Source organism: Desulfoprunum sp. (assembly GCF_053613775.1).
On record NZ_JBSHXH010000004.1, the window covers coordinates 1,745,657 to 1,802,959 of the forward strand.

The 57,303-nt window shown below is 53.1% G+C and carries 54 protein-coding genes and 10 pseudogenes (2 of these 64 only partly in view); 6 read left to right on the forward strand and 58 right to left on the reverse strand.

Annotated elements, in window-relative coordinates; all coding sequences use genetic code 11:
* Window positions 1-345 (reverse strand): annotated as a pseudogene (locus ACWGKN_RS11885) (DegT/DnrJ/EryC1/StrS family aminotransferase); its annotated part reaches 296 nt to the left of the window's first position; the annotation flags it as partial.
* Window positions 315-497 (reverse strand): sugar transferase, encoded by a 183-nt coding sequence (locus ACWGKN_RS11890; protein WP_452095270.1) that lies wholly within the window; start codon window positions 495-497, stop codon window positions 315-317. The pseudogene ACWGKN_RS11885 and the gene ACWGKN_RS11890, both read right to left, overlap by 31 nt.
* A gap of 451 nt (window positions 498-948) precedes the next feature.
* Here ACWGKN_RS11890 and ACWGKN_RS11895 point away from each other — a divergent pair, with 451 nt between their 5' ends.
* From ACWGKN_RS11895 to ACWGKN_RS11905, 3 genes are all read left to right on the forward strand, one after another.
* Window positions 949-1,581, forward strand: a complete 633-nt coding sequence (locus ACWGKN_RS11895; protein ID WP_452095271.1) for a hypothetical protein — start codon at window positions 949-951, stop codon at window positions 1,579-1,581.
* A 494-nt stretch (window positions 1,582-2,075) separates the two neighbouring features.
* Window positions 2,076-2,327 carry a type II toxin-antitoxin system RelE/ParE family toxin gene (locus ACWGKN_RS11900; RefSeq protein ID WP_452095328.1) on the forward strand — a complete coding sequence of 84 codons (252 nt, stop codon included), beginning with the start codon at window positions 2,076-2,078 and terminating at the stop codon, window positions 2,325-2,327.
* Between the two features lie 20 nt (window positions 2,328-2,347).
* On the forward strand, window positions 2,348-2,617 hold the full coding sequence (locus tag ACWGKN_RS11905; RefSeq protein WP_452095272.1) for a helix-turn-helix domain-containing protein: 270 nt from the start codon (window positions 2,348-2,350) through the stop codon (window positions 2,615-2,617).
* Window positions 2,618-2,707: 90 nt separating this feature from the next.
* Here ACWGKN_RS11905 and ACWGKN_RS11910 read toward each other — a convergent pair.
* Window positions 2,708-3,073 (reverse strand): annotated as a pseudogene (locus tag ACWGKN_RS11910) (sugar transferase); the annotation flags it as partial.
* A 776-nt stretch (window positions 3,074-3,849) separates the two neighbouring features.
* Window positions 3,850-5,013, reverse strand: coding sequence for a Fic family protein (locus ACWGKN_RS11915; RefSeq protein ID WP_424254031.1), 1,164 nt, complete (start codon window positions 5,011-5,013; stop codon window positions 3,850-3,852).
* 703 nt (window positions 5,014-5,716) lie between these two features.
* Here ACWGKN_RS11915 and ACWGKN_RS11920 point away from each other — a divergent pair.
* Window positions 5,717-6,852, forward strand: a pseudogene (locus ACWGKN_RS11920) (IS1634 family transposase); the annotation flags it as partial.
* 359 nt (window positions 6,853-7,211) lie between these two features.
* Here ACWGKN_RS11920 and ACWGKN_RS11925 read toward each other — a convergent pair.
* From ACWGKN_RS11925 to ACWGKN_RS11950, 6 genes and pseudogenes are all read right to left on the reverse strand, one after another.
* Window positions 7,212-7,610, reverse strand: a complete 399-nt coding sequence (locus tag ACWGKN_RS11925) for a HepT-like ribonuclease domain-containing protein (RefSeq protein WP_452095273.1) — start codon at window positions 7,608-7,610, stop codon at window positions 7,212-7,214.
* Window positions 7,603-7,893 (reverse strand): nucleotidyltransferase family protein, encoded by a 291-nt coding sequence (locus ACWGKN_RS11930; protein WP_035234846.1) that lies wholly within the window; start codon window positions 7,891-7,893, stop codon window positions 7,603-7,605. The genes ACWGKN_RS11925 and ACWGKN_RS11930 overlap by 8 nt, the downstream gene beginning before the upstream one ends.
* On the reverse strand, window positions 7,890-8,060 hold the full coding sequence (locus ACWGKN_RS11935; RefSeq protein WP_452095274.1) for a hypothetical protein: 171 nt from the start codon (window positions 8,058-8,060) through the stop codon (window positions 7,890-7,892). Before ACWGKN_RS11935 ends, ACWGKN_RS11930 begins: the two co-directional genes overlap by 4 nt.
* A 1,280-nt stretch (window positions 8,061-9,340) precedes the next feature.
* Window positions 9,341-10,162 carry a nucleotidyl transferase AbiEii/AbiGii toxin family protein gene (locus ACWGKN_RS11940; RefSeq protein ID WP_452095275.1) on the reverse strand — a complete coding sequence of 274 codons (822 nt, stop codon included), beginning with the start codon at window positions 10,160-10,162 and terminating at the stop codon, window positions 9,341-9,343.
* A complete protein-coding gene (locus ACWGKN_RS11945; protein ID WP_452095276.1) occupies window positions 10,159-10,821 on the reverse strand; it encodes a type IV toxin-antitoxin system AbiEi family antitoxin domain-containing protein in 663 nt (220 codons plus the stop codon). The genes ACWGKN_RS11940 and ACWGKN_RS11945 overlap by 4 nt, the downstream gene beginning before the upstream one ends.
* A 79-nt stretch (window positions 10,822-10,900) precedes the next feature.
* Window positions 10,901-11,253, reverse strand: a pseudogene (locus ACWGKN_RS11950) (sugar transferase); the annotation flags it as partial.
* 1,029 nt (window positions 11,254-12,282) lie between these two features.
* On the opposite strand from ACWGKN_RS11950, the gene ACWGKN_RS11955 reads away from it, so the two are divergent.
* Window positions 12,283-13,404 (forward strand): Fic family protein, encoded by a 1,122-nt coding sequence (locus tag ACWGKN_RS11955; RefSeq protein WP_452095277.1) that lies wholly within the window; start codon window positions 12,283-12,285, stop codon window positions 13,402-13,404.
* Between the two features lie 59 nt (window positions 13,405-13,463).
* On the opposite strand, the gene ACWGKN_RS11960 is transcribed toward ACWGKN_RS11955, so the two are convergent.
* The 3 genes from ACWGKN_RS11960 to ACWGKN_RS11970 are packed head-to-tail and all read right to left on the reverse strand — an operon-like array spanning window position 13,464 to window position 14,868.
* On the reverse strand, window positions 13,464-13,766 hold the full coding sequence (locus tag ACWGKN_RS11960; protein ID WP_424253829.1) for a hypothetical protein: 303 nt from the start codon (window positions 13,764-13,766) through the stop codon (window positions 13,464-13,466).
* Window positions 13,709-14,344 carry a phenylacetate--CoA ligase family protein gene (locus ACWGKN_RS11965; RefSeq protein ID WP_452095278.1) on the reverse strand — a complete coding sequence of 212 codons (636 nt, stop codon included), beginning with the start codon at window positions 14,342-14,344 and terminating at the stop codon, window positions 13,709-13,711. Before ACWGKN_RS11965 ends, ACWGKN_RS11960 begins: the two co-directional genes overlap by 58 nt.
* On the reverse strand, window positions 14,260-14,868 hold the full coding sequence (locus tag ACWGKN_RS11970) for a hypothetical protein (RefSeq protein WP_452095279.1): 609 nt from the start codon (window positions 14,866-14,868) through the stop codon (window positions 14,260-14,262). The genes ACWGKN_RS11965 and ACWGKN_RS11970 overlap by 85 nt, the downstream gene beginning before the upstream one ends.
* A 99-nt stretch (window positions 14,869-14,967) precedes the next feature.
* Here ACWGKN_RS11970 and ACWGKN_RS11975 point away from each other — a divergent pair, with 99 nt between their 5' ends.
* A complete protein-coding gene (locus ACWGKN_RS11975; RefSeq protein ID WP_452095280.1) occupies window positions 14,968-16,113 on the forward strand; it encodes a Fic family protein in 1,146 nt (381 codons plus the stop codon).
* Window positions 16,114-16,170: 57 nt separating this feature from the next.
* Here the strand turns inward: ACWGKN_RS11975 and ACWGKN_RS11980 are convergent, their stop codons facing one another.
* The 45 genes and pseudogenes from ACWGKN_RS11980 to ACWGKN_RS12200 all read right to left on the reverse strand — a co-directional run.
* Window positions 16,171-16,665 carry a hypothetical protein gene (locus tag ACWGKN_RS11980; RefSeq protein ID WP_452095281.1) on the reverse strand — a complete coding sequence of 165 codons (495 nt, stop codon included), beginning with the start codon at window positions 16,663-16,665 and terminating at the stop codon, window positions 16,171-16,173.
* A 1,122-nt stretch (window positions 16,666-17,787) separates the two neighbouring features.
* Window positions 17,788-18,081, reverse strand: a pseudogene (locus ACWGKN_RS11985) (aminotransferase); the annotation flags it as partial.
* A gap of 105 nt (window positions 18,082-18,186) precedes the next feature.
* A pseudogene (locus tag ACWGKN_RS11990) lies at window positions 18,187-18,720 on the reverse strand (DegT/DnrJ/EryC1/StrS family aminotransferase); the annotation flags it as partial.
* A gap of 122 nt (window positions 18,721-18,842) precedes the next feature.
* Window positions 18,843-19,973, reverse strand: coding sequence for an AAA family ATPase (locus ACWGKN_RS11995; RefSeq protein ID WP_452095282.1), 1,131 nt, complete (start codon window positions 19,971-19,973; stop codon window positions 18,843-18,845).
* Complete coding sequence (locus ACWGKN_RS12000; RefSeq protein WP_424255490.1) at window positions 19,966-21,093, reverse strand: DUF262 domain-containing protein; 1,128 nt, start codon at window positions 21,091-21,093, stop codon at window positions 19,966-19,968. The genes ACWGKN_RS11995 and ACWGKN_RS12000 overlap by 8 nt, the downstream gene beginning before the upstream one ends.
* 184 nt (window positions 21,094-21,277) lie before the next feature.
* Window positions 21,278-22,594, reverse strand: coding sequence for an ImmA/IrrE family metallo-endopeptidase (locus tag ACWGKN_RS12005; RefSeq protein ID WP_452095283.1), 1,317 nt, complete (start codon window positions 22,592-22,594; stop codon window positions 21,278-21,280).
* Entirely contained in the window at window positions 22,594-22,917 is a 324-nt protein-coding gene (locus ACWGKN_RS12010) for a hypothetical protein (protein ID WP_452095284.1), read from the reverse strand. The genes ACWGKN_RS12005 and ACWGKN_RS12010 overlap by 1 nt, the downstream gene beginning before the upstream one ends.
* Before the next feature lie 101 nt (window positions 22,918-23,018).
* Window positions 23,019-23,390: a hypothetical protein gene (locus tag ACWGKN_RS12015; RefSeq protein ID WP_452095285.1), complete on the reverse strand. Its 372-nt coding sequence runs from the start codon at window positions 23,388-23,390 to the stop codon at window positions 23,019-23,021.
* A gap of 420 nt (window positions 23,391-23,810) precedes the next feature.
* Window positions 23,811-23,956 (reverse strand): annotated as a pseudogene (locus ACWGKN_RS12020) (aminotransferase); the annotation flags it as partial.
* Window positions 23,950-24,617 (reverse strand): annotated as a pseudogene (locus ACWGKN_RS12025) (NeuD/PglB/VioB family sugar acetyltransferase). The pseudogenes ACWGKN_RS12025 and ACWGKN_RS12020, both read right to left, overlap by 7 nt.
* On the reverse strand, window positions 24,614-24,919 hold the full coding sequence (locus ACWGKN_RS12030) for a sugar transferase (RefSeq protein ID WP_424255498.1): 306 nt from the start codon (window positions 24,917-24,919) through the stop codon (window positions 24,614-24,616). The pseudogene ACWGKN_RS12025 and the gene ACWGKN_RS12030 overlap by 4 nt, the downstream one beginning before the upstream one ends.
* Window positions 24,825-26,141: a hypothetical protein gene (locus tag ACWGKN_RS12035; protein WP_452095286.1), complete on the reverse strand. Its 1,317-nt coding sequence runs from the start codon at window positions 26,139-26,141 to the stop codon at window positions 24,825-24,827. Before ACWGKN_RS12035 ends, ACWGKN_RS12030 begins: the two co-directional genes overlap by 95 nt.
* Window positions 26,142-26,143: 2 nt before the next feature.
* On the reverse strand, window positions 26,144-26,581 hold the full coding sequence (locus ACWGKN_RS12040; protein ID WP_035228132.1) for a hypothetical protein: 438 nt from the start codon (window positions 26,579-26,581) through the stop codon (window positions 26,144-26,146).
* 115 nt (window positions 26,582-26,696) lie between these two features.
* Window positions 26,697-27,326 (reverse strand): sugar transferase, encoded by a 630-nt coding sequence (locus ACWGKN_RS12045; RefSeq protein WP_452095329.1) that lies wholly within the window; start codon window positions 27,324-27,326, stop codon window positions 26,697-26,699.
* Between the two features lie 137 nt (window positions 27,327-27,463).
* Window positions 27,464-27,751, reverse strand: coding sequence for a hypothetical protein (locus ACWGKN_RS12050; protein ID WP_424255693.1), 288 nt, complete (start codon window positions 27,749-27,751; stop codon window positions 27,464-27,466).
* Window positions 27,752-27,930: 179 nt separating this feature from the next.
* Window positions 27,931-29,151: an AAA family ATPase gene (locus ACWGKN_RS12055; RefSeq protein WP_452095287.1), complete on the reverse strand. Its 1,221-nt coding sequence runs from the start codon at window positions 29,149-29,151 to the stop codon at window positions 27,931-27,933.
* A gap of 1,203 nt (window positions 29,152-30,354) precedes the next feature.
* Window positions 30,355-30,702 (reverse strand): helix-turn-helix domain-containing protein, encoded by a 348-nt coding sequence (locus ACWGKN_RS12060; RefSeq protein WP_452095288.1) that lies wholly within the window; start codon window positions 30,700-30,702, stop codon window positions 30,355-30,357.
* The gene (locus ACWGKN_RS12065; RefSeq protein WP_452095289.1) at window positions 30,686-30,940 is read right to left on the reverse strand and encodes a type II toxin-antitoxin system RelE family toxin; all 255 of its coding nucleotides are present in this window, start codon (window positions 30,938-30,940) and stop codon (window positions 30,686-30,688) included. Before ACWGKN_RS12065 ends, ACWGKN_RS12060 begins: the two co-directional genes overlap by 17 nt.
* A gap of 815 nt (window positions 30,941-31,755) precedes the next feature.
* Entirely contained in the window at window positions 31,756-31,986 is a 231-nt protein-coding gene (locus ACWGKN_RS12070) for a hypothetical protein (protein WP_452095290.1), read from the reverse strand.
* Window positions 31,987-32,366: 380 nt separating this feature from the next.
* Window positions 32,367-32,696, reverse strand: a complete 330-nt coding sequence (locus ACWGKN_RS12075; RefSeq protein WP_452095291.1) for a helix-turn-helix domain-containing protein — start codon at window positions 32,694-32,696, stop codon at window positions 32,367-32,369.
* Window positions 32,680-32,802 (reverse strand): annotated as a pseudogene (locus ACWGKN_RS12080) (type II toxin-antitoxin system RelE family toxin); the annotation flags it as partial. The pseudogene ACWGKN_RS12080 and the gene ACWGKN_RS12075, both read right to left, overlap by 17 nt.
* A gap of 5 nt (window positions 32,803-32,807) precedes the next feature.
* Window positions 32,808-33,113: a HigA family addiction module antitoxin gene (locus ACWGKN_RS12085; protein WP_183350418.1), complete on the reverse strand. Its 306-nt coding sequence runs from the start codon at window positions 33,111-33,113 to the stop codon at window positions 32,808-32,810.
* Between the two features lie 13 nt (window positions 33,114-33,126).
* Window positions 33,127-33,423: a type II toxin-antitoxin system RelE/ParE family toxin gene (locus ACWGKN_RS12090; RefSeq protein ID WP_452095330.1), complete on the reverse strand. Its 297-nt coding sequence runs from the start codon at window positions 33,421-33,423 to the stop codon at window positions 33,127-33,129.
* Between the two features lie 435 nt (window positions 33,424-33,858).
* A complete protein-coding gene (locus tag ACWGKN_RS12095) occupies window positions 33,859-34,176 on the reverse strand; it encodes an XRE family transcriptional regulator (RefSeq protein WP_452095292.1) in 318 nt (105 codons plus the stop codon).
* 3 nt (window positions 34,177-34,179) lie between these two features.
* Window positions 34,180-34,497, reverse strand: coding sequence for a type II toxin-antitoxin system RelE/ParE family toxin (locus ACWGKN_RS12100; protein ID WP_452095331.1), 318 nt, complete (start codon window positions 34,495-34,497; stop codon window positions 34,180-34,182).
* Window positions 34,498-35,582: 1,085 nt separating this feature from the next.
* Entirely contained in the window at window positions 35,583-36,758 is a 1,176-nt protein-coding gene (locus ACWGKN_RS12105; RefSeq protein WP_452095293.1) for a DegT/DnrJ/EryC1/StrS family aminotransferase, read from the reverse strand.
* A 343-nt stretch (window positions 36,759-37,101) separates the two neighbouring features.
* Complete coding sequence (locus tag ACWGKN_RS12110) at window positions 37,102-38,127, reverse strand: 3-oxoacyl-ACP synthase III family protein (protein ID WP_452095294.1); 1,026 nt, start codon at window positions 38,125-38,127, stop codon at window positions 37,102-37,104.
* Between the two features lie 28 nt (window positions 38,128-38,155).
* Window positions 38,156-38,794 (reverse strand): acetyltransferase, encoded by a 639-nt coding sequence (locus tag ACWGKN_RS12115; protein WP_452095295.1) that lies wholly within the window; start codon window positions 38,792-38,794, stop codon window positions 38,156-38,158.
* 7 nt (window positions 38,795-38,801) lie between these two features.
* Window positions 38,802-39,560: an SDR family NAD(P)-dependent oxidoreductase gene (locus tag ACWGKN_RS12120; protein ID WP_452095296.1), complete on the reverse strand. Its 759-nt coding sequence runs from the start codon at window positions 39,558-39,560 to the stop codon at window positions 38,802-38,804.
* On the reverse strand, window positions 39,561-40,634 hold the full coding sequence (locus tag ACWGKN_RS12125) for a 3-oxoacyl-ACP synthase III family protein (RefSeq protein ID WP_452095332.1): 1,074 nt from the start codon (window positions 40,632-40,634) through the stop codon (window positions 39,561-39,563).
* Window positions 40,635-40,671: 37 nt separating this feature from the next.
* Window positions 40,672-40,905 carry an acyl carrier protein gene (locus tag ACWGKN_RS12130; protein ID WP_452095297.1) on the reverse strand — a complete coding sequence of 78 codons (234 nt, stop codon included), beginning with the start codon at window positions 40,903-40,905 and terminating at the stop codon, window positions 40,672-40,674.
* Window positions 40,906-41,284: 379 nt separating this feature from the next.
* Window positions 41,285-42,640 carry an ISNCY family transposase gene (locus tag ACWGKN_RS12135; RefSeq protein WP_452095298.1) on the reverse strand — a complete coding sequence of 452 codons (1,356 nt, stop codon included), beginning with the start codon at window positions 42,638-42,640 and terminating at the stop codon, window positions 41,285-41,287.
* 221 nt (window positions 42,641-42,861) lie between these two features.
* Window positions 42,862-44,709 (reverse strand): sugar transferase, encoded by a 1,848-nt coding sequence (locus tag ACWGKN_RS12140; RefSeq protein WP_452095333.1) that lies wholly within the window; start codon window positions 44,707-44,709, stop codon window positions 42,862-42,864.
* A gap of 15 nt (window positions 44,710-44,724) precedes the next feature.
* A pseudogene (gene wecB / locus ACWGKN_RS12145) lies at window positions 44,725-45,849 on the reverse strand (non-hydrolyzing UDP-N-acetylglucosamine 2-epimerase); the annotation flags it as partial.
* 226 nt (window positions 45,850-46,075) lie between these two features.
* On the reverse strand, window positions 46,076-46,879 hold the full coding sequence (locus ACWGKN_RS12150) for an NAD-dependent epimerase/dehydratase family protein (RefSeq protein ID WP_452095299.1): 804 nt from the start codon (window positions 46,877-46,879) through the stop codon (window positions 46,076-46,078).
* Window positions 46,880-47,498: 619 nt separating this feature from the next.
* A complete protein-coding gene (locus tag ACWGKN_RS12155; protein WP_452095300.1) occupies window positions 47,499-48,128 on the reverse strand; it encodes a DUF4276 family protein in 630 nt (209 codons plus the stop codon).
* Window positions 48,125-49,288 (reverse strand): AAA family ATPase, encoded by a 1,164-nt coding sequence (locus tag ACWGKN_RS12160; RefSeq protein WP_452095301.1) that lies wholly within the window; start codon window positions 49,286-49,288, stop codon window positions 48,125-48,127. Before ACWGKN_RS12160 ends, ACWGKN_RS12155 begins: the two co-directional genes overlap by 4 nt.
* A 79-nt stretch (window positions 49,289-49,367) precedes the next feature.
* Window positions 49,368-49,889: a hypothetical protein gene (locus ACWGKN_RS12165; protein WP_452095302.1), complete on the reverse strand. Its 522-nt coding sequence runs from the start codon at window positions 49,887-49,889 to the stop codon at window positions 49,368-49,370.
* Window positions 49,886-50,938, reverse strand: a complete 1,053-nt coding sequence (locus tag ACWGKN_RS12170) for an AAA family ATPase (RefSeq protein WP_452095303.1) — start codon at window positions 50,936-50,938, stop codon at window positions 49,886-49,888. The genes ACWGKN_RS12165 and ACWGKN_RS12170 overlap by 4 nt, the downstream gene beginning before the upstream one ends.
* A 271-nt stretch (window positions 50,939-51,209) precedes the next feature.
* A protein-coding gene (locus tag ACWGKN_RS12175) for an IS630 family transposase (protein ID WP_424254284.1) occupies window positions 51,210-52,342 on the reverse strand; the annotation gives its coding sequence in 2 pieces (ribosomal slippage) (window positions 51,210-51,913 and window positions 51,913-52,342; 1,134 coding nt in all).
* Window positions 52,343-52,454: 112 nt separating this feature from the next.
* Entirely contained in the window at window positions 52,455-53,486 is a 1,032-nt protein-coding gene (locus ACWGKN_RS12180; RefSeq protein WP_452095304.1) for a polysaccharide biosynthesis protein, read from the reverse strand.
* Between the two features lie 41 nt (window positions 53,487-53,527).
* Window positions 53,528-54,754: a glycosyltransferase gene (locus tag ACWGKN_RS12185; protein ID WP_452095305.1), complete on the reverse strand. Its 1,227-nt coding sequence runs from the start codon at window positions 54,752-54,754 to the stop codon at window positions 53,528-53,530.
* Between the two features lie 148 nt (window positions 54,755-54,902).
* Window positions 54,903-55,991, reverse strand: a complete 1,089-nt coding sequence (locus tag ACWGKN_RS12190) for a CgeB family protein (protein WP_452095306.1) — start codon at window positions 55,989-55,991, stop codon at window positions 54,903-54,905.
* Window positions 55,988-57,067 carry a glycosyltransferase family 2 protein gene (locus ACWGKN_RS12195; protein WP_452095307.1) on the reverse strand — a complete coding sequence of 360 codons (1,080 nt, stop codon included), beginning with the start codon at window positions 57,065-57,067 and terminating at the stop codon, window positions 55,988-55,990. The genes ACWGKN_RS12190 and ACWGKN_RS12195 overlap by 4 nt, the downstream gene beginning before the upstream one ends.
* Window positions 57,051-57,303, reverse strand: the 3' portion of a protein-coding gene (locus ACWGKN_RS12200; RefSeq protein ID WP_452095308.1) for a glycosyltransferase family 2 protein. 50 nt of this gene lie beyond the right edge of the window; 253 of the gene's 303 nt are visible here — the last part of the coding sequence; its start codon lies beyond the right edge, outside the window; it ends in the stop codon at window positions 57,051-57,053. Before ACWGKN_RS12200 ends, ACWGKN_RS12195 begins: the two co-directional genes overlap by 17 nt.

Sequence of the window (57,303 nt, forward strand, 5' to 3'; positions counted from 1 at the left end):
GCGCTCGACCTCCGGCGGGATCACCGGCACCCGCAGGCCCGGCAGTTCCCGGCAGGCATTCCAAATCGCCTCGGCATCCCCGACCCGCTGCGCATGCCACTCCGCCATCCGCCGCAGTTGGATGCGGCCGATGGCCGACTGCATCCCGGTCAGCCGCCAGTTGGTACCGAAGCCCTCATGCAGCCAGCGGAAACCCGGCGGGTGCGGCCGCTCATACACCGCCTCCCAGCTCTTGCCGTGATCCTTGAGCGACCACATCCGCGCCCACAGGTCCCGGTCATCGGTGGTGACCATCCCGCCCTCGCCGCCGGTGGTCATGATCTTGTCCTGGCAGAACGACCAGGCCCGGAACGGCTCATTTTCCTGCCGATCCGCATCTGGGAATAAAACACCGGTCCCGGCGAATCAATCTTGATCTGCAGCGCCAGTACGGGAAACAGCGGCAAGGGCACAGGCAGAAAGACACAGGCGACCACGATATCGGCCAGCCGTTTCATGAACCAGAAGCAGCGTTTATTGAACGGCGACAATTCTGATTTGTGGATAAGAAACTAGAAGAAAAATGATGAGATATGGGATATATCAGAAAAAAAGAAAGAGCCGAGAGGTAATCTTGGGCATTTCTACCACTTACAGATCACGTCGGGCTCTTATTTTCGATTTGAAGTGTACTTCTAAAAAAGATTTTACAGCATTTTACCTGAAAGTAAATGATTAATTCTTAAGAAGGTCAACAAAGCCATGAAACGCCCTACCAAGGATTTTTTCATTGATGCTGGCATAACTGATCCCGCCCCACCAGTTCTTTGTTTTACGTTGGTATGAAATATTCGATGAATTCACCTTTGATTCTTGGCAAGTGCGTTCTTCTAACATCAAGACTATTTTAGGCGAAATTTTAGTTTCCAAATACTTCAGCACATCCGGTTACACCATCCAAATATTACATTGTTGATTGCAGATGCTTCAAAAGCAGTTCAAAATGATCTTATCATTCAGCGATATTATCCATTTATTATTGCATATATAGAAGAACTTTCAAAAAAATTTGGCGAAAGGGTAAAAGAGAATAATGATATAATAGAATGTTTATTTCATATATCTCTACCAAAAGACTTCGACAAATTCACCAATTTACCTGGATACGAAATTGCTTTGATGAAAAACAGATCAAGCATTTCCTACAGTTCTCACGAGGAAGCAGAATTCTATTCGAAAGTAAAAACGTCCTTGATTCAAAGAGTACGCACTTATATCCCTCCAACCAATGCGCTTGATTATGTCTCACAAATTATTAAGTTTTTTGCAGTTTCCTTAAAAGACCTATGGAGAAGAAATGACACCGATAATATTCGCTCTTTTTTCCAAAGATCTACTCGACACATGATAGATCCTAAAGATATTTTGACACTTTTTTTATCTAACAAGGACAGCCCGATGGTCAAAGATTTTTGTGACTTAATCTCAGAAGATCCGCTACATCTTTTTAGGGGCCGTTACGAAATAACCGTTACATTTTTCACCATTTCGTTACGGCCCCTTATGCCGGAAAGGTATTTCTGTGTAACGGTTATTGTTTGACGACGGCTTACCCCAATTTCCCCTGCTGTCATCTCGACCTCCCCGCTGTCATTTCCTTTTCCCCCCCTGTCATTTCCTTTTTCCCCCTGTCATTTCCTTTTTCCCCCTGTCATTTCCTTTTTCCCCCTGTCATTTCGAAGCGCAGCGAGAAATGTCGTGTTGCCGAGGACGCCTTTCCTGGGGCGGATGATGACTGCATAAGATCTCTCCCGCTGGTCGAGATGACAGCGGGGGCTGGTCGAGATGACAGCGGGGGCTGGTCGAGATGACAGCGGGGGCTGGTCGAGATGACAAACCAGGGGCGGCGCTATCCTGAATGTTGATTCACAATTGCCAACTATAGCACCAGGTGTTATATTGGAAGAATGAAGAGATTGATGACAAAGAAATTCTCTCAATGGGCTGCCCATCAGGGCGTATCCATTGGCGATTTAGCCAACGCCCTTGAAGAAGTTGAACAGGGCGCTTTTGAAGCCAGTCTTGGAGGCTAGATAATCAAGAAACGAATCCGGTTTGCGGGGCAAGGTAAAAGCAAAAGCGGCAGAACTATCATTTGTTTTCAGAAAGACAAAATGGCCGTTTTTATCCATGGTTTCGCAAAAAACGAAAAATCAAACCTCTCATCCAAAGAACTCGATGCTCTCAAGGCGTTCGCCAGAATACTGTTTGCCTATTCTGCGGCCGACATTCAAAAATGTATAGAAACAGGAATATTGATTGAGGTTAAGTTATGCGGGAATCAATAAAAAATTCGATTATGGATACCATGGCCGATCTTCACAAGATAGGCCTTGTCGATGAAATCACAATGAGGAACATTGCGGCTCTATGTCTGCCAGATGTGAAGGAGTATTCTCCCGCCCAAATAGTTGGGTTGAGAAAAAAAAATAAACTAAGTCAATCTGCCCTTGCGGTTGCGATGAATGTCAGCACCTCCACGGTGCAGCAATGGGAACGAGGCGCCAAGAAACCTGCCGGTGCCTCGAAAAGGTTGCTTGATCTAATAGAAAGGAAAGGAATCCAGGTAATTATCTGATTATCCGGATAGAGAAAAGGAAAGAGACATCCTCGACAGTAAATATCATGAATGTCCCCTTTTTTCTGGCGGCGTTTTTTCTCTCCAACCTTAATGGGTGACGCTTTCTTTTTTCACAACCTTAAGCGCCGTCTGGGCGATGATTTTCAGATCAAGAACAAAGGAACTGTGCTTGAGGTAGTATTCATCAAACTCCACCTTAACCGGGATAGGCAGTTCATCCCGGCCATTGATCTGCGCCCACCCCGTCAGGCCCGGCGTCAGGCCCGGCGTCAGCCGATGGATTCCCTTGTCGGTCCGCAGCTCGATCAGATCGTCCTGATTGAACAGCGCGGGCCGGGGGCCGACAAAGCTCAGATCCCCCTTGACGATGCTTATCAACTGCGGCAATTCATCCAGACTGGTCTTGCGCAGCATCCCCCCGATACTCGTCACGTATCGGTCGGGATCACCCAGCTTTTCGAGCGGTAGCTAAAGACAACGGCGGGGGGAAAGCCTCGCGACCTTCCCCCGCTGTCATCTCGACCTACTCCCGCTGTCATCTCGACCTACTCCCGCTGTCATCTCGACCTACCCCCTCTGTCATCTCGACCTTCCCCCGCTGTCATCTCGACCGCAGGGAGAGATCTCAAACAGGGCTTGGAATGGACTCCGGCAATGGAATGGAACAACGAGATTTCTCGCTTCGCTTCGAAATGACAGCGGGTGCGGCATCACGGCCTTCTGCCCTATCGGGAACAACGAGCACTGTCATCGCGACCTCTGCACTGGCTAATGCCCTTTCCGGCACTGCCATTACGACCAACCTTTTGAATGACGCCCCCTCCATATTCTGTCATCTCGACTTTGTCCCTCTGTCATCTCGACTTTGTCCCTCTGTCTCATCGACTTTGTCCCTCTGTCTCATCGACCTTGTCCCTCTGTCTCATCGACCTTGTCCCTCTGTCTCATCGACCTGCCCCCGCTGTCATCTCGAACCGCAGGGAGAGATCTCACGCAGCCATTATCCGCCTTAAGAAAGGCATCCTCGGCATCATGAGATTTCTCGCTCCGCTTCGAAATGACAAAGGGGAAAAACGAAATGACAAAGGGGAAAAACGAAATGACAAAGGGGAAAAACGAAACGACAAAGGGGAAAAACGAAACGACAGAGGGGAAAAACGAAACGACAGGTTAAAAAAATCGCAATGACAAGAGTGGACTATAGAGCAAAGCATCGAGTTACAATTCAATCAGGTGCCATGATAAGCAACATCGAAAATTTCCTTTGCGTAGAAAATCTTCGGCCTTTGCTCCGACCTGGCAAGTGGTTTAAGGATTTGAAGAGAAATCAATCGTTCAATGTCGTTCTTCGCTGTTGGATAGGTGGTGTTCAATAACTCACGCACATCCGGAATCGTGATAAAAGGGACATTAAAGAGTGATTCGACAATCGTGCTGAGTCGTGCGCTTCCACCGCTTGAGGCTATTATCTTCTGATATTTCCGTTGAATATCGACTAAAGAATCAAACCGGACAATAGCTTCTCTTGCCTGCTGAACGGTCGCTCTCAGGCAAAACTCCAGATAACTTTTCCAATCTGCGTTAACGCTGACATTGAACAAATTGTTCACATATTCATCTTTGTACCGGTCGAAATACTCACTCAGGTACAACCAGGGCAAGACAAGGTTACAGCGCTTAAAAATCATCAGCGAGAGAAGCAACCTGCCAACCCTGCCATTGCCATCCGAAAAAGGATGGATTGTTTCAAATTGGTAATGCACCATGAACGAATATAACAGGGGATCTATGGTGACGTCGGAATTCATTTGTATTTCCAGCTGCTGCAAGCACTCAACCGCGATACCGGCAGGGGGAGGAACAAATCTTCGATCAGAGCCGATATGAACCTGGTTTATCCTGAAATTTCCCGGGTTCCTGTTCGCCCCTCGAACACCAGTCAACAACTCCTTGTGCATCTCCCGAATCAGACGAATGGACAGCGGCAGCCGTAGCAGCAGATCCTGGCCAACTTGCAAAGCTCTGCTGTAATTTCGAACCTCCATCCAGGAATTGACCTTGTCATGCTCAGAAGTCGGCTCCCTTGGTGATTTCTCAAAAAGTAACAACTCTTCAGCTGTCGCATACGCCCCCTCGAGACTGGATGACTTCAGGGCCTCACGTTTCTGGAGAGGCGTGAGCAAAAGGTTGCTGGAATCACCGGGCATATGCCTGCCAACTCCATCCAGTCGGGCCAATTCTTCTTTGGCCAGGGAGAGCAACGGCCATAATTGGATAGGCATATCCCACTTGTCCGGCAAAGGGTCCGGAATAAATGCCCAGTCGTGCCCATCATCGATCCTTATCCTTTGCAGGGTACCTAAGGATTTGGAAGAAAAGAGAGATTTGTCCATAAAGCCTCGTCTGAAGAATTAAAGCCTGCTTTAATCCACAGGATGCCAATTAAAATATATGCCATATAATTTTAATTGGCCATCATCGAGTTAAAATTTTGCACTATCGGTTTGCCCACCCATTTAGCAGCTTCACAGTCACTGGCACCATGACTCGCCCCCCCTGCCATCGCGACTCGCCCCCGCTGTCATCGCGACCGCAGGGAGAGATCTCTCCAGGATTAGATCTCATCGGAAAGACAAGATTTCTCGCTTCGCTTCGAAATGACAGCGGGGGTATCATCCAGTCCTTCGCCTTATCGGGAACAACGAGATTTCTCGCTCCGCTTCGAAATGACAGCGGGGGTATCATCCAGTCCTTCACCCTGGCGGGGACAATGAGATTTCTCGCTTCGCTTCGAAATGACAGCGGGGGTATCATCCAGTCCTTCACCCTATCGGGGACAACGAGATTTCTCGCTGGAGTGCGCTTCTCTCACTACAAGAAGGCATCCATTCTCCTGGAAAAATCGATAACGATAGAGATCCCTCTGGATCGAAGTTCTGAAAAATCGCAACCTCGCAGTTCACACCTATGACTTGGGTTTGCGGCCAGTAGGCAGAAAGCCGGCCGGTTTTACTCCTGGGATAAACCGTGGATCATGTAAAATCAGCTGCTTGAATTTTTTTGTTGTTAGGGTCCGGTTGTTTTATGTAGGCACACGAATTGATAATCAGGCAGACCCTCGCTCTTGGACGCCCAATGGTCATTGAGGCACTTTGGGAGAGACTGGGATTGAAAAAGGCCCTGCAGGCCATTGAGAAAACCGCCGGGTCCAAGTCCCGTACGAGCGCGCCCTGCTGGCCATGGTCGCCAACCGGCTGTGCGATCCGGAATCGAAACTCGGCGTCTGGGACCACTGGCTGTCCACCGTCCACCTGCCTTCCTGCCAGAACCTGAAACTCAGGCATATGTATGAGGCGATGGACCTGCTCCATGCCAACATCGATGAAGTTGAGAAGACGGTGTTTTTCAATACCGCCAATCTGTTCAACCTGGAAGTCGATCTGATCTTCTATGACACGACGACCGCTTCCTTCCATGTCGACGCCGAAGATGATTCGGATGCCGACGCCAATGCCACCCTGCGCAAATTCGGGCATGGCAAGGAAGGGGGCTGGGCGCCCCAGGTCGTGGTGGCTCTGGCCGTTACCCGCGAAGGCGTGCCGGTGCGCAGCTGGGTGTTGCCCGGCAATACCGCCGATGTCGGCACCGTCGCGCGGGTCCGTGCCGATCTGCGAGGCTGGGACCTCGGCCGGGCGATGTTCGTTGCCGACTCGGGCATGAACTCCGAGGACAATCGAGCCGAGTTGGCCAAAGCCTGCGGCAAGTATCTCCTCGCCTGCCGCATGGCAAGCGTCTCCGAGGTCAAGCGGCAGATAGTTGCGGCAGCCAAATACGACGGCAAATGGGTGATCGAGACCAATGACGACACCATCGGCCTGGAAGATGCCGCCTGCGGCTATAAAGGCTTGATGGTCATCGAACGGTGCTTCCGATCGCTCAAGCGCACCCAGATCAAGCTGACACCGATGTACCACTGGGCATCCCGGCGGATTGAGAGCCATGTGAAGATCTGTGTGCTGGCATTGCTCATCGAGAGGATCGCCGAGCCGGCATGTGGCCGGTCCTGGCATCATATTCAAAGGGCTCCGGACATGCTCCGGATCACAGAATTTTTTGATTTAAAATACCGTGTGCTCATGCGCAACGAGTTGACCCAAGATGCGATAAAAATCTTGAAATCACTAAAGATTAAAGTGCCACCGCAGGTCATTCAGCTGACAGAGACAGCCTGATCTTGTAGACACACGCCGAATTTGCATGTTCCGCCAAAGGCCCCACCACGCCTTGGTTTCAGCAGATGTGTCAACTTACCGGGCGCAAACCCAAGTATGAGGAAAAATCGCGCAGGCGATGGAACAGAGAATCAGGGAAGGTTACTTCTCCAGCCCTTTCAAGCTTGTTTCAAGCATTGCAAAAGAAAATCGACCGATGGATTTGGATTAAGCCGTCGTCAAACAATAACCGTTACACAGAAATACCTTTCCGGCATAACGGGCCGTAACGAAATGGTGAAAAATGTAACGGTTATTTCGTAACGGCCCCTAATCTTCCGGATCGCCACCGGGTAGTCGAATTGTCAACTTATCTACTTCTAAGCCTGCCCCCGTTGTGACTCTACAGATCTAACATCATTAATGATTTTTGCAACGGTCGCGGCAAGTGGTTTCATCTTTTTCTCACATACCCAAAATATCTCTTCCGCATCAATATCAAAATAATGGTGCGAAATAATATCCCGCATCCCTTTTGCACCTTTCCAGTCAATTTCAGGATAGTGGGATAAAAGTTTTTTATTGGTAATCTTGTCAATATTTTTCAGGCTTTCACCTATGGCGATGATGACCATACAAATGGCATCAAGTTTTTCCTTGCCTTCCGGCGACCCAGTAAAAAACTCCACTGAATCTACTGATTCAAATCTTTTGTTAACCCGCTCTATAGCGTCAAGCGTCTGCTGCAATACCTCCAGAAGCATATCCTTATCATACATAGACTGCCTCTTTTTCAATTCTCCTCTTTAAAAACGGATTCATTGTCTCACGGAACCGCACGATATCGACAGGAATTCTCAGTTGTTCCTCCAGGCTCTCTTTTATATGGACCATGGTGAAAGGGTCTGGTGTCTTTGTTTTTACGACAATATCGGCATCACTCAATCTTGAAGCCTGATTCCTCGCAAAGGAACCAAAAATGCCGATTGCCAGAATGCCATACTTTTCGCCATTGTTTTTTTTAAACTCCGACAGTTTGTTCAATAGCTCTGCTCTGTTCATCTTCTGATTCTCTGCTCTTGAGAGTTCCATTCACTGCCGATTTTCGCGGCGCTGAGAGCAATGTCTGCAAGCAAAGGCACGACCTGCCCCTGGTGAATGTCCATGGCCTCCCTCAGGCTACGCGGGATCACAATCTGGAACTCGGGTGAAACTGTTACCTCGCTCATGGCAGCCTCCATCGATAGGGGTTCTTTTTTACTATAGCGCACCCGATCCGACCGGACAAGGGAAGCGGCCAGACGACGCATGCCTCCCGCCCCCGCCCCCGCCTCCTGGTGGATACCTGCAACCTTGTGCCGGGTTGAATGCCCCTGGCCTCCCTCAGCTCAACCCCTGGCGGATCCAGGCCCAACCGAATATGGGTGAATTCCATCATTTTTCACCCATATTCCGTTGACAAGTCCACTTGCCGCCCATATCAGGCAGACAGGATCCTGAGCCGGGCGGTGTTCAGGCGATACATTTCCCGCCCCCCTTGATTGGCACCATCATGCCGATCCGGGCCAGTTCCGGCAGGTCGATCCTGCCCCGCTCGACCTTCCCCCGCTGTCATCTCGACCGAAGGGAGAGATCTCAAGCAGGGCTTGGAATGGGCTCCGGCAAAGCAAAGACAAGATTTCTCGCTTCGCTTCGAAATGACAGCGGGGGTATCATCCAGTCCTTCGCCCTATCGGGAACATCAAGATTTCTCGCTTCGCTTCGAAATGACAGCGGGGGTATCATCCAGTCCTTCGCCCTATCGGGAACATCAAGATTTCTCGCTGGCGTTCGAAATGACAGGGGAAAAAGCGAAATGACAAGGGTGAGTGTCGCCTCGACCGCCCCCTGCCATCGCGACGCCCTCACCCCTTCACCCTTCCTTGCTCTGTCATCGCGACCTGCCCCGCTGTCATCGCGTCCTACCCCTGCTGTCATCGCGTCCTGCCCCCGCTGTCATCGCGACCTGCCCCCGCTGTCATCTCGACCTGCCCCCGCCGTCATCGCGACCTGCCCCCGCCGTCATCTCGACCTGCCCCCGCCGTCATCGCGTCCCACCCCCGCCGTCATCGCGTCCTGCCCCCGCCGTCATCGCGACCTACCCCCGCCGTCATCTCGACCTACCCCCGCCGTCATCGCGACCTGCCCCCGCTGACATCGCGACCTGCCCCCGCTGTCATCGCGACCTGCCCCCGCCGTCATCGCGACCTGCCCCCGCCGTCATCTCGACCGAAGGGAGAGATCTAGGCAGCACATTCTCTCCAGCCTTAATGGGTGACACCTTCTTTTTTCACAACCTTAAGCGCCGTCTGGACAATGATTTTCAGATCAAGAACAAAGGAACTGTGCTTGAGGTAGTATTCATCAATCAGATCAAGAACCACCCCCCGATTATTGATAGAGTAGAAATCGTACATCAGCTTCTGTCGCGTATCTTCGATCGAGTTGTTTCTTTATCTGCAAGACTTGGTCAGACAAAAACCACCTTGCCTGCCAAATCCTGAAAATATGACAACGACCAGATATCCAAAGCCTCGGGCGACCGGACAAATGGCTGCACATCTCTTTTGGCCACGCTCACATCCAGCGATTGAATGCGCTCTCCCAGCAGCTGGAAAAAATCATCCCGCGTCAACTCACCGGCCTGCCAGTCACCACTTTGCCGGGCTCGCTCCTCGAGATGCCTGAGATTCAGCGGCGTAGAGTTTTGCACATACCATTCAAAATCGAACCAGTCGCGTCCCTTCACCCGGTTTTTCCAGCGACGAAAGAGCAGTGCGTGCATTTTGCCCCCATACAAGTCCGGCAGTGCATAGCACTTGACATAAAATGAATAGGGCTGAACCAGCAGCTTTTCTTCCGTCGCAAACTTGCCGGGAGGGTCAGTATCCACCTCAAACTTGATTTTCAGCGTGCGTTGCCCGGTCACTTTGACGTCGTATATGCTGGTGCCTTTTTTGAGAAAAGCAGACACCACTGCCGATTTTACCGACTTGAGTCGCTGAGAAATCTCGACCTCGATGCCAAAGGCGGAAAACTCCTCTTCCAGCGCTTTGAAGTAAGGCTCCAGAGAGAAATCGACATCCGTGGTCAACAGCGAAAAATCCAGATCCTCGGAAAAGCGGGGCAATCCGTAGAAAATTCGCAAACAGGTGCCGCCATACAACGCGGCCTTGTCAAAAAATCCCGCCCGTTGCAAGCCGGCCAGAGCAATCTCCTGCATCACTTCCCGCAGGGCATGGTGGCCCTCCTCCCTGGCATAACGCGACAGCATCTGTTCAATCACCTTCATCGGGCTTCCTCCAGCACCTGCATCAGGGCCTGCAACTGGCGCGCCTTGTGACCGGATTCGGCATATTGCGCCACCACCGACAAATCCAGTCCGGCCAACGCCTGTTCATCCACGCGCAGGTCTTCAAACAAAAATGCCTGCATGGCGTCACGGCTTCGGGCTCGCAGGTTTCGGGTAAGCAAGACCTTGTCGCACAGGGCCTTTTCAGGGCCGGCAATCAGAAAAGCCACACGTTCCGACGCCTGTTCCTGTCGCATACCCACGGGAAACAGGCTTTGCGGCACCGTCACATAGGAAAACCGACCCAATGCGTTGTCAAATACCCGGCTGCGACGCATGCACACCGATGTCACCTCGTACACCCGCTCGGGGATCAGGCCATGCCAGAACAGAGCGTAATCCAGCGACACGCAGGACGGACCGTACAGCCGGTTGGCCACCAGCGACAAGACCAACTCGCCCTTGCGCCAGGTCGGCCCGGACACATAAAGCCCTCGCTTGAGCGGTACCAGGTCGCCGCGCCTCATCCATTCGGCAATCTTGTCATTTGGACGCTGGTAACCCTTCAGCAGAAGCATCAAAGTCCCATGACTGAACGGTACGGCACCAAACTGTTCCAGCTTATACTCCCGCATCATGTCATTTGTCTTTTTTTGCATAGATAATCGAAAAATATCCGATTATCTATGCAAAATCCACAAAAAACAGCTGCAGCAATGACAGTTTCTCCCAACCCCTTCAGTGCGAAACCCCATCCCGCAATATCACCTTCAAAACAGTGCGCCCGATGATTTTCAAATCCAGCAACAACGACCGGTTCAGCAGATAATACTGGTCAAACTCCACCTTCACCGGGATAGGCAGCTCATCCCGGCCGTTGATCTACGCCCACCCCGTCAGGCCCGGCGTCAGCCGATGGATTCCCTTGTCGGCCCGCAGCTCGATCAGATCATCCTGATTGAACAGCGTGGCCGGTGGCCGACAAAGCTCATATCCCCCTTGACGATGCTGATCAGCCGCGGCAGTTCATCCAGGCTGGTGTTGCGCAACACCCTGCCAATCCTCGTCACATATCTGTCAGGATCGTCGAGCTTTTCGAGCGGTAGCGAAAGACAACGGCGGGGGAAGCGTCGTGACCTTCCCCCGCTGTCATTTCGAAGCGCAGCGAGAAATCTTGTCTTTCCGCTGAAATCCGGCCCTGCAAAGATCTCTCCCTACGGTCGAGATGACAGCGGGGGCAGGTTGCGATGACAGCGGGGGTAGGTCGAGATGACACAGCATGAAAGGGCGACAAGCCAGAGGGCAGGTCGAGATGACAGCGGGGGCAGGTTGCGATGACAGCGGGGGCAGGTTGCGATGACAGCGGGGGCAGGTTGCGATGACAGCGGGGGCAGGTTGCGATGACAGCGGGGGCAGGTTGCGATGACAGCGGGGGCAGGTTGCGATGACAGCGGGGGCAGGTTGCGATGACAGCGGGGGTAGGTCGAGGCGACAGAGGTTGTTAGGGCGCAAAGTGTTCCCGATAGGGAGAAGGACTTGATGATACCCCGCTGTCATTTTGAACGCCAGCGAGAAATATTGAAGTTCCCGATAGGGCGAAGGGCGGGATGCTTCCCCCGCTGTCATTTCGAAGCGCAGCGAGAAATCTTGTCTTTCCGCTGAAATCCGGCCCTGCAAAGATCTCTCCCTACGGTCGAGATGACAGCGGGGGCAGGTCGCGATGACAGCGGGGGTAGGTCGAGATGACAGCGGGGGCAGGTCGCGATGACAGCGGGGGCAGGTCGAGATGACAGCGGGGGTAGGTCGAGATGACAGCGGGGGCAAGTCGAGATGACAGCGGGGGCAATTCGCGATGACACGGCATGAAAGGGCGACAAGCCAGAGGGCAAGTCGAGATGACAGCGGGGGCAGGCCGAGATGACAGCGGGGGCAGGCCAAGGCAGGAACGACCGCCATCTTCCGCAGGTCTGGTCGAGCGGCTTGTCGGCAGCTTCCCCCTTTTTTCTTTCGTCGGCATAGTGTATCTTTACATGTGACACAAATTGCTCATCAATGACTACAACAAACCGATTTAATACATTTTCAATGTTACATTTCATGCTTCACAAAAGGTGTCGACCATGAGAGAGTTCTTAACTTTTAAATCCGGGAAATTTTATTTTAGCGAACAATATGATTCCACCCAAATTGACAACCTGCTGACGAAAGCCACCGTGCTGAGCGAAACAATAGTGGATTTGCCTATTCTTCCCGAGATAGCATCACAGATTCAGCCGGACATCATGTACAGCTCTATCGCCGGGACCGCCGCAATCGAGGGGAACCCAATACCAAGTGAAGATGTAAAAAAAATCGCGCACGGAGAAGAAGTTAGCGGTTACACCAGGAAGGCTCAGCAGGAAATCAAAAATCTGATCAACGCCTACAATCTTCTTTCCGGCATCGAGCCAAGCGATGCACCATTTGTTGTCACCGAATCGTTATTATGTGAAATTCATAAAATTATCACCTCTGACATCCAAGATGAAAACAATATCCCGGGGAAATATCGAAATGGAATCGTTCATGTCGGCGACACGGCCCACGGCGGCGTCTACATACCACCAAAAATTATTGATGACATAAAAAATTTGATGAAAGAATTTGTGGAGTGGATAAACAGCGAGGAAGTTACACACCTCAATCCATTTATTCGGGCCGCACTTGCACATTACTATTTTTGCGTTATCCATCCGTTCTGGGATGGAAACGGTAGAACTTCCAGGTTACTGGAAGCAATTATTCTTCAGTCGTCAAATATAAAATATGTTCCAAGGGAACTGTCAAACTATTATTATAGAAATGTAGACGATTACTACAATTCATTTTCAAAGAGTATAAAGTTAAAAAAAGACGTTACTCCATTTCTAAAATTCTGCATCAATGGGTCTGTTGAAAGTTTATATAAGATAAAAGAGATCATTATATATTTTATTAGAAAGTTTTCATTAAGGGATTTTTACAGATTTGAACATATAAATAAAAGAATAACCAGAAGACAGCTGGAATTACTTTATCTCTTATTAGACAAACCATCCCGGTTTACCCTGAAAGATTTGTTAGAGAACAGGCCGTTTTCAATCCTATACAATAACGTAACGACGCAAACAGCAAGACGTGATTTAAAAAAATTGGTTTCTAATAAATTTCTCATCGTTGATGAAAAAAACAAGTACTCCCTTAACCTCAGAGTGCTTGGATAATTTTGCCAAGCATGGCCTCGAGGCCTCGTTGCGCGGCGGCCGCCTCCAGCAATAAACGATCACCCAGGCGACACCCGCGAATCAAGCATCTTCAGTTTACCCCGCGCGGTCAGGGGAATGTCGTCGACCAACTGCACGACGAACCGCACCTCCTCGCCGACCTTGACCCGGTATGCGGCCTCGATCGCCTGCCGGTCGCCCTCGGTAAACCCCGGGGCAGCCATCACCCTGAGGATGCAGGTGCCGGGAGTTTCCTGGTAATACTGGAATCGGCGCACCTTCTCGAACAGCGGGCCGTGCATGTTCAAGGCGGCGAGCGAAATTCGCGCCCCTTTCTGCCGAACACCATATCCTGCTTCCATCGCCCCTCCACCTCCGTGAAACGGTCCCAAGCCCGGCCGCATGGGCAGCGCGGCGCCAAGCGGGTGGCGTAATCGCCCGTCCGGTAGCGGATCAGCGGCATGCATCGGTTGTACAGCCCGGTGCCGACGATCTCGCCCCGCTCGCCCTCCCGGTTGCATGGGTTGCCCTGGTCATCGACAATCTCCAGGATGCCGTAATCGGGAAAATGGTGATAGGCCCCGGTCTGCTCACATTCGCCGGCCAGCACCACCCGTTCGCTGTGGCCGTACCAGGAGTAGGCCCGGGTCTGGAACGCCCGTTCGATGCGCTGCCGCTGCCCTTGCGTTACCCCCTCGGACCCCAGCAGGGCGGCCCGCAGTCGCGGCAGCCGGGCGGTCAGGCCATGGCGCAGCACGTACTCGGCCAGCACGTCGAGCGCCGAGGGGTAACCGTGCAGGTACGAAGGCCGGAAACGGATCAGCTGCTCGACATAGGCCCCGAGGTTGGCCTCGGTCATGTGGAACGGCGAAAACTGCAGTTCGTTGTAGATCGGGTTGTGCTGCCAGAACACCCCCGGCCGGAGATCGGGAAACGCCACGCCGCGGAAGGTCGCCTTGCGATGACGCGGCGTATAGCCGACCCGCGCCCACTGGCGATGCAGACCCGCGCCCACTGGCGATGCATGAAGGCGGTTTCCACCGCCTGGAAACAGTCATCGACGTATATCTTGAGCTGGTTGCCGCTGGTGCCGCCGGTGGTCGTCTCGTAATGGGGAATGCGTTGGAAATCGCGCGGCAGGTAACGGGACTGGTCCGCCTGCACGGTGTCCTTGTCGAGCAGGGGAAAAAATTGGAGCGCCTCGAAGGGCGGCTGCTGTTCCACCCTGGCGCGCAGGTGCTGGTAGGCCGGCACTTGGTCCACGGCAAAGCGCAGCACCTGGCCCAGTTCCCGTTCCTGCCAGGCCCGCAGTTCGGCATGGTCGGCGCGGTCGAACCAGAGGCGGCGCTGATACACCGTGCGATAGGCCCTGCCGGCCAGCCAGGGAAAGGGCACCAGACAGACGCTGCGCTTGACCGCGACCGGCAGAGATTCGTAGAGGCGACGTTTGAGATTGAAGGCCATGAGTCAGGCGGCCACGCTTTGGCTTGTTGTTTTCATTGACACCAAAACTACAAATGATATAGTAATTTTGTCAACCTGAAAATACATTGGAGGCGACAAATGGACACGCACAAACACATTTCTTTCAAAAAAGAGTGGGAGTTAGACAATGAATGCTCATACATGATGGGTGAGTGCAATGCATATATAAAAGCGTTAACCGATATCCCGCTAAAACCCGAGTCACGAGACAAATTACTCCGCGTTTCCTTGATTAAAGGCGCACAGGCAACCACGGCCATAGAAGGGAACACCCTGAGCCAGGAAGAGATCGAAAAATTGGACGAGGGGTGGAAGCTCCCACCAAGCAAAGAGTACCTGGAGATCGAGGTTAAAAATATTCTCGCGGCATTCAACAAGCTGCTGCGAGAAGTCGTTGTCGACGACACGGCCAGGATGATTACCCCGGAACTGATAAAAGATTTTCATCGTATGATAGGGCAGAATCTTGGTGATCACTTTGATGCTATTCCTGGAAGATTCAGAGACGACAACCGTGTGGTCGGCAGGTATTTGGCTCCGGATTACAGATTTGTCCCCGAGTTGATTGATACATTATGCGATTGGTTGCAGAGAGAGTTCCATTATCGGGATGGTCAGAGTTTTTCCACTTTGGTCGTTCAAGCGATCATCACGCATGTGTACATTGAATGGATACATCCTTTTGGAGACGGCAACGGAAGAACGGGAAGGCTGCTTGAATTTTACATTCTGTTGAGAACAGGTCTTCCAAGTATAGTTTCCCATATTTTATCCAATTTTTACAACGAGACCAGGCCTGAATATTATCGGCAACTCGATATGGCCAGAAAAAACAGAAATCTTTCCGCTTTTATAAAATATGCTGTTCAAGGTTTCAGGGACGGTTTGAATGAAAATCTGAACCTTATACAGCAAAGCCAATTCGTCATATTTTGGCATAATTACATCTATGAAGCTTTTTCAGATCTCAAATATACGAAAAGAGATGCTTTTAAGCGAAAAAGGGAACTAGCCCTCAGCATTCCCATCGACAAGGAGCTTGATGTTGACCAATTGATAGAACTTAATCCAAGCATTGCCAAAAGATACGCTACCGTGAACAGAGCCACGGTTCTCAGAGATATCAAAGAATTGCAAGATCTCCATCTGGTGGTGAAGACAGGCAGAAAATACACGGCAAACACTCAAATACTCAAGGCCATGATGCCTGGCAAAAAGGCCTGATGTTGAAGTTGAGCAGCCGCAGAACGTCCGTTCGGCTGCCAAGTTGAGCGGCGGACTCTAGTGCCCAAGCAAGGTCTGAATTCTTGACTGCAATGCTTGCGTAAGCGAGGCGCGCCCCTCAGCATTATTGAGATATTTCACATAACGAAGATGCCGAAGGTCAAATGGAATGTCATGCTCGCTTTGTGTAATCAGGATTGCATCACGCCCGAGAGTGTGCGCAATGCCAGCTTCATAAAACACGTTCGGATTTCTCCCGGTGCAATCGCAAATAACAATGCGCGAGCGGTCGATAAGAGAAGGTGAAACCACGTCCTGGATGATCTCATTATTCTCCCAAATATCGTCGGCTCGCAGGCACCGAAGTCCCACGTTGTCGGCAGCCTCACGAACACTGGCATAGACCACGTTAAAGGCAGCATCGAAAGGCATCATTGCCGAGGCAAGTGTCGTTTCAATGCTCTCGTGTTCGGTGATCTCAAACACAGACGGACGTTGGCGACGAGGACGAACATTTCGGAGCAGGAAGCGGTAGAGATCCACGTCTTCCACGGCCCAATGATTTCTCGAGAACTCGAAATCATGTGGCATGCCCAATTCAGCTCGGTTCGTATAGAGTATCCTATCAATGTCATTAACTTAACGCCCTAAATATTCGATTAAACATTGTCAAAACAACATGTTAATGCTATATTTCGGTAGTTTCTTCCATCTTAATCACTTCATTTGCAGCAGGAGGTCGGTATGTCCGATTTTTTTAAAAATTTTGAGCAAACTGGCACGGAGGATGCTTTCCAAGACTTGTGCAAATCTGATTGAATTCGTACAGAAAATCATCTTCTCTCAAGAGATCTCAAACAGGGCTTGGAATGGGCTCCGGCAAAGCAAAGACAAGATTTCTCGCTTCGCTTCGAAATGACAGCGGGGGAGGCATCGCAACCTTCGCCCTATCGGGAACAATGAGATTTCTCGCTTCGCTTCGAAATGACAGCGGGGGAAGCATCGCAACCTTCGCCCTATCGGGAACAACGAGATTTCTCGCTCCGCTTCGAAATGACAGCGGGGGAGGCATCGCGACCTTCGCCCTGGCGGGAACAACGAGATTTCTCGCTTCGCTTCGAAATGACAGCGGGGTATCATCAAGTCCTTCTCCCTATCGGGAACACTTTGCGCCCTAACAACCTCTGTCGCCTCGACCTGCCCCCGCTGTCATCGAGACCTGCCCCCGCTGTCCTCTCGACCTACCCCCGCTGTCATCTCGACCTGCCCCCGCTGTCGCCTCGACCTGCCCCCGCTGTCATCTCGACCGCAGGGAGAGATCTCAAACAGGGCTTGGAATGGGCTCCGGCAAAGCAAAGACAAGATTTCTCGCTTCGCTTCGAAATGACAGCGGGGGAAGCATCGCAACCTTCGCCCTATCGGGAACAACGAGATTTCTCGCTGGCGCTCAAAATGACAGAGGGGAAGGCATCTCAACCTTCCCCCCACCTTTTCGCCTTTTCTTCCGCTGTCATCGCGACCTACCCCCGCTGTCACCTCGACCTGCCCCCGCTGTCATCTCGACCGCAGGGAGAGATCTCTGCAGGATCAGATCTCAGCGGAAAAACAAGATTTCTCGCTTCGCTTCGAAATGACTGCGGGGGAGGCAACTCGGCCTTCAGCTTGCTCGGCCGCTTACCCGGCAGCCAGCCCCATAACCTCGCCAACCACCTCAACCGTCCGCCCAACCTCCCCCTCGCCAATCCCCGGATGCACCAGAAACATCAAACTCGTCTCTCCCAATTCCCGGGCCACCGGCAGCCGTTCTTCCGGCCGCCAGCCGGTGCCGTCGAAGGCCTTTTCGAGATACACCTCGGAGCACGAGCCGGAATAGCAAGGCACACCCCGACCAACGATCTCACCCATAACCCGGTCCCGGTCCCAGCCGGGCTTCAGTGCCGCCGGTTCGACAAAGACATAGCACTTGTAACCCTACAACGCAACATGTCAATATAGACACAATATGCAGTATTCGTACTCCGAAGCGACCTACAGCATGTGGCACACATGTTCATAAGTGCCGTTGTAGGGGTAAGCGGCATGCCCCACCTCCGGCGGGATCACCGGCACCCGCAGGCCCGGCACCCCCCGGCAGGCCCGCCAGATCGCCTCGGCATTGCCGAGCCGCCGCGCGTGCCACTCGTCCATCCGCCGCAGCTGGATGCGGCCGATGGCCGCCTGCATCCCGGTCAGCCGCCAGTTGGTGCCGAAGCCCTCGTGCAGCCAGCGGAAACCCGACGGGTGCTGCCGCTCATACACCGCCTCCCAGCTCTTGCCGTGATCCTTGAGCGACCACATCCGCGCCCACAGCTCCCGGTCATCGGTGGTGACCATTCCGCCCTCGCCGCCGGTGGTCATGATCTTGTCCTGGCAGAACGACCAGGCCCCGACATGGCCGATCGCGCCGACCGGCCGCCCCCGCCAGCGCGCGCCGTGCGCCTGGGCGCAATCCTCGATCACCAGCAGGCCGCGTTCCGCCGCCAGGGCCATGATCGCGTCCATGTCGCAGGGCCAGCCGGCCAGATGGACGCAGATCACCGCCCGGGTGCGCGGGATGAGCACCCCCCGAAACCCTTTCCTCTGGGATTCCCGGCACAACAGCAAAAATTCTCGCATCCTCTCCCGGGCGGCATAGCGATCGGAAGCCTGGCGGCACAACGATATTTCGTTAAAATAGAGCTCGATGGCGGTCAGATGAGCTTTCCGAGCAGATTGCTCCATTCGTCCAGCAATCCGTCCGGGTAATTGCTCAATTCCCCATGCCGGTCAATGAAAATTTCGGTAACCCGGGTCATCTGTTCCGTGGTACGCAAATCCCTGGTGAAATAGTACACGCCAACCCCCTCGGGAGAGATCCCCCCCTCTTTGACCGCCACCCGGACACCGTTGATGATATGATCGCTGTGGGATTCGCAGAAAATCTGGACACCGTTTGCCGCGGATGCGGCCAGCAATCTGCCGATGGCCGATTGCCCCTGCGGGTGCAGATGCGATTCCGGGTTTTCGAGAAGGACGAGGTCGCCCGGTCGCGCCCGCAGCAGGTTCACGATTACCGGCAGCACATACAGAATGCCGAACCCGACATTCAACGGGGAAAATTCATTGGTGAAGCCGTCCGGAGTTTCAAACTGAACCCCCAGTTTCAGGAGATCTGCGCTCTTGATGTCCTCGATCACCAGGCGGACGCCGGGCGAGATATCGTTGAGCCAGCCGATGGTCTGGTGGAGCAGACTGTCGCTCTTGGCCTTGGGATGTTTCAGATTATCACGGGTCAGTTTCTCGCTCATGCCGAAGCGGGACAGGTAGTGCACGGCAAATTCGCCACGGATGCCGATACTCCGGTTCCGGCTGATCTCAAAATCAGACTTGGGGTAGACCTTCGCAGGACCGAGGCGATCGGCGCTCAGGTAGGAAAACCCTGCGCCAAAAAGTCCACATCGCTCCACCCCTTCAGCATGGCCAGGGTTTTCCCGAGTCGAGGAGTCGATGGGCAGGATATCCGACTCGGGGTCAAGCGAGAACGTCCAACCGCAGGCGCCACCGCCGCTGGTCCGCAGGTTGCACACCACCCGTTCATCCTTGCCGGCGAACTGGTAAAAAACATCCCTGCCGGTTCCGAGGGCGATCATATCCCCACCCTGCAGCAGCAGTCCCTTGCTCTCCAGTACCCCCCGCTCATGGGACTGACGCAACAACAACATGATCTGCAGCAGTGTCGACTTTCCCACGCCATTCATGCCGAAGCACAGATTGAGCGAAGCCGGCTTGAACTGCAGCCGCTTGAGGGACTTGAAGTTCTCGACCAAGAGATAATCAATCATTGAGCGTTGCCTCGATAAGCTTCCTGATTTCCTCGAAACGAAGGGTCACCTTGCTCTTTTCACCAGTCCCGGTACTGATGGATTTTTCAAAATCATTTTTGCTGCTCAGTAGGGCCATGGCCGCATCGTTCAGGAATTGTTTTCGATTGATCAACAGCTTGCGCTGCGCATCGGTCAGTTTCGCCAAAGAGACGGACCACGATTCGAACAGGGCCTTGTTGACAGGCTTGCGGCGATTCTGACCTCCATAGCGCTTGCGAAACGCATGGACACCGAACACCTGCCGGGCGGTTTTCATGGCGGCCAGAAAGTCACTCTTGATTTCTGCCAGCTTCTCCGGCTGCAGATTTCGCAACGCGGCCATGGTCGTGTTCAGGAATTCCTCGAGATTGCCTTTGTATGTAGCCGGATCGTGCAGATAAAAGGCGAGGAATCGGGTAACGAAATCCCTGTCCTGCATCCGCTCCACGGGGATGGAATGGTCCGTGGCCCGCTTGAATTCCGCCGAGTTTGCCAGATCCGCCACAAAATCCGCCGGCACTCCCTGGTTCAGAGCGTGACGGATTTCCGCCGGTTCGAGCACAATGCCGCCGGTATTGATCCGTCGAAAGATGTTGTATTTCACTTCCGGAGGGGTGCCGGGGTTGATGATGTAGACCGTTATCTCATGCTCTTCAATCCGCCGCTGCAGGTCCCTGGGCAGGGTATCGAACGTTCTGCCGTTGAACTGTGTCAAATATTCCAGCCCCTGAAGCAGCATGGACCTTTTAATGACAAAATTTTTGAAGGTGCTCAGGCGCTGCAGCCCATCCACCACCAGCCATTTATCGTCATCGGAGCCGTCGAAATAAAAGGCTGGTAAAGGAAAGCGGATGAGAATCGATTCGATCAGGCGGCTCTGTTTGGTTGGATCCCAGAGGTCCGAGCGCCGCTGGAAGCCGGTTTGCATGTCGATCTCGCCGTTTTTCAACCGCCTGAAAATCGCCTCCAGGATCATCTGCTTGGTCTGAATATCGATTTTCTTCGGATCAAACGGCTCGGTGATGACCGCCCCGGCTTCAGCGTATACAACCTCATCCTCAACGGACCGATTGCCGCTCGTTTTGTTCACTCTATCCATTGCACTCACGTCAAAAGTGGCCCATCAGTTTGGGCAAGAACACGGCGTAAACCGCCTCCGCCTCTTCGGCGCTGAAGTTCGGACATTGGGAAATGGTGTGTTCAGCACTGCCTTTTCCTCATCATCGGGGGACCGCTTTCAGGTATCTGTACCTTGCCCATCGGCTTCACAATGAAACCAGCCCTCACTCCACCACCTCCGCCAACCGGTGGTTCACGATCTGATGCTCCACAACAAAGGGTGAAACCCCCATATCGCCGGCAAGGTCATCGATGTCTTCCTGGGAGACTTCCCCTGCGGTCAGTCTTTTTCTGATAGCATCGGCCGGGGCTAAAAATTCTGCGGCAAAGGCCCGGTTGCGTTTCTGGCGTTCCGTATTCACACCGGTGACCAGACGTGGCGCACCGGGTGAGAGCAGATACTCACAAAGCCCCCGGCAAAACGTAAACATCCTGTTTTGCGGTCTATTCTTTCGTTTGAGAACAAAAGCCGGACTGCCGGTTTCGTTCTCAGCCACCAGGGCTTCCATCCCGGGAGCCTGATATGTTCCTTCATGGACGGAATTTTCGAATTCCTCCACTGAAAGATCCAGCCAGCCAGCAAGGTTTTCGTCCGTGAACGGTGAACTCTCCTCGCGGACACCAAGCGCCTGTCGCACCTGGGCGGCAAGGGCATACCCCTGTTGCCAGGGCAAGGCCTGAGGAAGAACGGGCGCCGACGAGGCCCTGACCCGCTTCAGTCGCCCCCAGTCCACCTGCCCGTGCCGCGCCCAATCGAGATCCTGACGAAGCAGGTCGGCCTGATCCGAAATGCCTTGCCAGTCGCTTACCAGCAGAAAATCATCCTGAATCGATGGGGGCAGCATTTCGGAAAGACGGATAATCACTTCCGCATCATCAGGCACGAGCGCATACGGATCTTTGCCGAGCAAGGCAGCGGCTTTGCAAAAGGCCTCCTCTTCGGGATCATCGAGACTTTTGCGGACCATTTCCCACCCCTGCTGCAGCCAGGTTTCGGTCACATTCTCCCGTTCAAGGCGAAGACACACGCTTTGCACGAAATCAAAGAACGTCTGTGCCAGTTCACTCCTGAACAGCAGACGTGTCCCATGCCCCAGGAATTCAATGTGCTGATAAGGATGCCCCCAGGAAGACCATGTCACTTCGACATGCTCTCCAAGCGGAAGTAAAGCCATATCCGGCATGCCGACACCGTCCCCGGCAAACCTGAGATTGTGTCGCGACGAAAACGATTGCCGATCGCCCCTGTGACGAACTTCCGTTTCATACAGCAGAGCCCACCAGTTCCAGACGATCCATTCCGCCAGAGGGTACAGGGGGACATAAATTTCGTCGCGGACCGATTTGGAGCGGCGATCAAAAACCCGACTGACACACTCGTCGCCTACCCTGATCCGGAGTGAGGCCCACGTAGCGGCAAGCTCCAGGCCTCGGACTCCATCGGGCCGCTGCCAGTCAAAATGCAAGTTGAGCGTCTCCATCAGCAGACCAACCCTTGAGGCCATTCATCATTGTTGAGGGGATACCCCTTGTACTCGCCACGTTGCTGATTCACCAAGCGGCCCTCGTACACGACATCACCGTCACGATACCACACATACCGCGGGAAGCGGCCGTCGCGCAACTCGCCGACCCAGCCGTTCACCACGGCGGTCTCCAACCACTGCTGGACCATATCTCTGTTTTCTCCCAAGGCACGATCACATATGGAGGCATCGGCTCTCGGCTTGGGCATGCCGACGAAGGACGGAGCATCCTTGTGCTCGGGACTGCCGACATACTTGACGACCTCGGACAATGCCACCAATTCCAGAGGCGAAAGTTTCGTCCCAACGGCTCGTCGGCGTGGGTGCGTTCCTCTTGGTGCTCGCATATATGAATTTTCTCCGCTTAAACGTTACCGGTTTATGAAAGCAACGCCGACATGCGCTTCCATCCATCAGGTAACGGCTTGCCATTATGGAATTTATCAATAAAAAATCCATGCTCCCAGGCAACAACCCTTCTCGCACCAAGATTGCGGAAATAATCTTTCGTGTGGAAGTAGATCAGCTTATCGACATCATGGTTGCTGTTTTTGTACTCATATGTCGCCAGGATAATTTCACCACTGATTTTCTTGCGTTTCGTGTGGCCGTGATAGGTCAGGTGCGCCCTATTTGAAGTAATACTCGAAGTAACCGCTCCATTCTTAAAGTGAATACATTCATAGCCATCAGGAATGGTGATAAAAATTTCGATGCCAGCCGCTAACTCCTTTAAGCAGAATGCCAACACCGGCTTTGCACCATGTAGAGCTTTGATCCGATTGATAGTCCCGTCGCAGCTAAGCCGTCGTCAAACAATAACCGTTACACAGAAATACCTTTCCGGCATAAGGGGCCGTAACGAAATGGTGAAAAATGTAACGGTTATTTCGTAACGGCCCCTAAAATAATACGTACAGCAACTGAATTGCGTCAAATATGGTTGGCCTATAATGTTATGTGGGGTGCCGTTGTTCATTGATGACTATGTGACGATTGGAAACTTGCCGCAGCTTTTACTACTCTGCGGACACGAAAATGTCCTTGAGTACCTGCTATCTCCCATTTCCCCCCCTGTGCCTTCCCGTCTTTCACGAATCGTTTCGGAGAACCGCTTTCTGAAATGACTACCGCGGATGGACCAAGAACATCGGACTTGTTTCCTCCAGTAACCGGCCCAGGCGGCGAACTCCTTCTCGAACTCCCGGCCTTCCTTCCCGGTCCAGTAATTGACCCGGTTCGACAGCAGCACCGAGGCGACGGCCTCCGCCTCCGCGGCGGTGAAGTTCGGCCACGGGGAAAAGGCGTGTTCAGCATCGCTTGCCCCTCCCCAGCGGCCGGGCCGGATTGCCGACCACCACCATCCCCGGCGGCACGTCCTTCGTCACCACCGCCCCCATGCCGATCACCGCCCCACGGCCGATCACCAGCGGCTGCCCTGGTCTCCCCTGTTTGATCACCGCCCCCGTCCCGATATAGACATGATCTTCCACCACGATTTTGCCGTTGCACTTCACCCCCGGGCGAAGGTGACATAGTCGCCGATAAGGCAATCGTGCTCGACATAACTGTACAGATTCGCATGAAAACTGCAGCCGAGGCGGATATTCGAGGTCAGGGTGACGAAGGGGCAGAGAATCCCGCCCTCCCCCATGTCGACATCGTCCAGCACCACCACGTTGGCCGCCCGCACCGTCCATGGCCGGACCCCGTCGAGGGCACACCGCGCCGCGAGCCGTGCGCGTACTCCGCCGTCGGCGATCGCCAGCACCGCATACCGCTCACCGGCGGCGGCCGCCAGGAACTCACCGTAGCGCAGGACCTTCCGGCCGTTGACCACCGGCGCCACGGGATTGTCATCGATGAAGACGAGACGGTCGGCCGGAATGCCGGCCCCGGCCAGTTGTTCGCGCGCCAGCGGCATCACTTCCCGTCCGCAGCCGCTTGCGCCATAGACCGCATACAGCGGCTGCATCATCGCCCCTCCACCGAAGAGCCGGTGAAGCGCGGCATGGTCGCCTCGCCCTCGGCGCTGATGCCATCGCGCCGGAACACCTTCCAGACCGTCAGAAAAATGATCTTCATATCAAGCCACAACGACTGATTGTCGACATACCACACATCGAGTTTGAATGTCTCCTCCCAGCTCAGGGCGTTGCGGCCGGTAATCCGCGGCTTCCCTCTCCTACCCCACGGGCAATACTTCCCGAGGCAAAACATGATGATTGACAAGGGTGGTAAAGACAAGTCGTGGGGACACGGTAAAATGAGCCGCGGCATCTTCTATATCGTCGTCACTGGGGACAGCCTTGCCGATAAATTCCATCAACGCCTCGAAGGGGCACAGGAGCCCCTGCGCAAAAGCACGCTGAAACTTCTGCCGGCTCGTGCCCGCATCCGTGGCAGCAGACAGATGGCCGTCATGCGAGCCAAAAATTCCGTCGCCAAGCAGACGGCACATCGCAAAACGACGGCTGGTAACCGGTTTACGGTTCAGTATGAGCCGCCTGTCGACATTCCCCCTGTGCCAACCGCTCGCACTGTAAGGTGCATTCAGCACACTGCCCGCCCCCTGATCGTCCTCCAGAACATTTCGTTGCACACCAAACAACTCGGCCAATCGGCTGTTGGAGATCGGTTTTTCGTCCAGATTCCAAATCTGGCGGACCTTTTGGGCCGCGGCATAGGCTCGTTGCCATGGCTGGCTGGTAGGATTTCCAAGCTGCACTTCGGAAATCAGCCGCTCGAAATCGGCAATCCGGAACGTAACCCCCTGGCTCCGCAAAGACTCTTGCAGCATTCGCAGATCCTTCAAGGCACGGCTTTGCGATGCCGCCGCCAACTCCTGAATTGCAGGCAAGCCCACTTCCGCTTCCGTATCGAGGAGATCCCGAACAAAGGCCTCAGGGGCCTCATCCGGGTCATACCCCGCCAAAGCCTCGATACGACGCAGACAGGCAGCGGCGGGGTCATCATTTTCCGCCCGGACCTCGGCCCATACCCCCGCAAGCTCGGAATTGGTGATGCCGAACGCCTCCAACCGCGCCAACACACCCTCGATGCACCGGCCTACAACCCCTTCAAACGATGCTGCCGGCACCCACCCGGTAAAATCGGCAATATAGCGAACCGGGGATGTCCTGGATTTTTCGGTGCTGCGGACCGCAACGAGCATCATCTCGCCATCACTGGCAAACGTAAGGTCCGGCCAGACATACCCTTCACCGATTGCCGGCAGACAATGGCGCATCCTCCACGCCGGGTCTTCCTGCACTGGCTTCGGCTCCCAGCGCAAACGCCACCAATTGGTCGCGAGAAACAATGCCAGGGGATAGGCGGAAACGTACATCCCCCGGCGCAACGTCCGGGACCTGTCGTCCTCCAATTCAGTAACCGCTTTTTCTCCGAGACATATTCGCATATCGGCGAAAGTAATCGCTTCAAGCGACTCCGGCTCGAAAGGAGGAAGCCATTCCCATTTGAATTCGAGATGTTCACTCATGATTATCGCTCCCGCCACTGCTTGATGATCATATCGGTCATGGGATCGTTTCGCTCCAGGGGGTAGCCGTGATAGGTGCCGTTGTTCGGATCGTCGCATCGGGCTTCGAGAACTTCCAGGTCGTTGATGACCATCCAGATGTACCGCGGAAACCCCTGATCGGCATCGTTGCTCACCAAACCGCCCTCGACACCCTGACGCAGAAGCCGGGTGGCTTCTTTGATGGCAAAGATACCGACACCGTCACAGAGGGTTTTACCCGGCCTGGGTGAAGCTGGAGGCGTCAGGCCAAAATCTCCCGGCGATCTTTTATGCAGAGGACTGCCTTTGTATCTGACGGAACGTGCAAGGGACTCAGCCCTGTCCCCGGCCAATCCTTTGTGCAATTTTCTTTTCGGATTATACCTTCCCCGCCCGCTGCCCGCCGTCGAAATATCCATGAGCCACTCCGCCATTAAATTTGTGCGGATCTTCCCCGCAACCACTCTCTCCTCATTCGCCGGCTGCCGATGCGGCCGAATCCGCCGGCCCCATACCCGGCAAACAACGGCGGCTTCATGACTCGTGCCTCGCTGAGCCGGTGAAGCGCGGCATGGTCGCCTCGCCCTCGGCGCTGATGCCATCGCGCCGGAACACCTTCCAGACCGTCAGAAAAATGATCTTCATATCAAGCCACAACGACTGATTGTCGACATACCACACATCGAGTTTGAATTTCTCCTCCCAGCTCAGGGCGTTGCGGCCATTGATCTGGGCCCAGCCGGTAATCCCCGGCCGCACCTCGTGGCGGCGGGCCTGGTCGGGACTGTAGAGCGGCAGATATTCCATCAGCAGGGGTCGCGGCCCGACCAGGCTCATCTCGCCCCTGAGAACGTTGATCAACTCCGGCAGTTCGTCCAGGCTGGTGCTGCGCAGGAAACGCCCGAAGCCGGTCAGCCGCCGGGCATCCGGCAGCAGATTGCCCGCTGCATTCCGTGCATCGGTCATCGTGCGGAACTTGTACAGGGTGAACGGCCGGCCGTGCCGACCGGGGCGGATTTGGCGGAAAAGAACCGGTGCCCCCAGTTTCACCCGCACGAGCACGGTCAGACAGAGCAAGACCGGCCACAACAGGACCAGGGCCGTGAGAGCTACCCCCAGATCAGTCAACCGTTGGCCGAAACGAACATACCAGGAAAATTTCATCGCGATCGATACCGTTTCTTGGCGCCGTTGGGCCGAACGAATATGGGTACATTTCATCATTTTTTACCCACGTTCAACTGATGTGTCCACGCGTCGCCCACATGTAGGCAGATAAACTGAGGATGCAACCGGCAAGCTCAAAACCACTCTCGCAAATCCGGCATTTTTTTACTCGGTTCCGAGTGCAGTAACGCACTGACTCGTATTTTATGCCGGTTCTCAAGACGTTCAATTTCAGGTTTGGGCAACATGCCGTTCGTCACGATAAATGATTTTTCAATCAGCGCTCCCGGCCCGGCCTGGTCCAGCTGGTTTTTCAGGTGCGCATACTCCGGCCGGTGCCTTTTCGTGTAGGCAAGCTGCTCAAAGGCATGTGGTATATGCTGCAATCTTGCGATGGTGACTTTTGAACAGATACAAGGCATCGCACTTCGTGTTGTTGTCAGTAATCACGCAGCCGTCCAGTACCAGAACTTTCGCTTCCTCACCCCCGCGAATAGTCAGACAGACTTTTTTGCCTTGTTCTTCAAGCGTTAATTCGGACTGGCACAAAGTGTGGGTATTGCCCATGCGCTTGCATTCGCAATGGCTGAACGGGGTCGTGTCAATCATTGCGCCGATCCCATTCGATATCGCGCATTCGGTCGTACAGGACATTGATCTGGTTGAAATACGCCAGCAGGGTATCATCGATCAACCCGCTGTCACGGTCGATCAACGGTCGCTGGGTGCTGTCCTCCATCAAGTAGACACGAACCTGCTCGGGGGGCAACGGCAGCAGCTTGTCGATTTCATCAACATCTGTCAACCAGTCGCCCAACCGGTGCCGTTTCAGGTGATTGTTCAATGCTTCAACGACAAAGGGGCTATGGGTCGTCAGGATGAATTGTGTCCGGGGGAAGGTGCGCAGCAAGTCGGCCATCACCCGCTGTTGCCAGGAGGGATGGAGGTGGAGATCCACTTCGTCGACCATCACGATGGCTTCGGCGCTCAACGGGTCTGCCAGATGCGGATTGGCCAACCCCATGCGCATACTCAGGTCGATGACCAGGCCCAGGAGTGTCTTGTAGCCATCGCTGAGTTGCATCAGGTCCAGGGTTTCACCGTTGATGGTGACGGCAAATCGCAGCGGGCTCAATTCGATGCGAGGATTGCTGATATCCGGAAAGATTATGCCGATGGCGAGGCGTACGGCATCCAATTCCGGTAGTGTCACTTCAAAGCTGCGCTGCTCTTTCTGCAGCCGGTGCTCTTCGTTTTCCTTGTTGTAGAACCAGATGAATGCCGACTTGAAGCTGCTTTGTGCTGCCAATGCCTGGCTGAGTGCTTCGAACCGTGTATGCGTTTTCGGAAAGTTTTTCCGGCGCAGCGGTACCTCGAGCACTGCCCGGCTGACCCCGTAATAGGCCATCATCGGTAACTGGAACTTCTGCCCCGCGATCAGGGGATCGAGCACGGTTTCGTCCAGATAGGATTCCAGTGCTTTCAACCCTGTTGCCGGCGGTATGGCCTTGGCCGTAGCCTGGCTTTTGTCCCGCCGCTGGATACGATCCCACCGCAGACCGGAGGACATTTCAAGGCCGACGCGGGTGTAGGGCGCCAGCAGGTTGTGCTGCTGACGAATATCACCTTGTTTCCTGAAGGTTATGCCGGACACGGATGGAAGGTGGGTCAATACCGCCCCCAGGCCGATGGCGATGCCGTCCAGCACGGAGGTTTTGCCGCTGCCGTTGTTTCCCAGCAAAACCGTGAGTCGGCTGCCCAGTTCGAGGTCCAGCTGCTCGCAGGCGCGGAAGTTTTCCAGGGTCAGGAGTTTGAGTTTCATGGGGTATTCCTCTTCAGGCGTTGCTCATGCCGGCACTTCACTCACGTCGGGTCAATCGGCTTGACCGGCAACGCACACTGCAGAAACCAATGGTTTGGTCTGTTCATAGTGCGGAACCCGAAGTGCACGATCAACGGGCCGTCTGTTTTCACTTTCCGCTATCATATCGAAATCCGGTGCCCCCGTAAACCGGCAGATCCGTAATCGGAAAATCTTTACGATATAAGCCTTTTTCAAAATGAATGTCTGCCTACCCCGTCACCTCAACTTTCCCCTACCGGTGCCTCGACCTTCCCCCGCAGTCATCTCGACCTGCCCCCGCTGTCATCTCGGCCTGCCCCCGCCGTCACCGCGCCCTACCCCCGCTGTCATCTCGACCGCAGGGAGAGATCTCAAACAGGGCTTGGAATGGACTCCGGCAAAGCAAAAACAAGATTTCTCGCTTCGCTTCGAAATGACAGCGGGGGTATCATCAAGTCCTTCTCCCTATCGGGAACACTTTGCGCCCTAACAACCTCTGTCGCCTCGCCCTACCCCCGCCGTCACCGCTACCTGCCCCCGCCGTCATCTCGACCTGCCCCCGCTGTCATCGCTACCTACCCCCGCTGCCGTCGCGGCCTACCCCCGCCGTCATCGCTACCTGCCCCCGCTGTCATCTCGCCCTGCCCCCGCTGTCACCGCGACCTGCCCCCGCTGTCATCGCGACCTGCCCCCGCTGTCATCTCGACCGCAGGGAGAGATCTTAAACAGGGCTTGGAATAGGCTCCGGCAAAGCAAAAACAAGATTTCTCGCTCCGCTTCGAAATGACAGCGGGGGTATCATCAAGTCCTTCTCCCTATCGGGAACACTTTGCGCCCTAACAACCTCTGTCGCCTCGCCCTACCCCCGCCGTCACCGCTACCTGCCCCCGCCGTCATCTCGACCTGCCCCCGCCGTCATCGCGACCTGCCCCCGCTGTCATCGCGGCCTACCCCCGCTATCATCGCTACCTGCCCCCGCTGTCATCTCGCCCTACCCCCGCTGTCATCGCGCCCTGCCCCCGCTGTCATCTCGACCGCAGGGAGAGATCTTAAACAGGGCTTGCAATGGACTCCTGCAAAGCAAAAACAAGATTTCTCGCTCCGCTTCGAAATGACAGGGGCGGGTGTCGCCTCGACCTCCTCCTGCCACGCGGAATGACATTGAAAGGCTGGGTGATTGGTTCAGTCCCGCAATTGCTCCGCCCCCATTCCCAAGGCTAACGCAATTTTTTTAATAGTGGTTGCCCGGAGCCGTGCATCGGGGCGTTCGTACTTGGCGACAGCGGCCTGAGAAACTCCAAGTCGGCTGGCCAATTCTTCCTGAGTAATGGCGAAATGCTCCCGCCATGCCTTGATAAGTGGTTCATTGCGCAGAACGTGCGCTTCAACGACATCCTGGGGGATACCACCGGCACGAGCTCTCTCAGCTTCCAGCAGGGGCTTGATGCGCTTCCATTCTTCCCATGGAACAAGGACAAAAGCAGGATGACCATGATGGTCAATGGTTTGATACTCAGTATGTTCGCTCATCACGTTTTTTTACCTCTTCGATACTGACGATACTGACTTCTTCGAAGGCGTTGAACAAGATTCGCCAATTGCCGACCCGTAACCTGTGAGTATAATCATGGTTCACCAGTGGTTTGACATTGGGACAGTCAGGGAAGGCTTCCAAGCCCCGAGTTGCATGAAGAATTCGTTCCCGCACAGAGCTGTCACCGATTTTCTTCAACTGTTTCAGCGCTTTGTATTGCCATATTATGTTCATACTCGAAATATTATAACCTTTTATAAGTGTATTACAAATATAATAGTTGTATTTTCACCAAGGCTCTATCCAGGTTGGATAGTATAATACTTCTTTATTCTCACAAAACCGGATACATGCAGAGATAAAAAGGAAATTGCGGAGCACAAGATAAGGGGACAGATTTATTCTTGGAACAAAAATCTGTCCCCTTTTTCTGTCCACTTTTTCACTCGAGAATGACCAGGTCGTGGCATCCAGCCGATTTCCCGCACCAATGGTGCGAGTTTTTCGAGGCCGACGTACTTTTCAAAAAAGGATTTCATGTGTCAGAAGTTGGAGGACGAGAAACCGCCCACACCGGGAAATCTCGCCCTTCCCCCGCTGCCATCTCGACCTACCCCCGCTGTCATCTCGACCTTCCCCCGCTGTCATCTCGACCGCAGGGAGAGATCTCAACAGGATCAGATCTAAACAAAAACACAAGATTTCTCGCTTCGCTTCGAAATGACAGCGGGGGTATCATCCAGTCCTTCGCCCTAACGGGGACAATGAGATTTCTCACTCCGCTTCGAAATGACAGGAGGGGAGACTGCCATCTCGACCTGCCCCCGCTGTCATCTCGACCGCAGGGAGAGATCTTAAACAGGGCTTGGAATAGACTCCGGCAAAGCAAAAACCAGATTTCTCGCTCCGCTTCGAAATGACAGCGGGGGAAGCATCCCGGCCTTTGCCCTGGCGGGAACTTCAATATTTCTCGCTGGCGTTCAAAATGACAGGGGAAGAAGCGAAATGACAACGGAGGAGGCATCTCGCCCTGCCGCTTACACGATAGATTACAAGGCGGCCAGCCCCATAACCTCGCCAACCACCTCAACCGTCCGCCCTATCTCCGCCTCTCCAATCCCCGGATGCACCAGAAACATCAAACTCGTCTCCCCCAGTTCCCGGGCCACCGGCAGCCGTTCTTCCGGCCGCCAGCCGGTGCCGTCGAAGGCCTTTTCCAGATACACCTCGGAACACGAGCCGGAATAGCAGGGAACACCCCGGGCAAAGATTTCACCCATAACCCGGTCGCGGTCCCAGCCGGGCTTCAGCGCCGCCGGTTCGACAAAGACATAGCACTTTTAGGCGGCATGCTCCACCTCCGGCGGGATCACCGGCACCCGCAGGCCCGGCGATGCCCCGGCAGGCCTGCCAGGATTTTTCCCGACGTTTCCCCGACGCTTTCCCGACACGACAGGTGTCGCCTGCATCGGGATTCCGACTGGTCGACCCGCCAATTCCAGCTCTTCCACCGGTTTTCGGTGAACAGGCACCCGTCCCGGTCGTCGACGAAGTCGATCCGTGACCACTCTGTCAAGGCGCGTTTGATTCCGGAGCCCAACCTTGACCACCCCCTTCGTCCTGGCGATCGCGATCAGGTCATCGATGCGCCCGAGACGCTTTAGAAATCGAGCTGTTCGACAGTCAGCCCCATGGCCTTGGCTATCTTTTTCAGGCTGGCGCGGCGCGGTTTGGGGCTGTTTTCCATCCGGGCGTAGGCTCCCTGGATCATGTTCGCCCTCGCCGCAACCTCGGCCTGGGTGAGTCCGAGGTGTTCACGCCAGGCGCGCATCGGTGACCAGTCGTGATCGAAGCCAAGGTTGACGACTTCGTTGGGGACAAGGTTTTCCTGGCGGTCGCGACTGGCCAACCAATCGGCATAAGGCAGCACCACGAAGGCGGGGGCACCGTTGCTGTCGTGGATGATCTGGAAATCAGTATGTACGTTCATCGCCTTTCTTTACCTCCTGGATTTCGACGATGCGCACCTCGCCGTCATAGCCGAACACGACCCGGTAACGACCGACCCGTAAGCGATAGCGGTATCGGTGATTGACTTTTACTACGTTCTTTGGATCGGCTGTACACGATCGATCCTTGCTCTACGTTTCGGGGAGTGCATTGCATTCCATATATCGTTTCTTTTCTGCAGGTTGAGCCAGAAATCTGCGGTATTCCCGAAAACCTTTGCCAGAATCAACGCCGTATCAACCGTGATCGTCCGTTTGTTGTTGCACAATTCGTTCACCGTCTTGCGACTTACCATCATGGCTTTCGCCAGACCATCCTGGCTAAGCCCCAAGGGCTCCAGAAATTCTGTTACAATCATTTCTCCAACCGACACCGGTTGCTGTTTTGTCGTAATCATCCCTGACTCCTCATCATCTGCAACTATGGTTATCGAGACACACGCCTTCAGCTTCCCCCCTGTCGTTGTCCCATTGGAAAATCAGCCGCCATTGGTCATTGATTCTGATTGAATGACTATTGTCGAGATTTCCGATCAATTTTTCAAAATGATTGCCCGGCGGAGATCGTAGATCCGCTTCACAGGTGGAGTCGTCAAGAATTTGCAATTTTCTGAAAAGCCTTTCGTTGATTGCTGCAGGGATCTTCTTGCTTTTTCTGCCCTCAACAAAAAAATTTTCCAGCCATTTATCCCGAAAGTTTTTTATCATGGCCACAATGTAACGCACATCGTTACATCTTACAAGCCCCGCTGTCATCGCGACCTACCCCCGCTGTCATCGCGCCCTGCCCCCGCCGTCATCGCTACCTACCCCCGCCGTCATCGCGGCCTACCCCCGCCGTCATCTCGACCTGCCCCCGCTGTCATCTCGACCGCAGGGAGAGATCTCAACAGGATCAGATCTCAGCGAAAACACAAGATTTCTCGCTTCGCTTCGAAATGACAGCGGGGAGGCTGTCATCTCGACCTACCCCCGCTGTCATCTCGACCGAAGGGAGAGATCTTAAACAGGGCTTGGAATCGGCTCCGGCAAAGCAGACACAAGATTTCTCGCTTCGCTCGGAATGACAGCGGGGGCGGCATCGCCGGCTTCGCCCTATCGGGAACAGCAATATTTCTCGCTTCGCTCGAAATCCCCCCACCCCTACACCGCCTCCAACCCCTGGAAATTCTCGACCTTCACGCTCCCTTCAGGGAATTTAGCGACTATTTCCAGTTCTCCCCCCATGGCTTCCACATACCTGCGGAGGGTGGAAATATACATATCGGTCTGACTTTCCATCTTGGATACCGATGCCTGTTTGATATTCAACGTTTCCGCAATCTGCTGTTGGGTGAATTTGCGAGCCTGCCGAAGCTCGGCCAGCGGCATTTCCTCCAATGCAGCTTCCACCCGCTTTTCAATGCTTACCCGGGTTGCCTCAGACAACTTGCTTTTCAGGGTATTGAATGACTTTGCCATTTCTCAGCCCTCCTCTTCTTCCAGCTCTTTCAGGTGTTGCTCATACAACTTGTCAGCCAGAGGGACATACTTCTGATACCATCCATCATCGCCGGTCTTGTTTCCCCCGATGAGAAGAATGGCCGTCATCCCGGGATCAAAGGCATACAATGTTCGATAAGGTCTGCCTGCATGCTGGGTGCGCAATTCTTTCATATTCTTGAAACGGGAACCTTTGACGGAATCAGAATGCGGTCGAGGCAGATTTGGCCCCAAGATCTCGAGAAGACCTACCGAGCCCCGATAAACGGGATAAGTCACTTCACGAAAAATTCTTTGCAAAAACCAGACAAAGAATTTTTCTAAGTGACTAAACCGCAACAGATTCCTGCTCGGCTTCGGAAAGAGTATTCCACCATCGTTCAAATTCGTCGGTGTATTCAATTTCCCATTTCATGTCTCAACATAACCATCATGTTATATAGCTGTCAAGCTATGATCAGCCTGCCATCGCGACCTACCTCTTTGCCATCGCGACCTGCCCCCGCTGTCATCTCGACCTGCCCACGCTGTCATCTCGACCTGCCCACGCTGTCATCTCGACCGCAGGGAGAGATCTCAAACAGTGCTTGGAATGGACTCCGGCAATGGAACAACAAGATTTCTCGCTTCGCTTCGAAATGACAGCCGGGGTGGCGTCTCGACCTTCGCCCTATCGGGAACAACGAGTACTGCCGCCTCGCCCTGCCCCCGCTGTCATCTCGACCTGCCCCCGCTGTCATCTCGACCTACCCCCGCTGTCATCTCGACCGCAGGGAGAGATCTCAAACAGGGCTTGGAATGGGCTCCGGCAAAGCAAACACAAGATTTCTCGCTTCGCTTCGAAATGACAACGGGGGAAGCATCTCGCCCTACCCCCTCTGTCATCGCGATCTACCCCCGCTGTCATCTCGCCCTGCCCCCACTGTCACCGCGACCTACCCCCGCTGTCATCGCGACCGCAGGGAGATCTCAAACAGGGCTTGGAATCGGCTCCGGCAAAGCAAAAACGAGATTTCTCGCTTCGCTTCGAAATGACAGCGGGGGAAGCATCGCGCCCTTCGCCCTGGCGGGAACAACGAGCTCTGTCGCCTCGCCCCTACCCCCGCTGTCATCTCGACCTACCCCCGCTGTCATCGCGACCTGCCCCCGCTGTCATCGCGACCTACCCCCGCTGTCATCGCGACCTACCCCCGCTGTCATCTCGACCTACCCCCGCTGTCATCTCGACCGCAGGGAGAGATCTCAAACAGGGCTTGGAATGGACTCCGGCAAAGCAAACAACAAGATTTCTCGCTTCGCTTCGAAATGACAGCGGGGGAAGCATCTCGGCCTTCAGCTTACTCAGCAGCTTGCTCGGTAGCTTGATCGATAGATTACTCGGCAGCTTACCCGGCAGCCAATCCCATAACCTCCCCAACCACCTCAACCGTCCGCCCAATCTCCCCCTCGCCAATCCCCGGATGCACCAGAAACATCAAACTCGTCTCTCCCAATTCCCGAGCCACCGGCAGCCGTTCTTCCGGCCGCCAGCCGGTGCCGTCGAAAGCCTTTTCCAGGTACACCTCCGAACACGAGCCGGAATAGCAGGGCACACCCCGGGCAACGATTTCCCCCATAACCCGGTCCCGATCCCAGCCAACCCTCAGCACCGCCGGTTCGACAAAAACATAGCACTTGTAAGCGGCATGCTCCGCCTCCAACGGGATCACCGGCACCCGCAGGCCCGGCAGCCCCCGGCAGGCCCGCCAGATCGCCTCGGCATTCCCGAGCCGCTGCGCATGCCACTCTTCCATCCGCCGCAGCTGGATGCGGCCGATGGCCGCCTGCATTTCGGTCAGCCGCCAGTTGGTGCCGAAGCCCTCGTGCAGCCAGCGGAACCCCGTTGGGTGCTGCCGCTCATACACCGCCTCCCAGCTCTTGCCGTGATCCTTGAGCGACCACATCCGCGCCCACAGCTCCCGGTCGTCGGTGGTGACCATCCCGCCCTCGCCGCCGGTGGTCATGATCTTGTCCTGGCAGAACGACCAGGCCCCGACATGGCCGATCGAGCCGACCGGCCGCCCCCGCCAGCGCGCGCCGTGCGCCTGGGCGCAATCCTCGATCACCATCAGGCCGCGTTCCTCCGCCAGGGCCATGATCGCGTCCATGTCGCAGGGCCAGCCGGCCAGATGGACGCAGATCACCGCCCGGGTGCGCGGGGTGAGCACCGCCCGGATGGTCGCGGCGGTGATATTCTGCGAATCACGATCGACGTCGGCGAAGACCGGCACCGCCCCGGCGTTCGCAATGCACGAGGCCGAGGCGAGAAAGGTGCGCGGGGTGACGACGACCTCGTCGCCCCGGCCGATCCCCAGCGCCTGCAGCGCCGCATCCAGCGCCACCGTGCCGTTGGCCAGGGCGATCGCATACCGCGTCCCGGCCCAGGCGGCGAACTCCTTCTCGAACTCCCGGCCTTCCTTCCCGGTCCAGTAATTGACCCGGTTCGACAGCAGCACCGAGGCGACGGCCTCCGCCTCCTCGGCGCTGAAGTTCGGCCACGGGGGAAATGGCGTGTTCAACATCGCTTGCCCCTCTCCAGCGGTCGGGCCGGATTGCCGATCTTAACCGCGCCAAGAGCTACAACTTTGATCAATATGAATCGCCTGGAGCAATCCTTAATTTCAATTAGCCCTACAACGGCACTTATGAACATGTGTACCACATGCTGTAGGTCGCTTCGGAGTACGAATACTTCATATTGTGTCTATATTGACATGTTGCGTTGTAGGGTTAGACGATCACCAGAATCTTTGACGTTCTTGGCATCGATGCCAGCAAACAATTCAGAATGCATTTGCTATAATTAGCTATTCAAAAAATTTTATTAAGAATTTAATCTTGAACCGAGTTAAGCCGTTTATTCGATTAAACCCAGCGGATCAATGTAGCAGCCCAAGAGTAACCAACCCCAAAACCTACGATCATCACCAAATCACCAGAGTTAATCTTCCCTTCCAACTGAGCATCCTTGAGCGCCAAAGGAATAGTTGACGAAACGGTATTTCCGTAATTTTTAAAAGACATGTAAAATTTTTCTTTTTGAATTTTCATTTTTTTACGCAGATGATCTAACATGAATTTATTGGCTTGATGAAAAACAAATAGATCAATTTCAGCTATATCTCTACCGGTTACTTCCAAAAGTTGTTTTATTGTTTTGGGTACTGCGTCAAGGGTAAAAGTAAATATTTCTGAGCCGTTCATATACAGATTGTCTTGGGAGCGTATGTTCCCATGTTCATCCTCGGCCACATGCGCAGATTGGGCAGTACGAGGGGCTCGCATACCACCTGTTGGAACAATCAAGTTTTTTCCGCCACTTCCATCGGTACCGTAAATAAAGGGACCAATGAATGTATTTAATTCCTCCGTGGTTCCTTTATGCTGTAACAAGGTAGCCGTCGCGGCATCCCCGAACAATGTGCGTACACTTTTGTCGCCGGGATGTATATGTTTACTATAAGTCTCCGATGTAATAAGCAATACATTGTGGGCCTGCTCTGTTTCAATCAGTCCCTTGGCGAGGCCAAGACCATAGACATAACCTGAACACCCCAAATTAAAATCAAGTGCTCCGCAAGTTTTTGGTAAACCAAGGCGATCCTGCATTATGCAGGACGTGGATGGAAGGAAATAGTCAGGACTTTGAGTACAGAATAAAAGGTAATCGATCGATTCTCGATTACAGACCCCACTGCTAAAGATTTTTTCTGCCGCACGGACACCCAGGTCAGAAGCACATTCATTTTTCTCCGTAATTCGTCTGACGCTGATCCCTGTTTTTTCTTCGATTTTTTCAACAGACCATTCAGGAAATTCGGCAGCAAACATCTCATTAGTCAACAAGCCGGCAGGTAGCTCATACTCGATTGCCTTGATGAACGCCGTCATTTTACTCCCACACGATTTTTAAACTCTTTTAAAATCCAGAAATTTGTTTTGCCGGGACCCCTATAACCGTCGTTCCGGCTTTAACCTTTTTCAACACCACGCTCCCTGCGCCAATGATTGCATAATCTCCGACTTTTGCTTGAGGCAGGATTACCGCATGACTTCCCAGGAAGACTCCCTCACCAAGTGATGCAAACCCGGTTATATCGACATGTCCACTCAGGGTACTTCCTCTACCGACAACTGCATCATGCCCAATGGTTGCATGAGCGTTTATGGTGACAAAGTCTCCGACCTTGACATCCGTCGTTATGATACTGCCAGGACAGAATATGCATCCTTTGCCTATGGAACACCTCATCCCAATAACTGCTGTGGGATGGACAAGAGTAATGAACTCTGCCCTCTTTTCGGAAAGGCTATTGCAAACCTGGAGTTTCGTTGCAGGATGGCCTATCGCACAAATAAAGCAATCCCCTTGGCTGGGGAGATAAGACATAGGGTCTGCCAAAATTGGGAGGTTACAGTCATAGCCTTCTAGTGCTTTCTGATTGGCATCAAGAAATCCACCCACTTCCCAGTCCCGATTTTCCGAAGGAACATCCATTGCCCAACTCAGAACTTCACGTCCAAAACCGCCAGCACCAATAATGAGTAATCGTTTCATTTTTCCCTCAGTGTGAAGTGTATCCGCCGTCCACAATCATCGTGGTGCCGGTAATCCATCGACCAGTGTCGGCGAGTAGGAAAGCGATGGCATAGGCTACATCGCGCGGTCTCCCGATTCCGAGTGGATGCATTTTTTTAATATTTTCGAACTGTTCAGTGGTCAATGTTTGAGTCAACTTCTCCGCCATTTCAGTATCAACATGTGCTGGAGCAACACAATTTATCCTGATGTTTTCCTTGGCCAATTCCAGAGCTGAAGACTTAGCAAGTGCAACAAGTGCCCCCTTACTCGCTGAATATGCGGATACTCCAGGTTGTCCAACCAAGCCCATCACAGACGAAATCAGAACTATACTGCCAGGTTTGGCACAGACTCCTTTTTGACGAAAGCCCTTAAGCAAACCGAATGATGCGTTAACATTGATCCTCATTACCCCATCAATATCTGAACTCGTCAATATGCGTAAAGGCTTTGTTAGTTGAACCCCGGCACTGTGTACCAGTCCACTCAATGGCCCAGTGTTGCCGGCGATTTCTTTCATCCAGGGTGGAATGGCATCAGTATCAGAAAGATCAAATGCCTGAACCTGATGTGCAGTTCCCTCCAGCAAGACACGGGTTTTCTCCAATTGCTCTGAATTTCTCCCAACAAGAATCAAGCGCGCCCCAAGTTGACTGAGTAAAATTGAGACTTCTCGTCCGATACCCGAGGAGGCCCCGGTTACAAGAATTACACGATTTTCCAATTCCATCGGGTTTATCATCTAGACATCCTCCCGAGAGTGCTTTACCGCATTTTCTGATACCTTTACAAGATCAGGCATGACCATTGGGCCACAGGACAAGGTTACAGCCCCCCAAGAGTAACCTACGCCAAACCCTGCCAAGAGAAGCCTCAGCGAAGCATCCCTGAGTTTCCCGGAAAGGGCGACAGAGAGGGCAAGCGGGATGGATGCAGAGCTTGTATTTCCGAAGTTCTCAAGGGTCAAAATGAGTTTTTCTTTCGGCAGTTTCAATCGTTTTGCAAGATAATCCAACATGAATTTATTTGCCTGGTGCATAACAACAGCGTCGATTGCATCATAGTCTGTCACCAGAGACTTGATCATCGGCGGTACTTCCTTCAGGGTAAAAGTAAATATTTCTGCGCCATTCATATAGAGATTTTCGTCACTCCTGATGTTCCCTCCCTCCCGTTCGGTTGGTAGACAAGTTTTTTCAGAGTGTGGTGTACGAAAACCTCCTGCAGGAACAATAAGATTTTGTTGGCCGCTTCCATCTGTTCCCAAGACAAAAGACATTGGCAGGCCATCATCATCTCGCTCTAAGATGGTTGCCGTCCCGGCATCGCCAAAAAGAAGAGCAACAGATCTATCCCTGGGAGAAGAAATGCGGCTAATAGTGTCACCTGCAAGGAGCAGAACACGTTTTGCGCTGCCACATGAGATCAGATTCGAGGCAAGCCAGAGACCGTAGATATAGCCTGAGCAACCTAGATTCACATCAAAAGATGCACAGTGTTTTTCAAGACCCAATCGACCATGCAGAGAACAGCTTGTGGCAGGAAGTAAATAGTCTGGGGTCTGAGAAACAAAGATTAATGTGTCAATTGAGCTTTTTCCCACGCTGGTTGATTCCAAAAGACGCTCAGCTGCGGCAAAACAGAGGTCCGACGTGCACAGATCTCCCATTACCACGTGTCTTTTGCGTACCCCCGTGCTTTCGCTGATTTTTGTCATATCGGAATCAGGAAAATTTTTTGCATCTTCCTCAATTGCTCGGATACACTCCGGAACAGCACTGGCTATACCTCTAAGGCGAACCCCGTTAATCTTCATGACGGTCACGATGTCCCTCACTAATTGCTATGACGATTTATTCTGTAATTTTATCACCGAGCAAATCAATCAAATCTCCAACGGTTTTTGAATCTGCTATCTTGGAAGGAGCCAGGTTCGTATCGAATTTTTCATCTACCATGGCAATAAAAGCCATAACTGCCAAAGAGTCCCACCCTTCCAGGTCGGATAGAACTTCATTCCCAATAATAGAACCTGAATCTGCCTCCAAAACTTCTTCAAGCTCCGCTAAAAATTCTTTCCTTGTCATTTTATCCTCCAAATTTTAAATATTACCTTTCTCATTCAACTCTTTCATCACAGTTTCTCCTTCAAACTCTGAACGGAATAAAAACAATTATTCAAAGTAGCCAAATATATTTTGCCAACTAATCAGATAATCCAGAGGAGATTGCTGACTATAAAGACAATGCATTCTGTGGGACTTTAGATCCTAGCCAGTGTCTGTCCATAAATCGTGAATTTCGAGTAAGCGTCGCCACACCCTGACTTACTATATGCGCATCAATTCACCATCGACTATGCCGATAGTTTTTCCCTGTTGTCGGGCGCATATTTGTCGGCCCCAATGGCCTGCTCAAGACGCACTTCTCCCAAACAAGTCGAGATCGGGCAGTGCGCCTGCGTCTTCAGGCCAATTGTTTGCGGGCCAATGTCAATAAATTTGCCGAAACGATCGAGGCCCGGACATAGCTCTTGAAAGACCTGAAACCTTTCCAGGTGCATCCGTCCAAGCCGAGGCTGCGCTTCAACCAGGATATTCCCGACTCAATCCCCGCTCGAAATTTCCGCAAACCTTTATACACTTGCCTGCTGCGACACATATCCTCTTCTTCAAGACCACGCCCTTTGGAGAAACAAACATCCTTAACACCGTTGGATTTTGCTTTTTCCAGGTTTGTATGAGAGGCGAACCCACCATCAAACGCCGCCTTCAAGGGGTAGCGACCATAAATGGCCTCTTGCCTGTCCAGCATCATCTCTGTTAATTCCGAATCGGCCGGGTTGCCTTCAAGAACCACACAATCAAGAATCAGATTCGAAGAGCCGCCCGTAACACAGATCTTGTGACCATAATAGGTGTCACGGCGGTCTTTTCGTATAATATCGGTATGTTCTTCGAATATCGAGACAATCTTTTCCTGGGCGGGGACCGACTCGCCCGCAAGTACCCTACGCCGGGTTTGACACACAACCTGGCGAACAAGGGGCATATGATGTTGCAGTTGTTGCGTAATATCTGATATCAACGCCTGTTCTTTCAAGCTTGCGGCGACATAACAATTCAATGCCCTCAAGCCCTTCTCGCCATAACCAATTGTCTTTTCGGTGACTTCGATGAGATCCTTGTATGGCTTTTCCCTATCCTCAGCCTTTTTGGCATTCATAATTTCGAGGTTTCTGTGTTTGGCCCGGCGCAGATGGTCGGTAAAGGAGAAAACGATACCGGGCAATTCTGCCTTTGCAGTAGCCAGAACCCTGGCCAAGACTCGATTGGCATCAACAAGCAGTTCCGAATCATACGGATCATGAATATTTGATTCGACAACCGTACAGTCTACTCGTATCTTGCGCCCCTTCTCGATGTCCTGATTGTCGGCATAGTCTACCACGGTCTTATTGATCTGCTCCCATGTCTCTTCCGAGAGGGCCTTGATCCCTTTTTGTAAAGCGGACTTCTTGAAGGCTCTACCAATGCCAATCTTGCAAAAATGGCTATAGACTCGGGAATCTGACAGATGGAACGCCAGTTCCCGGTATGTGTAACCACCAATCTGTTTTATAATCGCAGCGCGAATAACCTGCTCGGCCGTCATCCCATTTGCCCCAACATTGTTGTCGGATACACCAAGGTCTTGTCGTGCCAGAGAGTATATGCTATCGTTGCTGTCGAGTATTGTACCGATCTGTGCAAACTCTTTCGCCTTGGGGTGGTCAGTGGTTACCTCGGCCAGAGGAAGCTGCTGATTGCGTGTTTTTCGCATCTTTTCGTGACTCCATGAAGTAGTTAATTGCGTAATTTTGATAGGTTACACAATTCTACTTACCATAAATCACCAAAAAAGGCACCCCAAAAAGGCGATTATTCTCAATTAATTCTCGATGTTATCTCCACATGGACAGACACTAGCCAACTTTTCCCGCTCCAGCGGCATCACTTCGCGGCCGAATCCGCTTGCGCCATAGACCGCATACAGGGGCTGCATCATCGTCCCTCCACCGAAGAGCCGGTGAAGCGCGGCATGGTCGCCTCGCCCTCGGCGCTGATGCCATCGCGGCGGAATACCTTCCAGAACGTCAGAAAGATGATCTTCATATCAAGCCACAACGATTGATTGTCGACATACCACACGTCGAGTTTGAATTTCTCCTCCCAGCTCAAGGCGTTGCGGCCATTGATCTGAGCCCAGCCGGTAATCCCGGGCCGCACCTCGTGGCGGCGTGCCTGTTCCGGACTGTAAAGCGGCAGGTATTCCATCAGCAGGGGCCGCGGCCCGACCAGGCTCATTTCACCCCTGAGGACGTTGATCAACTCCGGCAGTTCGTCCAGGCTGGTGCTGCGCAGGAAGCGCCCGAACCCGGTCAGCCGCTGGGCATCCGGCAACAGATTGCCCGATGCATCCCGCGCATCGGTCATGGTGCGGAACTTGTACAGGGTGAACGGCCTGCCGTGCAGACCGGGACGGATTTGACTGAAAAAAACAGGCGTGCCAAATTTGAATCGTGCAAGTATGAACAACAAGCCAAGGAAAGGTGAAAGCAATAAGACGGCAGGGATTGTGAGGCAATAATCAAAAATTCTTTTAAAAAGCTGCCTGCGATCCTTTTTTATCCTCTCAATATCAAATGAATTAAAAATTTGATCAAATCCTTCCAAACCCTTGGCAAAGGACAATCTCTGTTCATAGAAAGCCTTGCCGTTATGACCAATCCTTACACGCTCTTCTTTGGGCATTACGGATAATCTTTCGATACAATCAGCCATCGCCGCAGGATCTTCGGGGGGGCAGCAAAGTCCTGCGTCGGCTTCTCCGATAAGATCTGCGGCATTGCCTTCCACTGCCATCACGATAGGACGCCCAGCAGCAAGATAGGCCTGAGTTTTGGACGGTATCGTGATTCTGAAAATATCCTGTTTTATCAGATGAACAAGCAAGGCATCGGCTATCGCATAGTACTTGCCCATCTCATTCATCGGTTGGCGTGGAACAAAAATCACGTTTTTCAACCCAAGATCGGCACAGCGCTGCAGCAATCGATCCTTTTCAATCCCATCGCCAATAAAAACAAACCTGATGTTCTTTGCTCGTTGAGCACAAAGAGATGCGGCATCAATAACAGTATCGAGGCCCTGCATCACGCCCATCGTTCCTGCAAAAACAACATTGAACGTACTGTCGATTCCCAATTGCGTTGCTATCTCACTTCCGACGTTATCTGCCGGAATATCTGCTTCAGGAGACCAATTATAGATCACATCGATTTTATGGGATGGTATTCCTCGATCTTGAAGATTCTGCTTGAACCCCGGCGAGAGCACGACTATCCGGTCGGCGGAGTTATACGCCCAAAATGCCAATCGATTTAAAATTTTATGCAGAAATGAGCCGCTCATCATGCCTGAAGATGCGACGGATTCCGGCCATAGATCCTGGACATCATACACAATCCTAGTCCCATACAACCAACGCAGGAGACAGGCAACGGGAGCAAGGGTAATGAGATTGTAGACATAGACCACGTCTGGTTTCTGCACCAGCCATGGCCCAAAAAGAAGGGATGTTATCGTGAAGCTGAGGTAATTGATTATTCGCCTGAACCCTGATGAATCATGGCTCGGATACAGCGCCACCCGATTCACCCTGATTCCATTCATGTTATCAAATTGCCAGGGCTTGATTCGATAGCCGCTATAGACCTTGCCGCCGGGATAGTTGGGAAAACCAGTCAGCACCTCTATATCGTGTCCTTTTTGCCTAAGCCCCTCCGCAAATGCCAAACCCTTGAACATCGGCTCCGGATTAAACCATTGTGTCAGCAATAAAATCTTCATGGCCAATCTTATTGTTTTCTTCCAGACCGTCCTATTCACATAATCGGTATAACTCATTATAATCCTTGCGACCTTCTCGGATACGTTGGGCATGTTGTAATCGCCAACCTGCCGCAGCAACCGTTTCTCACCCCGCGGCTGCTCCTTCAAAATTTCCAGGCCCTGCAGGACTCGGTCCAATTCCAGCCCGGTCATCATCACCGCCGCCTCCTCCATCCCTTCCGGCCGCTCATGGGCCTCGCGGAGATTGAGGGCCGGGAAATTGAGGATGGACGATTCCTCGTTGATCGTGCCGCTGTCGGAGAGGACGGCGGCGGCATTCTGCTGCAGGCAGACATAGTCGCAGAAGCCGAGGGGTTTCATCAGCTCGACCCCGGCGTGAAAGGTGGCCCCGCTCTTCTCAACCCGGTTGCGCGTCCGCGGGTGGGTGGAGACGATCACCCGTTTGCCGTATCGTTCGGCCAGATTATTCAGAATGACCACCAGCTTGTTGAAATTCCGATCCGATTCGATATTCTCCTCACGGTGGGCGCTGACCACGAAATAGTCGAACGCCGCAAGCCCCAGCCTGCCCAGGACGTCCGAGGCGTTGATCTTCGCCGCGTAGTAGTGCAGCACCTCGCACATCGGGCTGCCGGTCTTGATCACCCGGTCGGGCGGCAGGCCTTCCCGCAGCAGATATTCCCTGGCGATATCGCTGTAGGTCAGGTTGATATCGGCGGTGTGATCGACAATCTTGCGGTTGGTCTCCTCCGGCACCCGCTGGTCGAAACAGCGGTTCCCCGCCTCCATGTGGAAGATCGGGATCTGGCGCCGCTTGGCCGGGATGACGGCCAGGCAGCTGTTGGTATCGCCCAGCACCAGCAGGGCCTCGGGCCGTTCCCGCTCCAGGATCGGGTCCAGCCGGATGATGGTGTTGCCGATCGTCTCGGCGGCATTGGCCCCCGCCGCCTCCAAGAAATGATCGGGCCGACCGATTTCCAGGTCCTGGAAGAAGACCTCGTTGAGCTCGAAATCATAGTTCTGGCCGGTATGGACCAGCACATGGTCGAAATAGCGGTCGAGCGCCGCCAGGACCCTGGACAGGCGAATGATCTCGGGCCGGGTCCCGACCACGGTCATGACCTTCATCTTTTTCAACTCTTCACCTTCTCCCAATACGTATCGGGCTGTTGCGGAGAAAAAATCCGGTTGGCCCAGAACAGGCAAGATCATCTCTTCCCCGGCCGACATTCTCGATCGAGTGGCGTATTCTAGCCGGGCGGGATAGTCGGAACGACCTTGATAGCTCGCTGCCGCTCACCGGGAATTCAAGAATCTCCCGCGAGTGGATATGGCGGAAGCGGATCACCGCCTCGCCCTGGCATCACGCAGGAACTTTTCTCCAGCTTGCTGTCGTGGTAGTGTTGATCGCCCCTGGTGATCTCCCGGCACGGGTTTTCGGACACGAAGACTTTCTGAGCCGAATTATGCTCCGACTTGAGCAGTTCGAACAGCCAGCCGCGGGTAGTCGCTGTTTTTTCAGCTTGACCGGGTAGGCGAATGAATCTTCGGGCAGAAAGGACAGATAGGTGGCATGGAGGCACTGCATCAGCTCATCGGCCAGATCCGGGACCACCAGCGACGGGCGGATCTGGTGCAGCCGGCGGATCCGGTCGGCCAGGTCGCCCAGGGTGACGCGAAAGGTGCGCGCCACGGTATAGCGCTGCCGCTCAGGTTCATCCCCGGCATCGAGATGGCGCAGAAACTCGGCCACGACGTCATCGATGTACACCAGTTCCAGTTCCCGGTCGGGATCGGAGATGGTGATCTCGAGATCGCGGGCGATGTTGTGGCAGAAGGTGGCGACCACCGTGTTGTAATTGGGCCGCGACCACTTGCCGAAGACGTTGGGCAGGCGGTAGATCGCCACCGCCGCGCCGGTGCGCCGGGCATAGGCGAGCAGCGCCTCTTCGGCCATCTTCTTGCTCCGGCCATAGGGGTTGTCCAGTTCCGCCTGGATCGAGGACGGGATAACGATTTTCGGACTCCGGCCCAGGTCCTCGAGGCAGCCGACTATCCGCCGGGTCAGTTCGCTGTTGCCGAGGGCAAATTCTTCCTCGGTCTGCGGGCGGTTGACCCCGGCCAGATGATAGACCACATCCGCCTGGTGCAGGGCCGCAGCCAGCACCGGCCAGCCATCGCCACTGGTGACGGTGGTCAGGACGACATCCTCACGCCGCCGGAGGGCGGTCTACCAGGTTCCTGCCGATAAACCCGGCCCGCGCCGGTCACGAGCACATTCTTCATGTGCATTCCCAGGCCTTTATTCTTTTTTTTAAGCGCCTGATCCTTTTCCAAAATGACAATTTCACACAGAACATCCCACTCTTCATTTCGAGCAACTGTCCCTGTCATTTCGAGGCCCCAAAGCTTCGACGAAATCTCGGTACGCCTCCCCGATTCAGGGCGATCAGTAAGTCACGCGTCTCCCGCCCTCTCTGTCATTTGCCGTTTTTCCCCCTTTGTCATTTCGAGCGATAGCGAGAAATCTCATAGTGCCGAGGATGCCTTTCTTGGGGCGGATAATGACTAGAGCATGAGATCTCTCCCTGCGGTTCGAGATGACAGCGAGGGGTTCAGTTTTCGGCGACAGGAGTGCTCGTCATTCCCACCAGCACAAAGGCCATGCTCCCGCCCCCCGCTGTCATTTCGTTTTTCCCCGCTGTCATTTCGAAGCGCAGCGAGAAATCTCGTCGTTCCGCCGCGATCTGGTCTCGCAGCAAAGCCGGCGGAAGCCCCCACCTGCATCAACACCCCATTCTCTCCCGCACCATATCGACAAACCGTTTCGCCCAGGCTGAGGCAGCAGTCACCTTCTCCGGCGCAATCAGCCGCAACAGCTTGAACGAGTGCTCTCCCTTGCCGTATTGGGCCTTGGTCGTGCAGTTTCTGGTGGCATCGGCCAGTGCTCGGTAGACCCGGTCCTTGGCAATCGTTTCGAGCGGATTTCCCTCCGCCGGCAAGGCATTCAAGTTCAAGCCCGGACCAAAAAATGCCCGAAGCGTCTCCCGGTCGGCCAGGAACCAGGCCTCCATGCACTGGACCATCAGATGACAGTCCTGCTCGGCGGCCCCCGCCGGTTTTTGCCATTGATCGCCCTGCCGATCGCGCAGATGTCGCCATGGCAGCCATTCTTCATCCCCTCCCTGTTGCCACTCCGCAGCCACGGCTGATTCACTGTCCACGAGCAACAGGGCCTCTTCCCCGGCAGCGACGGCCGTGCAGAACGAATCGTAGGCATTCTGCCTGCTGCCACAAGCCACGATCCTCGGCATGCATCCCCGCAGACCGGCCTTGCGTAAAAACTCGGAAAACCCGGCACGGCAAGCTGTTTTGAGCGCGACGGCATCACCGCCTCCTTCAACGTACAGTTTCACCAGCGTGTACCTCCTATCTCGCCGCGCGTCCACAATTGCCCCAGGCGGTACTTTTCCAGCCATGGTTTGAGCTTGTCAGCGTCCAATCTGGTCAGGGTTGTCCCGGCCTCGTGTTTCTCCGCCACCAGGACCGCTTCCGGCCGGTCGGTCATGGCGTCGACCAGGACATCCGAATGGGTGGTGACGATCAACTGGCAGCGGTCCGACGCCTCTTTCATCAGATCAGCCAGGGTTGGCAGGACATCCGGGTGCAGGCCAAGTTCCGGCTCCTCGATGCAGACCACAGGGGGCGGCGCGGGATGGCACAGAATGGCGAGCAGACACAGGTAACGCAGGGTGCCGTCGGAAAGACGGGTAGCGGGCACGGTAAAGCGCCCCTCCTGGAAAAAGACCTGGACGGTGCCGCCTTCAATATGGACGTCGTAGTCGTCAATCCCCTCGTACAACCCCTGCAACGCCTCCAGGAGACGCTTTTTCACCGCCGGTTCCCGCCGGAGACGGTTCAGCACCAGGCCCAGATTGCTGCCGTCAGGCTCCAGCACATCATTGGGCAGGTCGGCCTTCTGCGGCAGACGGGGGATGGTATAGCGGCCAAAACTCCATTCCCGGTACAGTTTAATTTTGCCCAGGGTATTGGCGAGATAGGTGATTTCCGGATACTGGTCCGGATCTCGGCGCTGGGACAGAATCGACTGGGAAGAGTCTATGTCCTCGTGTTGCAGGCGGCGCTGTTCCCCTTTGACATTCAAGACACTATGGCCGTTCTGAAATCGATAGTAAAAATATGGTTGATCGTACCCTGGATCGGGAAACTCCTTCTCTATTTTTTCATCGAAAATCTCGAACCGCTGCGACACTTCCCCAAAGCACAACAGGTAACGGAGATGTTCTGCCCCTTTCGGGTTGTCGAGCACAACATCGATACAAGCGGCAGGTATTCCGGCAGCTCCCTTCCACAGCCAGTCACGGACTCCGCCGCCATCACGAATCGGCGTGAGCAGGTCCCTCGGCGCCGATTTCAACAGGTCGACAGCCTCGATCAGGTTTGACTTGCCCGAGCCGTTCGGCCCGATGACGACATTCAACCGCTGCAAAGGTATCGCCTCGCTTTTCCCGCCAAAACTCAAGAAATTGCTCAGTGTGATGCTGTGTATAAACATGGGAAATCTCCTTGTTGTGCAACCGTGGGGCAGGCCATGGCCCCTGTCCAGAAAAAAATCGATGCCGTTGGACAACCCTTCAGGGGGCGAGATCGACCTGCCACCCCAGGCCAGCCGGCAGGAGCCCCCGGTCGACAACCCGCGGGTGCGGGTCTACACCTTTGAGGAGTGTCCGCAGTTTAAGCTGCACGTTGGCAGGATCGAACGGTCTGGGGAAAAGTCTGGAGGCGGGGGCGGGCTGCTCTAGATGCAACACAACCCGGAAACGCCTTCTCCTGCAACATTTCCGGGCAAATTGTTTTTCCTCGTCCACAGAGGCGTTTACGCTGGCGGCAAGCAATCCGGCCAAGGTATCCCGCACCTTCTGGGCCATTTCATCAAAAATCGATATTTCCTTCTGCCGACGGCTATGACGGTAATCCTTGACCTCGATAAGCCACAAGGTGCCATCCGATTCCGGCGGCAAGGCGAGGATATCGACCGCCTTGGAGTCGCAAAGATTCTGAAAATGCTTCCGGTAGCAGGTCCATGCATCATATTTGCTCGCCACCCACCCGTCCGGAAACAGGAAAACCAGGCCGCCTTCTTCGATGCTGGTCATGTCTGCTGCAGAAAACGGTCGGATTGTCCCAATTCCTCATCCAGGGAAGCGATGATGGCGAGGTCGTCCAGCCTGTCCCCCTGTTCGACGCTGGTCGTGTCGTTTTGGAGGGAAAGGCTGAAGAATCGGGTCTTGAGTTTTCTTCTATCCGGATCCTGAAGCAGAATATCGAGTTCACGCAGCAGAAAAAGGCTGTGCGTAGCAATGAATACCTGGATGCCGTTAGAGCAGAGCTCCAGAATCGAGGCGGCAACCTTTCTGATTAACCTGGGGTTGAGGTTGGCATCCGGTTCATCCCAGAACAGGTAGCCGGAATCGAGCAGTGAGCCCGTGGCCACCAGCCGGCTGAGCATGGCGAGTTTCCGCAACCCCTCGGCGACAAGAGGCATTTCCATGGTTCCCCTGCCCGTCATGGCAAGGTAAAAATGACCGTTCTGGTCGAGCACTACCCTGCCGCCCATGGCCTGTTCGAGCGGCCCGAGCACTGCCCGCACCCGGCTTTCCCGAGGACCCTTGATGGCGAGCGCCCCCAGCAGGGAACACGTGTCGCGATAAGTTTCCTCGAATTCCAGATAGTAGTTATCGTACACCGAGAGAAAATTGGGGTACAGGGTCAACAGTTCCCGGGTGGGGAGAAACACCGGCATTTTTGCGAGCGTCTCCCGAGGAGGCTGTTCGATGACCACCTCGGTTTTGCTCTGCGAAGAAAACGAAAACGCGATATCGAACCGGTTATCGGCAAATTCCGCCCCAACTTCGCATTTTTCCCGTCCCTGTCGGCGTCGCACCAGCCGACCGAGAGCATCGGGTCGAAACACCCGTACCAGTTTTCCGGCGATCTCCGTCTGCAACGTAGTTTTGGAAGACGAAACACCCGTTTTCCCGGCCTCGCCGCTCACGGCCAGCAGACTGTAGGCCAGTTTAAGCAGGTGCGATTTGCCTGTGCCGTTCTCTCCCACCACCACATTCAAACGCGGGGCAAAATCAAGACGTTCGTCCTGAAAGACGGTGAAATTTTTTATTTTCAGGGCCGACAGGGACTTATTCATGTCTGGGTCTGGTCTCCTGGCTGCTCCGGCAGGCGAACCCACCTGGAGATAAAGGGGGTGATCGATACGAGAGTTTTGTTTTGATACACACCATGTGGAAATGATTACCTTATCGATACCCGCGAATCAAGCAACTTCATATTGCCTCGCACGGTTGGAGGGATGTGGTTGATCAAGACATCCGAATGCGTGGAGACGGGGCTTTCGATCTCCGAAGAAAGCTCGGCCTCCTGCAGGCCGATGCTCGGGATGGGCTAGTATATAGTACAGTTTAAAGTTTCGGATATAACCGTTTCAGTTTGATGCGAGCGTCAACAGTTTTGAAATGCCAGTCCACCTTTGTTTGCCGGTTGTTTCGGTCATTATTCCAGGCCGTCACCTTTGCTCGCATTTTTTCAATACAATCGATTCGAACTGCAAGACACTGTCGCTTTAACACACTGAGTTCAATCTCAGCGATATTGAGCCAGCTTCCATGCTTCGGTGTGTAATGTATTTCCAATCGATTCGCTAAATCCCTGGCCTCTTCAGGAGGAAAAGCGCAGTACAATGAGGATATTGCATGAGTATTGAGATTGTCCATGATGAGGACCACCTTTTCAGCGTCCCGATACCGCTCTTCAAGCATTTCCCTGATGAAGTATGCCCAGTCAACTTGGGTCCGACGCTCGGTAATTTTTACATTTCGCTTCCCTCCGAGCGGTTCAACCTCCATAAATATGTTGGCAACTCCATTGCGAACATATTCGTCGTCCATAAGAACAGGATGACCTGGCGCTGCAGGAATCGGTTGCTGCACTTCCCCGATCAGTTGCATGCTCGATTCGTCCATACACACCACCGGAAATCTGGGATCATACGAGCGCGCATAAACTTCAAGAACATCTTCCATCGCTGCTATAAAGCTTGCGTTTTGGTCCGGCGGGATTTTCCAATACTTGCTTTGGTGAGGTTTAAGTTCATTTTTTTTAAAGTGTTACATACGGTCATCGGAGAAACACTCGGTACAATATTTAGCTCGACCATCTTTTCAGCCAAAAGCCGAACTGTCCACCGACTTCTACCTTCAGGTGCCTGTGAACAGGCCAAGGCCAAAAGTTTTGCTTCAAAATCACCGCCAAATTGGATCTCGCGTGGAGGAGTCTGCCGTTCTTTACGCTCAATGGCAGCAGAAAGACCTTGTTCGACGAACCGTTTTTTTAAATGTTCGAGGCTCCGAGAGGTAATCCCCAGAGCTTCTGCAACCCTTTCGACTAACCACTTGGGACCGTATTCTCCTGCGTCAAGTAACAGTAATGCCCGAGAATATAATACTGTGCGAGCAGCTCTTTTGCCCTTAGTTGATATGGCCTCTAACTCATGCCGCTCTTCTTTGGTCAAGGTTACCCTGTATCGTGGTGCCATGTCGTCCTCCTTGTATGGGATATATGAACGACAATAACACATATTGCATTACATGCGAATGTTTATGATGTACATTGTACTAGACCTGCTCCGGGTTCAGCGAACCCACCCCTCAGTTCCTGAGGCTGTCATTCCACTCGGCCAGTTCGTCGCGCACCAGCTGGAGGGATAACAGCTTGTCCTTGATCTGCGGGATGGTGAGCCGTTCGGTATTGTGCGAGTGATAATCCTGGGCCGCCGACACCTCCTCCTGGCCATCGACGAAGTACTTGTTGTAATTGAGGTTGCGGTTGTCGGCCGGAATGCGGTAGTAGCCGCCGAGATCCTCGGCGCGGGCCATCTCCTCGCGGGTCAGCAGGGCCTCGTAGAGCTTTTCGCCGTGGCGGGTGCCGATGATCTTGATCTCGTTGTCGGCCCCGAACAATTCGCGCACCGCCAGGGCCAGATCGCCGATGGTCGAGGCCGGCGACTTCTGGACGAAGGTGTCGCCCTGCCGGCCATGGCTATAGGCGTAGAGGACCAGATCGACCGCATCGTCGATCGACATCAGGAACCGGGTCATGTTCGGGTCGGTGACCGTCAGCGGCTTCCCTTCCTTGATCAGCTTGATGAACAGCGGGATGACCGAACCGCGCGAGGCCATGACGTTGCCGTAGCGGGTGCAGCACAACGTGGTCCTGGCCGGATCGATGAAGCGAGACTTGGCAACCATCAGCTTCTCCATCATCGCCTTCGAGATCCCCATGGCGTTGATGGGATAGACCGCCTTGTCGGTGCTGAGGCAGATCACCTTCTCGACCCCGCAGGCCACCGCCGCGTTGAGGACGTTTTCCGTCCCCAGCACATTGGTCTTCACCGCCTCCAGCGGGTAGAACTCGCAGGACGGGACCTGCTTCAACGCCGCAGCCTGGAAGACATAATCGACTCCATCCATGGCCGCCATGATGCTGGCCGGATCGCGCACATCGCCGATGTAAAATTTCAGCTTGGCATTAGCGAGGCTGATGCGCATATCCTCCTGCTTCTTCTCGTCACGGCTGAAGACCCGGATTTCTTTGATATTTGTTTTCAGAAAGCGGTTGAGGACGGCGTTGCCGAAGGTGCCAGTGCCGCCGGTGATGAGAAGGGTTTTGCCGCTGAACATTTATTTATCTCCGTTAAGAAAATTTTGGCCAAGCCTGAAATTCAGCAACCGTGATTGTCTTGAGAATTCAGCATGGACTCATACAAGGTGATATATTCGGCAAACCGTTCGTTTTTATCAAAAAAATCACGCGCCCGTTTTTGACAATGCACAGTATACGATTCCTTGCCGTTTTTTCGTACCATGGCTATTGCATCAATCAATCCCTGCAAATCTCCCCGATTCACCACCACGCCACAACTATCATCGAGACACTCCGGACTGCCTCCAGAATTGAAGGTGATAACAGGTGTTCCACAAGCCAGAGCTTCCAGGTTTGTGGTGGGGAAATTATCTTCAAGAGTTGGGTTGATAAAAAGATCGGCTCCACTGTAAATTTCCGCCAGTTCTGCAGTACTGTTGGTCTTGGCAATGCCGATTATCCCTGGCGGCAACTGTTTGAGTTGCTTTTGATTGACCCCAACCAGCACGATACTTTCATCTTGGCCTAGTTGCTTAGCGAGATCGATAATATACTGATATCCTTTGCGCTCACCCCAGATGGAGGCAACCCCCAAAATTAGGAATTGATCCTCTAATCTGTGGCGTCTACGAAAATCACCTGGTGTCGATTTGAACAATTCAAGATCAATACCATTATGAATGGGCGTTACCGGGTATTCCTGTAGAAATGACTCTTTCACAAGTTTCTCCAACCATTGAGATGGAGTCACTATCGTCAACTCTGGAACTCCGGCAAACAACTTTTTTTTCTGCTGATAGTTTCGGCGCGAGCGATCAAAGACAAGACTTTTAGGATATTCAGATTTCAAGGGACAATCATGACAACCATTCTTCCATCTGTCGCAGCCGACAAAGTCAAAGTGGGCGCAATGTCCGGTAAAAGCCCAGCAATCGTGTAGTGTCCAAGCCACGGGTTTTCTTGCATGCTTGAGGTAGTCAAATAACAGACCGATATGGAGATAATACCCATGCAGGTTATGCAAATGAATAATATCTGGATCTAAAAGGTTAATCTCGGCGATGAGTTTTTTAGTAGCCGAAACAGATCGTAATCCGTGTTTATCAAATAATCTTGTATGAGCAACATGAATATAGTTAGCCCATTTGCTCCCAATACGAATTGTCCGTGTACAGTTTGTTGCAAAATCACGGCCATAAGCAATAGTGCTTTTATAACCTTTCGACACAAGAATGGAATGTAAATCGGTCGCGATACGCCCAGTGCTGCCAATACCACAGACTGAATTGATTTGCAGGATATTCATGGAATAAATTTTCTACAAAATCCAACGTACAATTTCTTCGAACAACTTTATCAGTGAGATTGACTTGATTGGAAAGTTGTAATAATGGTCGTATTTCTTCTCCACCTACAAGTCCATTGCTGTACGTTAATTTCGAAATATTATGTTATTAATTATTATACAATCTCGTTGTAATCATTTCTGAAACTATCTGGAGTAGTTGCTCCATACGTGATTTAACATCATGACCAGACTCATATACTTTCTCATATCCAGCTAATGCGACTTGGTTTCTTAAACTCTCATTACCCAAATACTTTTCGAGTTTTTCTAATAATTCTTCAGTAGTCCGGAAATAAACCGCCTCTTTTTCTTCCTCGAATAATCCAGCTAGATCGGAAGAAAATTCTGACATCAATAATGTACCCGCAGCCGGAATTTCAAAACAACGACGAGTATAAGTATCGCGATTTAGCTTTGAAAAAAAACATAACCCAACTTTTGCACCACAAAGGGCTTTATTGTAATCTACATCCCATACTGTACTGAGTGGATAAAAAGATTTTAGAATATCTGATCGAAGTATATGTTTATGCCATCCGTAGCTGTGACCAAATAACTTTAACTTCCAACCTCGACGAACGATTTCTTCAAGGCAATCTATTCGACCGTCATTTTCAAAATGCCCAACAAATACCACATCACACTCATATTTCTCACGATCTACCCTCTCCAAGTTAATGGGGTGGTTTGCCTCAGGGATAAACCAAGACCTCAACAGTTCAACACGTTTTGCTCCAAATTTCTTGAATTCCTCAATATTGTGCAACCTGTATGCCAACATCAGGTCATACTCGGGTATACTTGCTAAGAAATGCCGCCATTTCCAGCCTGGGTAGTTTGGAGAGAAAGGATCGTCATTGTTGTAACCAACAAGAATGGCATTAGGTAAGCTTCGACTGAGCTCACGCAAGGTGCTTGGAAAGATATGACTCCCGCGATAGATGAGAACCATATCCGGTTGCTCACTTGCTGCGATATTGACCAAATCTCGGTTCAGACGATTAACAACTGGGCCAACCATGTACTTGTTCTGGGCCTTTAATAAAGGCACAGCCAAGCGACCAAGTTTCTTTTGGTGTTTGAAAAACTGGTGCCATGAAAAACGTATCGGCTCATGGCCAAGTTGCTGAAAAGCTTGATAGACCGATTCTTCGTGAATTTCGGAATGCCAATCTCCAGCAATAAGAATTTTCATCGTGCCGCGCCCTTATAGACCTTTCCGAGAGTGGGTGTGCGGCCAAACCATCGTTTGATCCAGACAATTAATGCATCCATACGCGGTACTCCCACCAACAGAATCGCCAGCCAATAGCCCCAAAACATGGGGTAACGAGCAAAGCCCATACGCGCCAGTCCCCAGCAATAGCTGAGAAAAACCGACAGGCTCTGCTTAGCCTGAATGGAAAGTATCGGATATGAATAGTTGGCGATGTCTCTCAGTATCGGTTGGAAGATCTGCAGACCGCGCTCTTGCTCAACATAACGGGCAATATTTAGCATGCCTTTAATGAAGTGTAGCGACGAGGCAGGTGTCTGGGCCTTCGGTTCGAATTTACCCTGTTCCGCCGCGCTGTTGCCAAAATCCGGAGTGCCGCCATTGCGGTATAAAACGATAACATCAGGTAAATAAACAGCATTTTTTTCAGCTAGTATCTCCGCCACCAGATAGAGCTGGTATAGCAGCGTGCCGTCAAAACGGTTAGTCGCATGGCTCAACGCAGACTCCCGGTGTATGACCATACCAGGGATAACTACCGAACGGCGATAGATTGTGCCAATGGTTGCGGCCCCTGCGGGGAAAAATAGCTCGCGGTCAAAATATCGAAAGGTCTGGACCACATTGTCGGGCGTAACATCAAATGCCGCGTAACTTCTCAGGAGCACACCAATGTCTGGATGTCGATTGAGAGCGGCGACGACCTTTACTAATGCCCCTAAACACATGAGATCGTCGTTACCCATGAACAGTACATAATCACCCTGCGCTAATTCAAAAAGATGACGTAAATTGCCATCATATCCTAAATTGACTGGATTCTCGACATAGGTCAGTTTGCCAGGGTACTTAGCTGAATATTCATAAGCGACATTTCTAATTGACACACGTTCTGGTGAGTTATCCTCAGCAATAACCACCTCAAAATTTGAATATTCTTGAGCAAAGATGGAATCCAGTAAAGCTGGCAAAAGTGCAGCTCGGTTATATGAAGGTATGCAGATAGAAATTAGGTATTTTTTCAAATCAGATTGCTCCTTAAATGTCGTCAGCATCTATGCGGGCATTATACTTGCCGCGTGCTTGGCGAATTCCACAATTCAACGAATTCACCAGGCCGGTATTGGGTTTGTTTATAACAACGATCCGTGGGTCAGTCTGCTGGAATCGTTTGATGATCGAAAAAGATTGATCATTACTTCCATCATCGACGATTATGAATTTAAAATCCGTTAATGTTTGCTCCAGTACACTGGTGATCGCTTCATTAAGCAAACGCTCACCGTTGTAA

Excerpts from the sequence above, each read along its gene's own strand:
- ACWGKN_RS12195 (WP_452095307.1), bottom strand. The coding sequence starts at position 57,067 with ATGCTGACGACATTTAAGGAGCAATCTGATTTGAAAAAATACCTAATT.
- ACWGKN_RS11975 (WP_452095280.1), top strand. The coding sequence starts at position 14,968 with ATGGACACGCACAAACACATTTCTTTCAAAAAAGAGTGGGAGTTAGAC.
- ACWGKN_RS12170 (WP_452095303.1), bottom strand. The coding sequence starts at position 50,938 with ATGAATAAGTCCCTGTCGGCCCTGAAAATAAAAAATTTCACCGTCTTT.
- ACWGKN_RS11945 (WP_452095276.1), bottom strand. The coding sequence starts at position 10,821 with ATGCAAAAAAAGACAAATGACATGATGCGGGAGTATAAGCTGGAACAG.
- ACWGKN_RS11940 (WP_452095275.1), bottom strand. The coding sequence starts at position 10,162 with ATGAAGGTGATTGAACAGATGCTGTCGCGTTATGCCAGGGAGGAGGGC.
- ACWGKN_RS12000 (WP_424255490.1), bottom strand. The coding sequence starts at position 21,093 with ATGGATAGAGTGAACAAAACGAGCGGCAATCGGTCCGTTGAGGATGAG.
- ACWGKN_RS11960 (WP_424253829.1), bottom strand. The coding sequence starts at position 13,766 with ATGGAAGCAGGATATGGTGTTCGGCAGAAAGGGGCGCGAATTTCGCTC.
- ACWGKN_RS12060 (WP_452095288.1), bottom strand. The coding sequence starts at position 30,702 with ATGAGCGAACATACTGAGTATCAAACCATTGACCATCATGGTCATCCT.
- ACWGKN_RS11915 (WP_424254031.1), bottom strand. The coding sequence starts at position 5,013 with ATGGACAAATCTCTCTTTTCTTCCAAATCCTTAGGTACCCTGCAAAGG.
- ACWGKN_RS11995 (WP_452095282.1), bottom strand. The coding sequence starts at position 19,973 with ATGATTGATTATCTCTTGGTCGAGAACTTCAAGTCCCTCAAGCGGCTG.
- ACWGKN_RS11955 (WP_452095277.1), top strand. The coding sequence starts at position 12,283 with ATGAGAGAGTTCTTAACTTTTAAATCCGGGAAATTTTATTTTAGCGAA.
- ACWGKN_RS12050 (WP_424255693.1), bottom strand. The coding sequence starts at position 27,751 with ATGCCTTGTATCTGTTCAAAAGTCACCATCGCAAGATTGCAGCATATA.
- ACWGKN_RS12180 (WP_452095304.1), bottom strand. The coding sequence starts at position 53,486 with ATGTTCAGCGGCAAAACCCTTCTCATCACCGGCGGCACTGGCACCTTC.
- ACWGKN_RS11930 (WP_035234846.1), bottom strand. The coding sequence starts at position 7,893 with ATGAACAGAGCAGAGCTATTGAACAAACTGTCGGAGTTTAAAAAAAAC.
- ACWGKN_RS12130 (WP_452095297.1), bottom strand. The coding sequence starts at position 40,905 with ATGACAAGGAAAGAATTTTTAGCGGAGCTTGAAGAAGTTTTGGAGGCA.
- ACWGKN_RS12160 (WP_452095301.1), bottom strand. The coding sequence starts at position 49,288 with ATGTTTATACACAGCATCACACTGAGCAATTTCTTGAGTTTTGGCGGG.
- ACWGKN_RS12190 (WP_452095306.1), bottom strand. The coding sequence starts at position 55,991 with ATGAAAATTCTTATTGCTGGAGATTGGCATTCCGAAATTCACGAAGAA.
- ACWGKN_RS11925 (WP_452095273.1), bottom strand. The coding sequence starts at position 7,610 with ATGTATGATAAGGATATGCTTCTGGAGGTATTGCAGCAGACGCTTGAC.
- ACWGKN_RS11970 (WP_452095279.1), bottom strand. The coding sequence starts at position 14,868 with ATGGCCTTCAATCTCAAACGTCGCCTCTACGAATCTCTGCCGGTCGCG.
- ACWGKN_RS12040 (WP_035228132.1), bottom strand. The coding sequence starts at position 26,581 with ATGGATATTTCGACGGCGGGCAGCGGGCGGGGAAGGTATAATCCGAAA.
- ACWGKN_RS12095 (WP_452095292.1), bottom strand. The coding sequence starts at position 34,176 with ATGGCAAAGTCATTCAATACCCTGAAAAGCAAGTTGTCTGAGGCAACC.
- ACWGKN_RS12030 (WP_424255498.1), bottom strand. The coding sequence starts at position 24,919 with ATGCCGCGGCTCATTTTACCGTGTCCCCACGACTTGTCTTTACCACCC.
- ACWGKN_RS12035 (WP_452095286.1), bottom strand. The coding sequence starts at position 26,141 with ATGAGTGAACATCTCGAATTCAAATGGGAATGGCTTCCTCCTTTCGAG.
- ACWGKN_RS12005 (WP_452095283.1), bottom strand. The coding sequence starts at position 22,594 with ATGGAGACGCTCAACTTGCATTTTGACTGGCAGCGGCCCGATGGAGTC.
- ACWGKN_RS12165 (WP_452095302.1), bottom strand. The coding sequence starts at position 49,889 with ATGACCAGCATCGAAGAAGGCGGCCTGGTTTTCCTGTTTCCGGACGGG.
- ACWGKN_RS12120 (WP_452095296.1), bottom strand. The coding sequence starts at position 39,560 with ATGATAAACCCGATGGAATTGGAAAATCGTGTAATTCTTGTAACCGGG.
- ACWGKN_RS12115 (WP_452095295.1), bottom strand. The coding sequence starts at position 38,794 with ATGAAACGATTACTCATTATTGGTGCTGGCGGTTTTGGACGTGAAGTT.
- ACWGKN_RS12075 (WP_452095291.1), bottom strand. The coding sequence starts at position 32,696 with ATGAACGTACATACTGATTTCCAGATCATCCACGACAGCAACGGTGCC.
- ACWGKN_RS12135 (WP_452095298.1), bottom strand. The coding sequence starts at position 42,640 with ATGCGAAAAACACGCAATCAGCAGCTTCCTCTGGCCGAGGTAACCACT.
- ACWGKN_RS11935 (WP_452095274.1), bottom strand. The coding sequence starts at position 8,060 with ATGAGCGAGGTAACAGTTTCACCCGAGTTCCAGATTGTGATCCCGCGT.
- ACWGKN_RS12125 (WP_452095332.1), bottom strand. The coding sequence starts at position 40,634 with ATGAAGATTAACGGGGTTCGCCTTAGAGGTATAGCCAGTGCTGTTCCG.
- ACWGKN_RS12055 (WP_452095287.1), bottom strand. The coding sequence starts at position 29,151 with ATGAAACTCAAACTCCTGACCCTGGAAAACTTCCGCGCCTGCGAGCAG.
- ACWGKN_RS12185 (WP_452095305.1), bottom strand. The coding sequence starts at position 54,754 with ATGAATATCCTGCAAATCAATTCAGTCTGTGGTATTGGCAGCACTGGG.
- ACWGKN_RS12045 (WP_452095329.1), bottom strand. The coding sequence starts at position 27,326 with ATGAAATTTTCCTGGTATGTTCGTTTCGGCCAACGGTTGACTGATCTG.
- ACWGKN_RS11890 (WP_452095270.1), bottom strand. The coding sequence starts at position 497 with ATGAAACGGCTGGCCGATATCGTGGTCGCCTGTGTCTTTCTGCCTGTG.
- ACWGKN_RS12110 (WP_452095294.1), bottom strand. The coding sequence starts at position 38,127 with ATGACGGCGTTCATCAAGGCAATCGAGTATGAGCTACCTGCCGGCTTG.
- ACWGKN_RS12090 (WP_452095330.1), bottom strand. The coding sequence starts at position 33,423 with ATGATAAAAAACTTTCGGGATAAATGGCTGGAAAATTTTTTTGTTGAG.
- ACWGKN_RS12085 (WP_183350418.1), bottom strand. The coding sequence starts at position 33,113 with ATGATTACGACAAAACAGCAACCGGTGTCGGTTGGAGAAATGATTGTA.
- ACWGKN_RS12070 (WP_452095290.1), bottom strand. The coding sequence starts at position 31,986 with ATGGGTGAAATCTTTGCCCGGGGTGTTCCCTGCTATTCCGGCTCGTGT.
- ACWGKN_RS11905 (WP_452095272.1), top strand. The coding sequence starts at position 2,348 with ATGGCCGATCTTCACAAGATAGGCCTTGTCGATGAAATCACAATGAGG.
- ACWGKN_RS12065 (WP_452095289.1), bottom strand. The coding sequence starts at position 30,940 with ATGAACATAATATGGCAATACAAAGCGCTGAAACAGTTGAAGAAAATC.
- ACWGKN_RS12105 (WP_452095293.1), bottom strand. The coding sequence starts at position 36,758 with ATGTTGAACACGCCATTTCCCCCGTGGCCGAACTTCAGCGCCGAGGAG.
- ACWGKN_RS12140 (WP_452095333.1), bottom strand. The coding sequence starts at position 44,709 with ATGAAGATTTTATTGCTGACACAATGGTTTAATCCGGAGCCGATGTTC.